This is a genomic window from Erwinia sp. JUb26 (assembly GCF_003751505.1).
GTDB lineage: Bacteria > Pseudomonadota > Gammaproteobacteria > Enterobacterales > Enterobacteriaceae > Erwinia.
In genome coordinates this window covers 861,898-918,989 of sequence record NZ_RJVB01000001.1, presented here as the reverse complement: position 1 = coordinate 918,989, position 57,092 = coordinate 861,898, and the positions used below count along the sequence as shown (strand labels likewise).

Genomic DNA, 57,092 nt, shown 5'->3' with positions numbered 1-57,092 from the left:
CACGCGCGGCAGACGAATGGTGTACCAAATCTGCCACAGACTGCTGTCCGTTCCGGCATGCCACAGCATCGGCAGCGACAGTTTCATCGCCCCGATATTGGCTGCGCTGACGGCGAGCGCCAGCAGCAGCAGCAGTAAAATGCCCAGCCAGCGTAAGGCGCGTGCTGACATCACTTAATGGTTTCCGCGGTCTGACGCAGCTTCAGAATGGCCGCCGGGGTATCAATACCGAATCCGAGCAGGGCCATATCGTCCACCACCAGCAGCTGCTTGTTTTTCGCCGCCGGCGTCAGCGCCAGACCAGGCAGTTTCCACAGGTTTGCTTCACCGCCGACGGTTTTCAGGCCATCGGTAGTAATCACAATCAGCTGTGGTGCACTGGCCACCACGCCTTCCTGTGACAGCGCCTGATAACGGTTGACCGAGGCCATGGCGTTTTGCAGACCGGCCGCCTGGATAGCGCTGTCGGCAGAGGTGCCGCTACCCGCTGCCATGGTGCCCATTCCCTGATGCGCAAGGATAAACAGCACTTTCACCGGCAGCTGAGTCTTGGGAATACTGGCCAGCTCGCTGGAGATTTTCGCCTGAAGCGCTTTACCTTCCTGCTCGCGGTGCAGCGCAACGGCGACGGTTTCGATTTTCTGGTTGATCGCGGAGACATCGGTCTTACCGGTGACATCGACCACTTTTACGCCGTTTTTTGCTACCTGCTCCAGCGCCAGCGCCGGTTTAGCCAGTTCGGTAGTCAGCACCAACGTGGGTTTCAGCGCGAGGATCCCTTCCGGGTTCAGCATGCGCATATAGCCGACGTCGGGCAGTTTTTTCACTTCTTCCGGATGCAGGCTGGTGGTGTCACGCGCGACCAGGTCTTTCTGCCCGTTCAGAGCATAGACAATCTGCGTCACGTCGCCGCCGATGCTGACGATACGCTCAGCGGCCAGGGTAGAAAACGACAGCGGTACAACGCAAAGCGCGGCTAACCATGATTTCATGCTGAAACTTCCTCGCTGCTGAGGGTTGCTAACTGTTCACGCCACTGCGTCTGTTCAGGCTGGCCTTCACTACGCTGTCCGTAAAGCTGGGCGATCTGCGTACCGTCGGCGGCGAAAAGCTCAAGGCTGGTGACAATGCCGTCAGCGGTCGGTTTACGGGTGATCCAGGTTTCGGCAATTTCCAGTTCCTGCAGGTGCAGGGTGAACGCCGGGTTGAAAATATTCAGCCAATTGTGCATCGGCATCAGTTTCTCAATGACGCCGGTGAAAATCTGGGTACAGGCACGATTGCTGACGAAAATCATGATCTCGTTACCGTCACGCTTAACGGTATCCAGCAGCGTAGCCAGAGAAGCATTGCTGACGCGGGTGGCCAGATCGTCGGCGACGGCGTGGAAAGCCTGCTGGCGGGAAACGTTATGGCGCTTCAGCAGACGGAAGAATTGGTGCACGTCGGTCATTGCACGCCACTCGCTTTCCAGCAGCGCGGCATCCACGCTGTCGGCGAAGCTGGTCGGTTCGGCGGCAGCAACGCTGAACTCAGCGGCCGGTTCGGCTTTGAACTCGGCGAGCACCGCCTGCCAGGCATCCATATCGGTTTTATCGGTGGTGTACACTTTCAGCACCGCATCACCCTGGCGATCGAAGAACTGAATGCTCTGGCGTTCGCCGTGACCGGTCATTTCCTGCAGGTGGAATACGCTGGCCCACTGATTGACAAACACGCGCAGATCCAGCGCGCGCGGGTTCAGTACGATCCCGGCATGTTCATTAATATGGATATTATTAAAGGTGCCCAGCTGCTCGTGAACCGCATATTCGTTGCGGGTGATGCATTTGGTTTCACCAACTTTTTCCAGCGCGTGCAGCAGTTCGCGCATGGCAGGGCGCAGCGCAGCAGCCTGATGGCCAACGCGTGCGGCGGTCAGTTCGGCTTCGCTGATCCCCATCAGCGCGGCAAGGTCGCGGGCATATTTTTTGGGATGCTCTTCTTTTAATTCGGTGTAACGTTGATAGTGCGCTGTCATTGCTGCTCCTCACAAAGTTCATCCACTGACAATCGTCAGTGACAATCATTACCACTGATGGCTGGTAAAATCATAACTGCCGATCGCCTGTTTGGGCGCGATCGCACAGATAGCCGTTGATAGAAAAAGGATATTCATTATCAGAATGATAATCATTATCAGGGAAAGATAGCGGTAATCAAGCAGAAATTCAGCTTATTGGAGGGGGAGAGCATAGAAGATGAAAGACTGGCCATAAAATGGCCAGCCGAAAGATTAAAAACGACTGTCGACGGCATCAGCGAGCTGCGCCAGAACGGCGGCGCTGTCATCCCATCCGAGGCAGGGATCGGTAATGGACTGGCCATAGGTCAGCGGTGTATCCGGCAGGACTTTCTGCGTGCCTTCCTGCAGGAAGCTTTCGATCATTACCCCGGCAATTGCCGTTGTGCCGCTGCGGATCTGTGCTGCGACCGAATCGGCGACGTCCTTTTGCCGGCGATGCTGCTTAAGGCAGTTGCCGTGGCTGAAATCGATCACCATCTGCGGCGGCAGGCGATGTTCGGTGAGCGCGGCGGCGGCTTCGGCAATGTCTTCCGCATGGTAATTCGGCTGCTTGCCGCCGCGCATAATGATATGGCCGGAAGGATTGCCGCTGGTCTGATAGATGGTCATCTGCCCCTGCTTGTCCGGGGAGAGGAACATATGACTGACGCGGGCAGCGCGAATGGCATCTACCGCGATGCGGATATTGCCGTCTGTGCCGTTTTTAAAGCCTACCGGGCAGGAGAGTGCCGAGGCCATTTCCCGGTGGATCTGGCTTTCGGTGGTGCGCGCACCGATAGCGCCCCAGCTGATCAGGTCGGCAATAAACTGCCCGATCACCATATCGAGGAATTCAGTGGCGGTGGGCATGCCCAGCGCATTGATATCCAACAGTAGTTTGCGCGCCACTTCCAGCCCGTGATTAACGCGGAAGCTGCCGTCCAGATCCGGGTCTGAAATCAGTCCTTTCCAGCCCACCACCGTGCGCGGTTTTTCAAAATAGGCGCGCATCACGATTTCCAGTCGGGACTGGTACTTATCGCGCAGTACTTTAAGGCGGGAGGCATACTCCAGCGCCGCGGCGGGATCGTGCATCGAGCAGGGGCCGATCACCACCAGCAGACGCTTATCCTCGCCCGAAAGAATGCGGGCAATACGCTGGCGGGAGGTCATCACATTTTCGGCTACGGCAGCGCTAATAGGCTGTCTGGCCAGCAGTTCGGCAGGCGTTATCAGGCTGTCGATGCGCGCGGTCCGCAGTTCATCTGTTTTGTTCATCGGCTTCTCTAAATTTTTGTCTTCGCAACGGCAGGAATACCGGGAAGTAATGGCGATCACCTTAAAGCAAACGGCGATGATTTCAACCACCGCCGCAGGATAAATGCCATAAAAAAACCACAGGCCATTCGGCCGCTGCGGGCTCAGTACATACGGCGCGCCAGCCCCATGATATCGAGGATCTTGGTGGCGATTTCCTCGACCGAATAGTTGGTACTGTTAAGGTAGCGGATCTGATTGGTGCGGAACAGCGCCTCAACTTCACCGACTTCCAGACGGCACTGACGCATGGAGGCGTAACGAGTATTCACCGCGCGCTCCTGACGAATCGCCGCCAGACGTTCCGGGTCGATGGTTAAGCCAAACAGCTTGTTTTGAAACGGCTTGAGGGCGGGCGGCAGCTTGAGGTTATCCATATCATCCGCAATGAAGGGGTAGTTTGCCGCTTTGATGCCAAACTGCATTGCCAGATAAAGGCTGGTCGGTGTTTTGCCGCAGCGCGACACGCCCAGCAGGATCACCTGAGCTTCCTCCAGACCGCGCAGTGAGATGCCGTCATCGTGGGCCAGCGTGTAGTCAATGGCGGCGATGCGCGCGTCGTATTTGCCCAGATTGCTGGCGGTCAGGCCGTGGGTGCGGTTAGCAACGGGGGCCGGGGCAACGCCCAGCTCCTGCTGCAGCGGCGCCACCAGCGACTGAACGATGTCCTGGCAGAAGCCGTCACTTTGCAAAATGATCTCGCGAATTTCCGGCGTAACGATAGAGATAAAGACCAGCGGACGGATACCGCTGTGCTGGTAAATGGTGTTGATCTGCGCCTTCACCGCCTGTGCCCGCTGCACATTCTCAACGAAAGGCAGCGTGACGCTGTTGGTCTCCACCGGGAACTGAGACAGTACGGCATGGCCCAGCACCTCGGCGGTTATTGCCGTACCATCTGAAATATAGAAAACACTGCGTTCGGCATTCACGTCCATTTTATCTCCAGAATGAGCTATCCGGGCAGACTAAATTATTTCCGATACAGAAAGCAAACTGTGATTTATTCGACAAAATAAAACAAAAAATTCAAATAAAAGATGATTTGAAATATTTATTCTTATAAAGTCTGCATTATCATTTCATTACGCATAAATGAAATGACGTTTCTGTTTAGTATTCATTTGTTGCGCCCCTTTCTATAAAATCATTCTCAAATGGAATCCTGATTTTGTTGCGCAAACAAATTTGCGCGTTTTTCGAGTGATTCTTTAACTCATTGTAAATAAACAATTATATTTTTTAATTTAATTTCCACGAGTCATTATCCTGCGCAGAGTTGTCTTAAAAACGCCGCCACCGAGTTGCTTGAACGATTCAACACTTTCTCAACCCTCCGATGTTGTGACAGTCTCACTAAGCAATGCTGTATCCCTTATTCCTAATTAAATCTTACAAGGATTGCTTCAATGTCCAATAAAGGCCAATTGCCGCTCGTGCTCTGGTATAACGAACTTGGCATGCACGATGTCGATCGGGTGGGAGGCAAAAATGCTTCTCTGGGTGAAATGATTACTAACCTGTCATCACTGGGTGTGTCCGTGCCGAATGGCTTTGCGACGACCTCTGATGCTTTCAACCAGTTCCTTGATCAAAGCGGCGTTAACCAGCGTATCTATGAACTGCTGGATAAGACCGATATTGATGATATTGATCAGCTGTCGAAAGCGGGTAAGCAGATCCGTCAGTGGATTATTGATACGCCTTTCCAGCCTGAGTTAGAGCTGGCTATCCATCAGGCCTACGACCAGCTGTCCGCTGACGATGCCGACGCGTCGTTTGCCGTGCGTTCTTCTGCAACCGCTGAAGATATGCCGGATGCCTCCTTTGCCGGGCAGCAGGAGACCTTCCTGAACGTGCAGGGCTATGACGCGGTGCTGGTGGCGGTGAAGCACGTCTTCGCCTCACTGTTTAACGACCGCGCGATCTCTTACCGCGTGCATCAGGGTTACGATCACCGTGGCGTGGCGCTCTCTGCCGGGGTTCAGCGCATGGTGCGTTCTGACCTGGCTTCATCCGGCGTGATGTTCACTATTGATACCGAGTCGGGCTTCGATCAGGTAGTATTTATCACCGCCGCGCTGGGTCTGGGTGAGATGGTGGTGCAGGGTGCGGTTAACCCTGATGAATTCTACGTACATAAACCGACGCTGGCCGCAGGCCGCCCGGCCATTGTGCGCCGCAATATGGGATCGAAAAAGATCCGTATGGTTTACGCCGACTCGCAGGAGCACGGCAAACAGGTGGCAATTGAAGACGTGCCGGAAGCCGAGCGCGATCGCTTCAGCCTGACCGACAAAGAAGTTGAAGCGCTGGCCGTCCAGGCGATGCTGATTGAGAAACACTACCAGCGTCCGATGGATATCGAATGGGCGAAGGACGGTCACACCGGCAAGCTGTTTATCGTGCAGGCGCGTCCGGAAACCGTGCGTTCTAACGGCCAGGTGATGGAGCGCTACAATCTGCAGGGTAAAGGCAAGATTCTGGTGGAAGGTCGTGCAATCGGCCACCGTATCGGCGCCGGTGAAGTGAAGGTGATTCACGATATCAGCGAGATGGGCCGCATCGAGAAAGGCGACGTGCTGGTGACGGATATGACCGACCCGGACTGGGAACCGATCATGAAAAAGGCATCAGCGATCGTCACCAATCGCGGCGGCCGTACCTGCCATGCGGCCATTATTGCCCGTGAGCTGGGTATTCCGGCGGTGGTGGGCTGCGGTGACGCGACAGACCACCTGAAGGACGGCCAGAAAGTGACCGTGTCCTGTGCCGAGGGTGACACCGGCTACGTCTATGACGGCCTGCTCGACTTTGAAGTGAAAAGTTCGCAGGTGGATGAGATGCCGTCGCTGCCGCTGAAGGTGATGATGAACGTCGGTAACCCGGATCGCGCCTTTGACTTCGCCTGCCTGCCTAATGAGGGCGTGGGGCTGGCCCGTCTGGAATTTATTATCAACCGTATGATTGGCGTTCACCCACGTGCGCTGCTGGAGTTCGATCAGCAGACGCCGGAACTGCAGCAGCAGATCCGCGTGATGATGAAAGGGTTTGACGATCCGGTTGAGTTCTACATCGCTCGTCTGACCGAAGGGATCGCCACGCTGGGCGCGGCATTCTCGCCAAAGCGCGTGATCGTTCGCCTGTCCGATTTTAAAACCAACGAGTACGCCAATCTGGTTGGCGGCGAGCGTTATGAACCCGAGGAAGAGAACCCGATGCTGGGCTTCCGCGGAGCCGGTCGCTATGTTGCCGATAACTTCCGCGACTGCTTCGCGCTTGAATGTGCGGCAGTGAAGCGCGTGCGTAACGAGATGGGCCTCACCAACGTTGAGATTATGGTGCCGTTCGTGCGTACGGTGGCTCAGGCGAAGGCGGTGGTTGAAGAACTGGAGCGCCAGGGCCTGAAGCGTGGCGAGAACGGACTGAAGATCATCATGATGTGTGAGATCCCGTCCAACGCGTTGCTGGCTGAGCAGTTCCTGGAGTTCTTCGATGGGTTCTCCATCGGCTCCAACGATATGACCCAGCTGGCGCTCGGCCTGGATCGTGATTCGGGCGTGGTGTCTGAGCTGTTCGACGAGCGTAATGATGCAGTGAAGGCGCTGCTGTCGATGGCGATCCGCGCGGCGAAGAAACAGGGCAAGTACGTCGGCATCTGCGGCCAGGGTCCTTCGGACCATGAGGATTTTGCGGCCTGGCTGATGGAAGAGGGGATCGACAGCCTGTCCCTGAATCCGGATACCGTGGTGCAGACCTGGCTGTCGCTGGCCGAGATTAAGAAGTAACGTCATTAAAAAAGGGGGCGTGATGCTCCCTTTCAGACGAGTCGCGGCGGGTTAGCCTGTGGTGATTGTCCGAGCATGATGTTAAAGCCGCTATCGTTTTCGATGGCGGTTTTTTTGTTTACTGGCTGGTAGCTGGTGGATCCGTGCCGGGTTCGCAGCCTGTGCTGCGCCATCCGGGCGGTCCTCGCGCCGTGCTGTGCACGGTGCCCTCGGTTGCAGCCGCTGACCCAATGACCGGCGAAGACGGGTCGTCCCTGACTCAGCTCCGCCTGACGCCAACGTCCCTGTTGTCGTCTCATGGCCATCGGCCTTCACCTCAGCGCTGCGGATTGCCCCGATGGTGCAGCACAGGCTGTCTCCCTGTCTGAGTATCCTGTCGCTGTAACGTCGAGCTGTTGCCATTTAACTTCTCGCCAATCCACTACGGGTTTAGTAGAAGAATCGGCATTAATTCAGCATATTAAATGTTATTAGATGTTTTTTGGTATTTAAAACAGACAACGCGGAAATTAAAAGCGGACTGGCCGGGCCGGTGATTGCACCATCCGCAGCGCTGAACGGAGAGAGGAAGCCAGGATTCGCCCGCAGGACGCGGGAGAAAGGTGCAGCCGGGCCAGGGAGGGACCGTCTGCAGCGGTCCGGCAGGCTGACGAGTGAAGTGAGGGCACCACGCCGCGCGTGGCGCGAGGACCCGGCAATCACCGGCCCGGCCAGTCGGCGCAGCAGCCGAAGCCGCAGTAGTCCCCACAATAACGACTCGCGGCCACATAATTGCGACCTGGTCCTCCACTGGGCTGATTTGAAAACCTCAATTACAAACGCCGAGACTCGCCTTACCAAAATGCAGGCAAAAAAAAGCCCATCACAGAGGATGGGCAAAGACTACACACAGCAATTTTGTACTTCACTCAGGGGAAAGGGCGTTTAAAAATCAGTAGGTTGATTTCAAACATGGGTTCAATACTATGCAACGTGCTTTCTGGCGTCATTAAGAATCATCTTATTAGTTTAAAATCAATAATGCATCGATGGGCGCGGGGCTGATTTAGGGCTTAAATTCAGAAGGGAAGGTTAACAAAAGTGCTGATTTCGCGTAATGAACGCCAGTTTTGGCGCATTATCGTCAAGAAACACTAATAAAAAGGCGATGGGATCGAGAGGATAGTTTTCTGCTGCTAATGATTGCGACCAGCCTGACTGGCCGCGATCATTATTATGAGAGATGTGATTCGCGATCAGGGATGCCGATCACTATCGTTTTCAAACTCTACCAGTTCTTCCACCACAAGGGTTGGATCGTCGCTGGGGGCCGGAACCTCATGAACCCAGACGCAGACCAGCCGATAAGAGACGGCCAGCACAACCGGACCAATAAACAGGCCTATCATGCCGAAAGCAACCAGTCCCCCGATGACCCCGGAGAGGATCAGAATCAGCGGCAGGTCGGCTCCCATGCGTATCAGCATCGGTCGCAGCACGTTATCCAGCGTACCCACCACACAGCTCCATACCAGCAGCACGGTGCCCCAGGTCGTGTCACCGCTCCAGTACAGCCAGATAATCGCCGGTACCAGCACGGTCAGCGGCCCCAGTTGAACCAGACAGGAGAAAATCATCAGCACCGTCAGCAGCGTGGCATAGGGAATGCCGGATACTGCCAGACCGATGCCGCCAAGGACGCCCTGCACCAGCGCGGTAACCACGACGCCCAGCGCGACGGCACGTATTGCCTGACCGGCAAGCAGCACGGCGGCGTCGCCACGGCGGGCCGCAAGGCGAAAGGCAAAGTGACGGATCCCGCGCGCGACCTGTTCACCGCGCCAGTACAGCAGCATGCTGAACAGCAGCATCAGGCCCAGATGCAGCATAAAGCGGCCAAAATAACCGGCCTGCGCGACGAAAAAGCCGGTCGTTCGCCCGATGTAGGGCTGTATTTTGGCGATCAGAGCGGTCCCGCCTCCGGCCACCAGAGTGTGATAGCCGGAATAGAGATTATCGCCAATCATGGGTATCTCATTCAGCCACGCCAGCTGCGGCATCTGTAAATGGCCGGAGCTAATCATCGCGATGACCGGCGCGCTGTTGTCCAGCAGGCTGTTAACCAGCAGCGATATCGGAATGATAAACACCAGCAGCAGCAGCAGAGTCATGGCGATAACCGCCAGCGAACGACGTCCCCACAGCAGGCCCTGAATTTTAATCATCAAGGGCCAGGTCGCGATAACCACCATGCTGGCCCACGCAAAGCCCAAAATAAAGGGCTGAATAATCCAGAAGCAGGCGATGATCGTCAGGGAGATAAACAGCAGCGTGAACACGATCTGCGGCAAGTCCCAACCTTTATAAACATTCTTCATGTGTGAACCGTAACCTCGGGTCAATAAAAATTCTGTTAGCGTCGACCGGGCTGGCCGCACGAATATTTTGTCATGCAGTCGCCAATCATTTTATTTCTGAAAAACCGCGCCAGCGCGACAGTTACGCTAAGGTGGCTGGTTTAATCATGATGTATGAAACGATTTTGTGACATACGCAACAGGTTATTCTTTTGTTTCGTTTTTTGAAATAACGGCAGGTCATAAAAAAATGTGATAAAACGGATAGCTGCGTCATTTACGTCGCGCAGAATGATCCATACAACATTTTGGTCACCCGATAATGATCCCACAGATTTCCCAGGCACCGGGCCTTGTTCAACTGGTGCTGACGTTTTTGGATACACTGAAGCAGGAAGGTTTTACCGGTGATACGGCTACCAGCTATGCCGATCGCCTGATAATGTCGACCGATAACAGTATTTACCAGCTGCTACCCGATGCAGTGGTCTTCCCCCGTTCCACCGCGGATGTCGCGCTGATTGCCCGACTTGCCGGCGAAACGCGCTTCGAATCTCTGGTCTTTGCGCCACGCGGCGGCGGCACCGGCACCAACGGTCAGTCCCTGAACCGTGGGATCGTGGTCGATATGTCGCGCCATATGAAGCGCATCCTGGAAATTAATACCGAAGAAGGCTGGGTAAAAGTTGAAGCGGGCGTGATTAAAGATCAGCTCAACGCCTACCTTAAGCCCTACGGCTATTTTTTCTCCCCTGAATTGTCCACCAGCAACCGCGCCACGCTCGGCGGAATGATCAATACGGATGCCTCCGGCCAGGGATCGCTGGTCTACGGTAAAACCTCCGATCACGTGCTGGGCCTGCGAGCGGTGCTGCTGGGCGGCGATATTCTCGATACCCGCGGGATGCCCGTCGAACTGGCGGAACAACTGGCGCAGCGGCAGGATGCCGAAGGGAATATTTACCGCGTGGTACTGGATCGCTGCCGCCAGCAGCGCCAGCTGATCCTCGATAAGTTTCCGAAACTCAACCGCTTCCTGACCGGCTACGATCTGCGCCACGTGCTGAGCGACGATTTAGAGCAGCTCGATCTGACGCGCCTGCTGTGCGGCGCCGAAGGCACGCTGGCGTTTATTACCGAAGCGCGGCTGGATATCACCCCGATCCCAAAAGTGCGGCGGCTGGTGAATATTAAATACGATTCGTTCGACTCCGCGCTGCGCAACGCGCCGTTTATGGTGGAAGCCAAAGCGCTGTCGGTGGAAACGGTCGACTCTAAAGTGCTGAATCTGGCGAAGGAAGATATCGTCTGGCACTCGGTCAGCGAACTGATCTCCGACGTGCCGGATAAAGAGATGCTCGGCCTGAATATGGTTGAGTTCGCCGGTAACGATAAACCGCTGATTGACGGCCAGGTTGATTCGCTTTGCGAAAAACTGGAAACGCTGATGGCTCAGGGGCAGGGCGGGGTGATTGGGTACCAGCTCTGTAACGACGTCGGCGGCATTGAGCGCATCTACGGCATGCGTAAAAAGGCGGTGGGGCTGCTGGGTAACGCCAAGGGCCGCGCCAAGCCGCTGCCGTTTGTGGAAGATACCTGCGTGCCGCCGGAAAACCTGGCGGACTACATCGTTGATTTCCGTGCGCTGCTTGACGGGCACAACCTGAGCTACGGTATGTTTGGCCACGTGGACGCCGGGGTGCTGCACGTTCGCCCCGCGCTGGATATGTGCGATCCGCAGCAGGAGATCCTGATGAAGAAGATCTCTGATGAAGTGGTGGCGCTGACCGCGCGCTACGGCGGCCTGCTGTGGGGCGAGCACGGTAAAGGCTTCAGGGCGGAGTACAGTCCGTCATTCTTTGGCGAAGAGCTGTATACCGAACTGCGTCGTATCAAGGCGGCATTCGACCCGGCTAACCGCCTGAATCCCGGCAAGATCTGTGCGCCACTCGGCGTTGACGATCCCATGCTGAAAGTGGATGCGGAAAAGCGCGGTACCTGGGATCGACAAATCCCCATTTCGGTGCGCAGCGACTGGCGCGGCGCGATGGAGTGTAACGGTAACGGGCTGTGCTTTAACTTTGACGTGAACAGCCCAATGTGTCCGTCGATGAAAATCACCAGCAACCGCATGCATTCCCCGAAAGGGCGCGCCACGCTGACGCGTGAATGGCTGCGTCTGCTGGCCGAACAGGGCGTCGACCCGCTGGTACTGGAAAAGCAACTGCCGTCGAAGGGCGTCAGCCTGCGTGGAATGATCCAGCGGACCCGCAACAGCTGGCATGCGCGGCGCGGCGAGTATGATTTCTCGCATGAGGTGAAGGAGGCGATGTCCGGCTGTCTGGCCTGTAAAGCCTGCTCCACCCAGTGCCCGATTAAAATCGACGTGCCGGGCTTCCGCTCGCGCTTCCTGCAGCTGTATCACACCCGCTACCTGCGTCCGGTGAGTGACTACCTGGTAGCGACGGTTGAAAGCTACGCACCGCTGATGGCGATGGCACCCAAAACCTTCAACTTCTTCCTGCGCCAGCGCTGGGTGGGGGCGTTAAGCAAACGGCAACTGGGTATGGTTGATTTGCCGCTGCTCTCGTCGCCAACGCTGAAGCAGCAGCTGGCGAAGCACCGCAGCACGGCGACCACGCTGGAACAGCTTGAGCAGATGAGCGCCGAACAGCGCGCGCAGCACGTGCTGGTGGTGCAGGATCCGTTTACCAGCTACTACGAAGCCCAGCTAATTGGAGATTTTGTCCAGCTGATTGACCGGCTTGGTTTCACGCCGGTGGTACTGCCGTTCTCGCCGAACGGTAAAGCGCAGCATATTAAAGGCTTCCTGCAGCAGTTTGCGCGCACCGCACAGAAGACCTCAGACTTACTCAACCGCGTTGCCCAGCTTGGCCTGCCGATGGTGGGGGTCGATCCGGCGCTGGTGCTGTGCTACCGCGATGAGTACCGCCAGGTGCTCGGCGATAAGCGCGGTGATTTCAACGTGCAGCTGGTGCATGAATGGCTACAAAACGCGCTGGTGGACCGCGATATTCAGCCGTCCAGCGGTGAATCCTGGTATCTTTTCGGCCACTGTACGGAAGTCACCGCGCTGCCCGGTTCCGTTAAGCAGTGGGAGACGATCTTCTCGCGCTTCGGTGCGAAGCTGGAAAGTATCAGCGTGGGCTGCTGCGGCATGGCGGGAACCTACGGCCACGAAACCAAAAACCTGGAAAATTCACTGGGTATCTTTGAACTGTCCTGGCAGAAGGCGCTACAAAAACTCCCTCGTCAGCGCTGTCTGGCCACCGGCTATTCCTGCCGCAGCCAGGTGAAACGCGTGGAAGGGAGCGGGATGCGCCATCCGCTTCAGGCTTTACTGGAGATCGTGTAATGGCTATCTGGCAACGTGAGGTGACGCTTGAACAGCTGAACCTGCACAGCAAAGGCACCATGGTTGAACACCTCGGCATCCGTTTTATCGCGCTAAATGATGACAGTATTGAAGCCGTGATGCCGGTCGATAACCGCACGCGGCAGCCGTTCGGGCTGCTACATGGGGGCGCGTCCGTCACCCTGGCCGAAACCCTGGGATCGATGGCCGGCTATCTCTGCACGCAGGGAGATAAGCAGGTGGTGGGGCTGGAAATTAATGCCAATCACGTGCGGTCCGCGCGGGAAGGGGAGGTGCGCGGCATATGTCGCGCCACCCATATCGGGCGTACGCATCAGGTGTGGCAGATAGAAATATACGGCTCAGACAGTCGATTATGCTGTACGTCACGCTTAACCACGGCGGTGATAGCTAAATAACCCTAAATTATACGGGGTTTTTAGCTGGTCTGCCACGCGGTATACTGTCAGCGGGACTACATAATCCACGAAGCGTGTTTCACAAAATCGCTTTGCAGTACCGTTGCTTTATCCCATTCACCGTTGAGTGCCAGCTGATGACACAGGCGACTGAGGGAGTGGCGCGCCAGCTGCCAGGCCTGCATGCGGAACAAACGTTCGCGGGATGTATTGCTCAGCTCAACAACCAGTCGTTGATGAAGTTTGCCCATTGCGTGCAGATAGCTCTGATCGTCACCGTTCAGCTGGCAAAGCTCAGCCATATCGAGACAGGTATCATTGAACTTGCGTAACTGCTCAATGGTGCATTCCGGGCGGTTCAGCTTTGCCTGCGCCATATAGAAATCGACGGTGATATCACGTACGGAAAACTTATATTCATCAATCTTGTGTTGCAGCCACGCACTCATCGACAGATTCATTGCTGGTCCCAGTCGCGCTAATGATAATCATTATCATATTATAACTGCGTTAATATTCAATCACCCGGCGGATTTTTTTATCGATAAATGCCGCCTTTCAAAAAAATTGGTATTAACGATAAGCGTGATATGGGATTTAGGTGAATGATAATTATTAAGAAGTGGCTTGAGATTACATCTTAGAAACATTTTGTTTTCAACAATTTATCTTTTGCGGTTTTGACCTGAAGAGCACGGCACAATCTGTTTTACAGGGGCTAAACTTACTTAATAAGATTAGAAAAGCACCCAAAGGGTAATATCCCTGCAAAACAAGAGGTTGAAGTGATACAGGTTATCACTAACATAGAGGCACTAGCCCGAAGGGCTAACGTATCGCGAGGTAATTTATGCAATCAGCAAATCCAGCATCTTTTTCTCCAGATGACTTTATCTGGAAAGGACTGACGCTCACCGACAGCGCCGCCAAACAAATCAGCACTCTCGCTGCGGGAGACGCTGCTATCAAGGGGCTCAAGCTGGGCGTGAAAACGTCAGGCTGCGCCGGTTTTGGTTACACCATGGATCTGGTGAAGGAGACGGCGAAGGATGATTTGGAGTTTAGCCATAACGGTGCATCGCTGTTCGTGCCCCTTCAGGCAATGCCCTACATCGACGGTACGGAAGTTGATTTCGTTCGTGAAGGCCTGAACCAGATTTTCAAATTTAATAACCCTAAAGCTCAACACGCCTGTGGCTGTGGTGAGAGCTTTGGCGTTGAGTAAACTCTATGTCTCGTAATACTGACGCATCTGATGATGTACAGGTTTGGGAAGGCAGCCATCAGAACTACAAAGAAGGCTTCTTTACCCAACTGGAAACCGAAGAATTTGCCCACGGCATCAATGAAGATGTGGTGCGCGCAATCTCGGCCAAGCGTAATGAACCTGAGTGGATGCTGGATTTCCGCCTGAAGGCGTTCGCCGCCTGGCTGGAGATGGAAGAGCCGCACTGGCTGAAAGCCAACTATAAAAAACTGGATTACCAGGATTACAGCTATTACTCCGCGCCATCCTGCGGCAGCTGTGACGATGCCTGTGCCTCGGAGCCGGGTGCCACCCAGACTTCCGGCAGCGAAGCGCCAAACTACTTGACGCAGGAAGTGGAAGAGGCCTTTAAGCAGCTGGGCGTTCCGGTGCGTGAAGGCCAGGAAGTGGCGGTTGACGCCATCTTCGACTCCGTTTCGGTTTCCACCACCTACCGCGATAAGCTGGCGAAAGAAGGCATTATCTTCTGTTCATTCGGCGAAGCGATTCACGATCATCCGGAGCTGGTGAAACAGTATCTGGGTACCGTGGTGCCCGCCAACGATAACTTCTTCGCCGCGCTGAACTCCGCCGTTGCCTCTGACGGCACCTTCGTTTATATCCCGAAAGGCGTACGCTGCCCGATGGAACTGTCGACCTATTTCCGCATCAACGCGGCGAAAACCGGACAGTTTGAACGCACGATCCTGATCGCCGATGAAGGCAGCTACGTCAGCTACATCGAAGGCTGCTCTGCGCCGGTGCGCGACACCTACCAGCTGCATGCGGCGGTGGTAGAAGTGATCATCCATAAAGACGCGGAAGTGAAGTATTCCACCGTGCAGAACTGGTTCTCAGGCGGCGACAGCGAAGGCGGTATTCTGAACTTCGTGACCAAGCGTGCGCTGTGCGAAGGTGAGAACAGCAAAATGTCCTGGACCCAGTCTGAAACAGGTTCAGCCATTACCTGGAAATACCCGAGCGTGATCCTGCGCGGCGACAATTCCATCGGTGAGTTCTTCTCGGTTGCGCTGACCAGCGGACGCCAGCAGGCCGATACCGGTACCAAGATGATCCACATTGGTAAAAACACCAAATCTACGATTATCTCAAAGGGTATTTCCGCCGGTAAGAGTGAAAACACCTATCGCGGCCTGGTGAAAATTATGCCAACCGCCACCAACGCCCGTAACTTCACCCAGTGTGACTCGATGCTGATTGGTGCCGAGTGCGGCGCGCACACCTTCCCGTATGTGGAAGTGCGCAACAACACGGCTCAGCTGGAGCACGAAGCGACAACGTCACGTATTGGTGAAGATCAGCTGTTCTACTGCCTGCAGCGCGGAATTAGCGAAGACAATGCGATTTCGATGATCGTTAACGGCTTCTGCAAGGACGTTTTCTCCGAGCTGCCGCTGGAGTTTGCGGTAGAAGCGCAAAAACTGCTGGCCATCAGTCTGGAACACAGCGTGGGCTAAGCCAGCGCCAAGAACTTTACCCAAGGGTATTTACAGTGCCGGAAAGCACTGCAAAGGAAACCATATGTTAAGCATTAAAGATTTACAGGTCAGCGTTGAAGATAAAGCTATCCTGCGTGGGTTGAATTTAGAAGTCAAACCCGGTGAAGTTCACGCCATTATGGGACCTAATGGCTCAGGGAAAAGTACGCTTTCTGCCACGCTGGCCGGGCGCGAAGATTACGAAGTGACCGGCGGCTCCGTAGAGTTCAAGGGCAAAGATCTGCTGGAACTGGACCCGGAAGAACGTGCTGGCGAAGGCATCTTTATGGCCTTCCAGTATCCGGTTGAGATCCCGGGCGTGAGCAACCAGTTCTTCCTGCAAACTTCCGTCAACGCCGTGCGTAAATACCGCGAGCAGGAAGAGCTGGACCGCTTCGACTTCCAGGACTTTATCGAAGATAAAATCCACCTGCTGAAAATGCCTGAAGATTTGCTGACCCGTTCAGTAAACGTTGGCTTCTCCGGCGGTGAGAAAAAGCGTAACGACATTCTGCAGATGGCCGCGCTGGAACCGGATCTGTGCATTCTGGATGAAACGGACTCCGGTCTGGACATTGATGCGCTGAAAATCGTTGCTAATGGCGTAAACAGCCTGCGCGATGGCAACCGTTCCTTCATCATCGTTACTCACTATCAGCGTATTCTTGACTACATCAAGCCTGATTTTGTTCACGTGCTCTATCAGGGGAAAATCATTAAATCAGGTGATTTCTCGCTGGTGAAACAGCTGGAGGAGCAAGGCTATGGCTGGCTTACCGACGAAGAGTGATAACGCGCTGCAACAGTGGCACCATCTGTTTGAAACCCGCGCTGAACACCGTTCAATGCAGGCTCAGCAGCACTGGCAGCAGCTGCTGCGCGTAGGTCTGCCAACGCGCAAGCAGGAAAACTGGAAGTACACGCCGCTGGATACGCTGTTCGATCATCAGTTTGTCCTGCCGCAGCAGGCCGCACTGAATGCGGAAGGCATCAACGCGCTGGCGCTGGATATCGATGCCGTGCGCCTGGTCTTCGTTGATGGTCGTTTCTCCGCCGCGCTGAGCGACGCAGAACACGACCTGTTCAACATCCAGATCACCGGTTCCGGCGAACGCCGTGAGCTGAGCGCGCCGATTCAGCCGGAAGTGTTCCTGCATCTGACCGAAAGCCTGGCCGAAGAGTCTACACTGATTCATCTGGCGCGCGGCAAGGCGGCGGCACGCCCGCTGTACCTGCTGCACATCAGCAGCGGCAGTGCGGAAGGCGAGATGAATACTTCGCACTATCGTCATCATCTGCAGCTGGATGAAGCGTCAGAAGCGACAATTATTGAGCACTACGTCAGCCTGAATAATGCCACGCACTTCACCGGCGCGCGTTTTACCGCCGAAGTGGGCAACGGGGCGGGGCTGACGCACTACAACTTCGCTTTTGAAGATCAGAGCAGCTACCACTTCTCGCACAACGACCTGGTGATGGGCCGTGATGTTCGCGTACAGAGTCACAGCTTCCTGCTGGGTGCGGGCCTGACCCGTCACAACACCAGCGGCCAGCTGAACGGTGAGGGCAGCGATCTGGTAATCAACACCCTGATGCTGCCGATCGACAAAGACGTGTGCGACAGTCGTACCTATCTGGAACACAACAAAGGCCACTGCCTGAGCCGCCAGCAGCATAAAACCATCGTGCGCGATCGCGCTCGTGCGGTATTTAACGGCATGATCAAAGTGGCAAAACACGCCCTGAAGACCGACGGCCAGATGACCAACAACAACCTGCTGCTGGGCCGCCTTGCCGAGGTGGATACCAAGCCGCAGCTGGAAGTCTATGCCGATGACGTCAAGTGCGGACACGGCGCGACCATTGGTCGTATCGACGAAGAGCAGATGTTCTACCTGCGCGCGCGCGGCATCTCAAAAGATGCGGCACAGCGGATGATCATCTACGCGTTTGCCGCCGAGCTGACCGAAGCGATCGGTGATGACACGCTGAGAGAAGCGGTGATGCAGCGTATCGCTCAGCGCTTTCCCGGAGGTTTGCAATGAGTTTTGATCTGGCTCGGGTACGGGCGGATTTCCCGCTGCTGACGCGTGAGGTTAACGGGCAACCGCTGGCCTACCTCGACAGTGCTGCCAGCGCACAAAAGCCGCAGGTGGTGATTGATGCAGAGAGCCAGTTCTACGAGCACGGTTACGCTGCCGTTCACCGCGGTATCCATACGCTGAGCGCGGAAGCCACGACTGAGATGGAGGACGTGCGCGTGCAGGCGGCACGCTTCCTCAATGCGGCTTCCACCGAAGAGATCGTGTTTGTCAAAGGCACCACGGAAGCGATTAACCTGGTAGCTAACAGCTGGGGCGGCAGTCAGCTGCAGCCCGGCGACAACATCATCATCACCGAGATGGAACACCACGCCAATATCGTTCCGTGGCAGATGGTGGCCCAGCGTACCGGTGCGGAAGTGCGCTTTATCCCGCTTAACGCTAACGGTGAGCTGGATCTGGCCAAACTTCCCGAACTGATTGACTCGCGTTCCCGCCTGCTGGCGGTGACCCAGGTGTCCAACGTGCTCGGCACCGTAAATCCGGTGAAAGAGCTGGTTGAACAGGCGAAAGCGGCGGGTCTGGTCACGCTGATCGACGGTGCGCAGGCGATTATGCACGGGCACGTAGATGTGCAGGATATCGACTGTGATTTTTACGTCTTCTCAGGGCATAAAATCTACGGTCCGACCGGTATTGGTATTCTGTATGGCCGTAAGGCACTGCTGGACCAGATGCCGCCGTGGGAAGGGGGCGGTTCGATGATCGCTACCGTCAGTCTGACCGAAGGGACCACCTACGCCGCCGTACCGGGCCGTTTTGAGGCGGGTACGCCGAACACCGGTGCGATTATCGGGCTCGGTGCCGCCCTGAAGTACGTGACCGATCTGGGGCTGGAAGCGATTCAGCAGCGCGAACAGCAGCTGATGCAGTACGCAATGGAAAAACTGGCTGCGGTGCCGGATCTGGTTATTTACGGGCCGCAGGATCGTAGCGGAGTGATTGCATTTAATCTGGGCAAGCATCATGCCTACGATGTGGGCAGTTTCCTCGATCAGTACGGTATTGCGATTCGTACCGGACACCACTGTGCCATGCCGCTGATGCAGCACTACGGCGTGCCGGCGATGTGTCGCGCGTCGTTTGTTCTGTATAATAGCGAAGAAGAAGTCGATCGCCTGGCGGCGGGATTAGTGCGTATTCACCGTCTGCTGGGGGGCTGATCGCTCTCTGAGCCGGAGCGATTCAAGCCTTAAAAGGGCGAGGCATGCCTCGCCCTTTCTACATAAAGAACCGTTAGAGCAATGTCGTTCAGAAGCCGATTTAAGTGAGGAAGCAATGGCAACTCTGCCAGATAAAGAAAAACTGGTGCGCAATTTTAACCGCTGCGCAAATCAGGAAGAGAAGTATCTTTATATTATCGAACTGGGAGCGCGCCTCGAGCCCGCCTCTGAAAATCTTCACCAGCAGGAAAACATCGTTCCGGGCTGTCAGAGCCAGGTCTGGGTGATTGTTGATCTGGATGAAAACGGCCAGGTTCGCCTGCAGGGCGACAGCGATGCAGCACTGGTTAAGGGACTGATTGCTATCGTCTTTGCCGTCTATCAGAAGATGTCGCCGCAGGAAATTATCGATTTCGATGTTCGCCCGACCTTTGCCGAGCTTTCTCTCACTCAGCAGCTGACACCTTCCCGTTCTCAGGGACTGGAAGCCATGATTCGTGCCATACGTCAGAAAGCGCTGATTCTCACCGGCGCGTGAGTTGCTAAACTACTCGGTGTGCGCCCCGCTGATATACAGTGGGGTGGTTCCTCATTCATAACCGAGAAAAACGCATGAAACCTCTGTTCCGTTTTGCTTTTATGGTTACTCTGCTGACCGGGGCGTACAGCGCCAGCGCTACCGAATATCCTCTTCCGCCTGACGACAGCCGCCTGATTGGTGAAAACAGCACCTATGTTGTGCCCAATGACGGAAGGCCGCTGGAAGCGGTCGCGAAGGAGTATATGGTTGGCCTGCTGGGCATGCTGGAAGCCAATCCGGGAACCGACCCCTGGCTGCCCAAAGCTGGAACGCAGTTAACGATCCCCACCCAGATGCTGCTGCCCGACACCAAGCGTGAAGGCATTGTGATTAACGTGGCGGAACTGCGTCTCTACTACTATCCGAAAGATGAAAACAAAGTGATCGTCTATCCGATTGGTATCGGTCAACTGGGCGCAAATACCCCGGCGATGGTCACCAGCATCAGCCAGAAAATCCCCAACCCGACGTGGACGCCTACGCCCAATATCCGCAAGCGCTACGCCGCTAAAGGTGAGACGCTGCCAGTGACCGTTCCCGCCGGGCCGGATAATCCGATGGGCCTTTACGCGATGCGTCTGGCCTACGGCAAGGGCCACTATCTGATCCACGGTACCAATGCAGATTTTGGCATCGGTATGCGCGTCAGCTCCGGTTGCATTCGCCTGCGCCCGGATGATATCGAAGCGCTGTTCAACAGCGTGCCGAAGGGGACGCGCGTTCAGGTCATTAACCAGCCGGTGAAGTACGCCGTTGAACCGGACGGTAAGCGTTGGATCGAGGTCCATCAGCCGCTCTCGCACAACGAAAACGACGATCCGCAAACCATGCCGATTGCACTCACCCCGGCGGCGAAGAAGTTTATCAGCAGCACTACCAGTGATGATGCGGTGATCAAGGCGGCATTAACGCGCCGTTCGGGTATGCCGATACTGGTCAGCGAGGGGGAAGTGGTGAAAGACGATTCAACAGTGCCTGCATTCCTTCACCAGACGACTGCAGAAGGCTCTACAGCTCAACCGGCGGGGATAACTCAGGTCGGGGGAGAAAGCGCTCAAAATTGATTACGGTGCGTTTGGCGGCGGATTTTACATTCGCCGTCGACGGAGCTAAACGGCAGGCAAAAAAAATGGCGCACAATGTGCGCCATTTTTAGTACCAGAACTCTTACTTACGGTAAGAGTGAGCCTGGTTGTCCAGACGCTGGTTAGCACGAGCTGCGTCATCTTTAGCAGCCTGAACGTCAGAACGAACTGCGTTCACGTCGTTGCTCAGCTGGTCAACTTTAGCGTTCAGAGTCTGAACGTCAGAAGACAGCTGGTCGATTTTAGCGTTGCTTGAGCAACCAGCCAGCATAGTTGAAGCCAGGATTACCGCGCCCAGTACCAGTTTAGTACGATTCATTATTTATACCCTCTAGATTAAGTTAATCTCCATGTAGCGTTACAAGTATTACACAAAGTATTTTCTAATGAGAATAATTTTTTGATGAGAACGTGCTTAAATTTGATCGTTCGCTCAAAGAAGCATCTTCTTTACGGGATAAGGCAAAAAATTAAGCGAAAACAGACGATTTTAATCGGATAGCTCTTAGATTTTTGTGCAATTGAATAGTTAATTTCGATTGGAAATTTTGTGAAATCAGGTTACGCAAATTGAAAAAAAGGCGCCTCTAAGGGCGCCTTTTTACTCAATTGTGTAATCTTAAATTACAGAACGTGGACCGAAGCGGTATTGGTCGTACCGCTTGGCACCAGCGCACCGGAAACCATGACCACAACGTCGCCTTTCTGCGCATAGCCGCTGGCCAGCGCCGCTTCTTTACCCAGACGGTAGAAATCGTCGGTAGAGGCGATTTCCTGCACCAGGCTGGTGATCACGCCTTTGGTCAGCAGCAGCTGACGGCTGGTCAGTTCGTTAGTGGTCAGCGCCAGAATGGTGGCGTGCGGGAAGTATTTGCGAATAGATTTCGCTGACTTACCGCCTTCGGTCGCGACCACAATGACCGGTGCTTCCAGATTTTCGGCCGTTTCAACCGCACCGCGGCAAACCGCTTCGGTGATGCGCATTTTGCGATCGTCGTTACGCGGGTCGATGCGGCTCTTCATCACGCGATCGGTACGTTCACAGATGGTGGCCATGATACCCACGGACTCCAGCGGATATTTACCCTTGGCGCTCTCGCCGGACAGCATCACGGCGTCAGTACCGTCGAGGATGGCGTTGGCAACGTCACCGGCTTCCGCACGGGTAGGGCGCGGGTTCTTGATCATCGAATCCAGCATCTGGGTGGCGGTGATGACCACTTTACGTGCGCGGTTACACTTCTTGATCATCATCTTCTGCGCGAAGATCACTTCTTCAACCGGGATCTCTACGCCGAGGTCACCACGGGCAACCATGATGCCGTCTGATGCATCGAGGATCTCATCGAAGTTGTTCAGGCCTTCCTGGTTCTCGATTTTCGAGATGATCTGGATATTTTCGCCGCCGTGGGCCTTGAGGTGCTCACGGATTTCCAGCACGTCTGAACGTTTACGAATAAAGGACGCGGCGATAAAGTCAACGCCCTGCTCGCAGCCGAAGATCAGGTCAAGCTTATCTTTTTCCGCCAGTGCCGGCAGCTGGATGGACACGCCCGGCAGGTTAACGCCTTTGTTCTCACCCAGATCGCCGTTGTTGCGCACTTTGCACACGACGGTGGATTCGGTCACTTCGGTGACTTCCATGCCGATCAGGCCATCATCAACCAGAATCGTGTTACCGACTTTCAGATCGGCCGCAAAGCCGGAGTAGGTGACCGCAACGCGTTCGTTGTTACCGATCACACTTTGGTCGGTAGTAAAGGTAAACGTCTGGCCAGCGGTTAGGGCAACATCGCTACCGCCTTCCAGCTTCATGGTGCGGATTTCAGGGCCTTTGGTATCCAGAAGGATAGCCGCCTGGTAGCCGGTGTTCTTAACAACGTTACGCAGGTTAGTAATGCGCGTACCGTGTTCTTCGTAGTTACCGTGGGAGAAGTTCAGACGCATAACGTTCATTCCTGCTTCAAGCAGGTTGGTCAGCATCGTTTCAGATTCAGTTTTCGGGCCGATAGTGCAAACAATTTTAGTCTTTTTCATGACGGATTATCTGTAAGTTGTGATGGATGATAAGAATGGGTTCCGATGACGTGGCCACCGGAGAAGAAATTGGGTGCCTGAGGCAGACGGCGATACAGAGTAAGGATAGGTGACAGATTAAAGGCTTGCAGAAGAAGTTGAGACGTGGTTTCGGCGTGAGCGCAGCATGTTGTTGCGCAACAGGTACGGCTTATAAATTGTATATTGACCATGCGCTGAAACCATTCAAGTGAGACAACGCGTGCATTATAAAGGCTAAGTGCTAGAAAACCAATTAAAAAGGATTACGACGTTTGAGTAAATGCGTTAGAACGCGGTGTTGCGCAACAGAATGATAAGATGAAGCAGAGTCTGAAAAGAAGAGGGCGAAGCGTGGTGCGTTCTAGAGGACTCGAACCTCCGACCCCCACCATGTCAAGGTGGTGCTCTAACCAACTGAGCTAAGAACGCATTGCGGAAAATCTCTGGTGCGTCCGAGTGGACTCGAACCACCGACCCCCACCATGTCAAGGTGGTGCTCTAACCAACTGAGCTACGGACGCAAATAATATCATTCAGAGATTTGGTGCGTCCGAGTGGACTCGAACCACCGACCCCCACCATGTCAAGGTGGTGCTCTAACCAACTGAGCTACGGACGCACTGTTGCTATCTGGGTGACAGCGGGGACGAATATTAACGGCAGCCTGTACGCCTGGCAAGGAGAAAAAAGCTTTTTTCTGCCTGATTGCTGCGCATCTGTGCGAAGCGCAGCAATTTTAAGCATATTCAGGCGAAATTTACCGAAATATTAGTGTGCTGCGCGCGCCAGGATGCGTTCCGATGGCTGCCGCTGCAGGCGAATAATCCGCCAAATCATCATCACCGCCGAACTGGTCAGCCCGATAATAAAGCCGGTCCAGAAGCCCGCAGGCCCCATCGGTGACACAACCCAGTCGGTCATCGCCAGCACATAACCGCTGGGTAGGCCAAGCACCCAGTAGGCGATAAACGTGATATAGAAGATGGCCCGGGTATCCTTATAACCACGCAAAATACCGCTGCCGATCACCTGGATCGAATCCGAGAACTGATACACCGCCGCCAGCAGCATCAACTGCGCGGCCAGAGTGACAACTTCGGGATTATCGTTATACAGCAGGGCAATTTCGTGGCGGAAAGTGACCGTGAACAGCGCGGTCAGGCAGGCCATGCAAACGCCCACGCCTTGGGCGGTCCACGCCGCCACTCGCGCCTGTTCGACCGATCCTTGACCGAGACGAAAACCGACGCGGATGGTGGTGGCAACGCCCACTGACAGCGGGATCACAAACATTAGCGAGCTGAAATTCAGCGCAATCTGATGACCCGCCACCTTGACGATACCCATCGGTGAAACCAGCAGGGCAACAACGGCGAACAGCGTCACTTCAAAAAACAGCGCCAGCGCAACCGGCAGTCCAAGGCCCACCAGACGACGCAGAACTTTCCAGTCGGGCGGAGAGAATGAACTTTCCAGTCGAATGTCGTGCATGAATGCGGCCCGGTTGACCCAAAACTTCATGGCGATAAACATCACCCAGTAGACCGACGCCGTCGCCACGCCGCAGCCGACGCCGCCGAGCGCGGGCATGCCAAAGTGTCCGTAAATAAAGATGTAGTTCACCGGAATATTAACCAGCAGACCGATAAAACCCATCACCATGCCCGGTTTGGTTTTGGAAAGCCCCTCACACTGGTTACGCGCTACCTGGAAAAACAGGTAGCCCGGTGCGCCCCACAGTAAAGCATGCAGATAGCCGACGGCCTTGGCTGACAGTTCCGGATCGACGTTATGCATCGCGCCAATCAGATAGCCCGCGTTGTAAAGCACGACCATAATTATCAGCGATGAAAATCCCGCCAGCCAGTAGCCCTGACGAACCTGCGAGGCAATGCGGTCGCGTCGGCCCGATCCGTTCATTTGTGCCACCACCGGCGTTAAGGCCAGAATCAGGCCGTGACCGAACAGGATAGTAGGCAACCAGATTGAGGTTCCTACTGCAACGGCGGCCATATCCGTGGCGCTAACGGCACCAGCCATCACCGTATCGACAAAGCCCATCGACGTTTGCGCAACCTGCGCAAGGATCACGGGAATGGCCAGCATTAATAGCTGGCGTGCCTCTGTGAGGTACTTCTGCACGTCATACACCTTTATTTTAATTGTGGAGGGGTTTTAGCTGGGGAATTCACGGCGTTTGCTCGTCGCCACAGCATAGCAGGCCGTCTAGTGTAGTGTGCGCAGACGAATTAGCCAATAAGTCGCGGAAAGAATAGCTCTTCCTGTCACGCAAAGAGTCTTCAGTTAAGTTGGCTTTAGGTAGCAGCCAGGGCAAACTAGTGACAGCGACAACACATTAACAGAGGCATAGCTATGTTTACCGGAATTGTGCAGGGCACTGCTGAACTGCTGGCAATTGAAGAGAAACCAAATTTTCGCACCCATATTATTAAAATGCCGGAAGCCCTGCTGCCAGGGCTGGAACTGGGTGCCTCGGTTTCCCATAACGGCTGCTGCCTGACGGTGACGGAAGTCAACGGCGATCGCGTGAGTTTCGATCTGGTTAAAGAGACGCTGCGTATTACCAACCTGGGCGATCTGAAAGAAGGGGATACGGTAAACGTTGAGCGCGCGGCCAAATTCAGCGACGAAATTGGCGGCCATCTGATGTCGGGGCATATTATGACCACGGCCGAAATCAGCAAAATTATTACCTCGGAAAATAACCGGGAAATCTGGTTTAAGGTGCAGGACGCCAGCCAGATGAAATATATTCTGCATAAGGGTTTTGTCGGGATTGACGGTATTAGCCTGACGGTGGGTGAAGTGACCAAAACCCGCTTCTGCGTTCATTTGATCCCTGAAACCCTGGCACGCACCACGCTGGGCGCGAAGCGTCTGGGGCATCGGGTGAATATCGAGATCGATCCGCACACGCAGGCTATCGTAGAAACGGTTGAACGCGTGCTGGCACAGCGCGAAGCGGCGCTGCTGGCAGCGGCCGCGGCTGAAGAACCCACCGAGTAATTGAAACGGGCTCCAGGCAGTAAGACTGCGGCTCTGTTATAAACGCGCAGTGTATGCCGCCTGGTCTTGTTACCTCGTTCGGCTGATGAAAAAAAGCCGCTACCTCAACGATAGCGGCTTTTTCTATAGCAGTGCTTGATGTTGCGAAGCCAGGTTGCACTGCTCCGCAATATACGCGGTCATTTTCAGAGACACTGATATTAGCGCGCTACGCGCAGTCCACCGTCAGCCCCGTGAGTAAAGACCACCTGCCAAAGCTGAATATCGCGCGCGCGAAAGGCACCAGCACAGGCGTTAAGATAATAACTGAACATACGTTTGAAACGGTCGCCGTAATTGTCCGCCAGCTGCGGCCACGCCGCGATGAAGCGCTGATACCACGCCATCAGCGTCAGGTCGTAATCCGCGCCGATATTGTGCCAGTCTTCCATTACAAAATGCGGCTCGCTGGCATTGGCAATATGACGTACGGATGGCAGACAGCCGTTAGGGAAAATATATTTATTAATCCACGGGTCAACATTCTCATCGGTTTTATTCGCCCCGATGGTATGCAGCAGGAAAATACCGTCTGGTTTTAAGTTACGCTCAACCACGGAGAAGTAGGTCGCGTAATTTTTTGGCCCAACGTGTTCAAACATGCCAACCGAAACAATACGGTCAAACTGCTGATTCAAATCGCGGTAATCCTGTAAAAGGATCGTCACATCCAACCCTTCACAGCGCTGCTGTGCCATTTTTTGCTGTTCAGCGGAGATGGTCACGCCAAATACGCTGACGCCATAATGACGAGCGGCATATTCCGCCAGGCCTCCCCAGCCACAGCCAATATCCAACAGCGACATGCCGGGGGCCAGCTCAAGTTTTTCGCAGATCATTTTTAACTTGGCTTCCTGCGCCTGCTCCAGCGTTTCGGCTTCTTTCCAGTAGCCGCAGGAATACTGCATGTACGGGTCAAGCATCAGTGAAAACAGGTCATTACCGAGATCGTAATGCTCTTTGCCGACGATCCAGGCGCGCTTACGCGACTGAAGATTAGTCAGACGTGCGGCGGCAACGCGCAGCGTGTCTTTAAAATGGTGGGGGAGTTGTTGGTCGAGTTTTGCCAGCAGCACGCGCTGGAAAAAAATATCCAGCCGATCGCACTGCCACCAGCCGTCCATATAGCTTTCACCCAAACCCAGCGAGCCTTCCTGCAGCACGCGTTTAAAAAAGTCGGGATTGCTTATTCTGATATCCCATGGCCGGGAACCGTTTATTTCTATGTCAGCCTTTTGCAACATTTCCTGGACAATTCGGTACCACTGGTTGTCTTCCAGGCTCACTTCTTCTATACACGATGAACTCATTAGCTTCTCCATCACCCTGTGTGATTGAAACCCGAGAAAAGAATAGTCAAATTCTACAAGTTTATGAGAAAACTCACGGCAGAGCCGCAGTCTGATATCCGACGTTAACAGAGGATTGAATTATAACCGGCAGAGGCTGAAACAGACGTAACATAACACAACGGTATGACAGCCTTGTCAGTAAAAACACCGAAAATCGCCGAAGCGCTCTGCGGTTTAAAATGTTGGTAACTTGTTATTTTGTAGTGCCTGACGAGTATATGCTCCCGCCAGACAATATTCAATGCATTATTGTTAGCATGCTAACCAAGTGATTCTACAGCAAATCACCCCGGGTTTTCCATCGTTTGCAGAGCCATTTTTTTGGCGGCTTTACGCTGCAGCAGATAGCCCATTGTAGCCAGTAAAATGGTCAGTAACATGACACGCACGGTGGTTTCTAACGGTGATTCAATCCAGGTTGAAACGGCCAGGCTCGCAATAAAGCACATACCGAGCTGCAGCATATTCTGTAACGCGGCAGCTTTACCCGTCGCCTGTGGGAACGGCAGCAGGGCGCTGGATACGACCACCGGATAGATGGCACCGCTGGCCATCGACATGATACAGAACGGCGTCAGCAGGCTGGATAAAGAAGGGCTCTGCTGCTGCGCGGAAATGAACAGTGCGATAACGCCAAGGCTAAAGCACAGCAGCAGCCACGGCAGCAGCTGGCCACCGGAAAAACGAGTAAGCAGGGCGCGACAGCCGAAACCGCCAATCAGGAAAGCGATGGTCTGTGGCACATAGCTCAGGCCGATATCGGCAGGCGACAGGCCCAGATTACCGAGAATAAACGGTGACCCGGTAAGCCAGGCGAAGAAGCTGGCGGAGCAGGCGGCGAAAATCAGTACGTTGCCGCTGTAAACCGGAGATTTCAGCAGCGTCAGGAAACCTGGCGTGGGTCCCTGCGAGGTGGTGTTTTCAGTGGATGAGTGTCCGGCAAGCCTCAGCGTGGGGATCAGCAGCGCCACGCTAATCAGCAGCAGTGCGACAAAGATTGCGCGCCAGGAAAAATGCTCAAGCAGCCAGGCACCCAGCAGCGGTGCCAGTGCCGGTGAAAGCGCAACCAGCGGCATGATGGTGGCGAATACGCGCTTTGCCTGCGCGGCGCTGTAGCGATCGACCACCAGCGCCTGCCAGCTTACGGCGGCGGCACAGACGCCAACCGCCTGCAGGAAGCGGAAAAACAGCAGCCACGGAGCGGAGTTCACCCACATCATCGCGGCACAGCCGATGGCGAACATCCCGAGCCCCACCAGCAGCACCGGCTTACGGCCCAGGCGGTCGGATAACGATCCCCAGATCAGCTGCGCACAGGCAAACCCGGCAAGGAAAATACTCAGACTGGCACTAATGACGCCGGAACCGCTGGCGAGATCCCGCTGCATCTCACCAAACGCGGGCAGGTACATATCGGTAGCAAGGAAACCCAGCATGCTCAGCATGGCCAGATAAACAATAAAGAATTTTGAAGGCATAGTTGACTCTTAACAGGGCAGGTTTTTATCGCAGGGAGTGTAAAGGGATGCAGTTATGCTTGTGAAACGCTAATATTCGTCAGTTGCGTTGAAAAATTTTGTAGGCAAAGTTATGTGGTCAGAACATTCTCTGGAAGTGATTGAAGCGGTTGCCAGAACCGGAAGCTTTACCGCCGCGGCGGCCGAACTACACCGCGTCCCATCAGCCGTCAGCTATACGGTGCGTCAGCTGGAGCAGTGGCTGGCCGTCAGCCTGTTTGAGCGGCGTCATCGTGACGTGGTGCTGACCGAGGCCGGGCGCGTATTTAGCGAAGAAGGGCGTTTTGTTATCAAAAAAATGCTGGCCACGCGTCGCCGCTGCCAGCAGGTGGCTAACGGCTGGCGCGGTCAGATTAATATCGCCGTCGACCGCATCGTCAGGCCGCAGCGTACCCGTCAGCTTATCGTCGATTTTTACCGTCATTTCCCCGATATGGAACTGCATATTTTCCCCGAGGTGTTTAACGGGGTGTGGGATGCGCTGGCGGACGGCCGCGTGGATGTCGCCATCGGTGCTACTCAGGCGGTACCGGTCGGCGGGCGCTTCGCCTTCCGCGATATGGGCAGCCTGAACTGGCGCTGTGTGGTGCAGGCGGCGCATCCCATACTGCAACAGCCGGGGCCGCTGAGCGACGAAGTACTACGAGAATGGCCATCGTTAACGCTGGAGGATACGTCGCGCGCGCTGCCAAAACGCAGCACCTGGACGCTGGATAACCAGCGGCGGCTGGTGGTCCCTGACTGGGACAGCGCGCTCGACTGTCTGCGCGCCGGGCTGTGCGTTGGTATGATCCCTGGGCACTTTGCTCAGTCGTGGATTGCAGAAGGGGGGATTGCGGAGCTGACGCTGGCCAATCCGTTCCCGATCAGCCCGTGCTGCCTGAGCTGGTCGGAACAAAGTGCGTCACCGGCACTGAGCTGGCTGCTGGATTATGTCGGCGACAGTGAAACGCTGAATGCCGAATGGCTGAGCGAACCGTCCGCCTGAGCGAACGGTAACCAGGCCGGGAATTAGCGGCGATAGTCGCGGAACGGGCCGTCGGCAACGGAGCGGCGTTCAATCAGAGAAGGATGAACTTCAATGGTCTGTGGCTCTTCGCGCTTGCTGGTGATGCGATCCAGCAGCATATCAAAGGCGGTTTCTCCCAGCCGTTCTTTCGGCTGATGCACCGTGGTCAGCGCCGGTGTGAAATAACGGGCGTTGCGCACGTTATCATAACCGATCACCGAAATATCCTGTGGAACGCGCAGGCCCATCTCATCCGCGGCGCAGATAGCGCCCATCGCCATCACATCACCGCCGCAGAAGATAGCGGTAGGGCGCTGTTTCTGCCCCAGGATCTGCTGCATGGCGCGATAGCCGGATTCGGGTTCAAAGTCGCCCTGCACCAGCCACTCATCGCGCAGGGTAATCCCGGCCTCGTTCAGCGCCTTAAGGAATCCGGCATGACGGCCGCCGCCGGTGTTGCGTTCCAGCTGGCCGGGGATGGCGCCGATATCGCGATGGCCGCGCTCAATCAGGTAGCGCCCGGCCAGATAGCCACCTTCAAAAGCGTTATCCAGCACGGTGTCGGTGAAGTCACCGCGTGATTCGCCCCAGTCCATGACCACCATCGGAATATTGCGATGGTCTTCCAGCATCGAGATCAGTGAGTCCGGGTACTCTGAGCACATCACCAGCAGACCGTCGACGCGCTTTTGCGCCATCATCGACAGATACGCCTGCTGTTTGTTCAGGTCGTTGTGCGCGTTACCGAGGATCAGGGTATAGCCTTTGGCAAAGCAGCGGTTTTCCACGGCTTCAATAATTTCGGCAAAATAGGGCGCTTCACTGGAGGTTGCCAGCAGGCCGATGGTTTTGGTGTGGTTGACCTTCAGACTGCGTGCCACGGCGCTGGGAGAATAGTGCAATTCTTTAATTGCTGCCCATACCGCTTCACGGGTCTCTTCGGCTACAAAGCGCGTTTTATTAATTACGTGGGAAACCGTCGTAGTCGATACCCCGGCTCGCTTTGCCACATCCTTAATTGTTGCCATTAAACTTATACTCCTGGTGCTATCGTAACTATTTGATAACAGGTTGGTTAAACGTTTGCCTGGATACAGTCATTTCCCGCCAGGCCAAAATGATTTGGGTGCTGCCGCAAAGGGTCGGGAAGGGGGAAAAGTCGTCCGTAAGAGTGACTGCAGAGCTGGCAAAAACCGTTTCCGCTGCTGTTGCGCAACAGAAAAAAGGAATTCTAACAAGGCTGCGCAGAGAAAACGAGATTTTTACGGGGAACTGTGGGAAAATCTTTGTGCATACATTTTACAGGGTTATTAAGGAGAGACGATGAGTACCGATCTGAAATTCTCGCTGCTGACCACGGTGGGTGCGCTAGTGATGATTATTGCATTTAGCTTTACGGCTATTCTGCACTAAAAAAATCGGGAGGAGCATGGCTCCTCCCGATTAGCATCTGCATCCGGCGTTGCGTAATCAGCGGATGGTTTTCGGCGTCATCATCCGGCGGGCACCAATATAATGCTCCTGCCAGTAATCATCGGCCAGCGCGCTCACTTGAATATCTTTACCGGTTCTCGGTGACTGAATAAATTTCCCACCGCCAAGATACACCCCAACATGATCGGCCGTGCCGCGTCCGTTGATGCGGAAGAACACCAGATCGCCTTTCTCCAGCTTGTCGCGCTTAATCGCAGCGGCGTCGCGCAGGTGATACATTTCGTTTGCCGTGCGCGGAATCTTAAATTTCACCAGATCTTTATAGGCATACCACACCAGTCCGCTACAGTCGAAGCCGGTAGACGGTGACGTACCGCCCCACTGGTAGGGTTTACCCAGCTGGCCCATCAGCTTGTTCATCGCCGTTTCACGCGCTTTCTGATACCGTGCGCGGTGCGCCTTACTCAGCTTCAGCGGCGATTCAGGGGATTCAACCTCATCGCGCTCGACAGCGCGCAGGGGGCCTTTTTTGCCTTTTCTGGTCTGCACTGATGCGAGACGTTCGCGGCCGTAGCGTTTTTTCTCCATCCTGCCGATGCGGGTGGTTTTCACCTCGCGTGCGGCAGTGGTCTCCTGACTTTTCTTCAGCTTCGCCTTCTGGGAAGTGGACACTTTGGCTTTTTTAAGCGCGGGCTCTTTGGTTTTTTTGACGAGGGGTTCTTTGACTTTCTTTGTTGAGGCCGCTTTCACCGGGCGGCGCTTGCGGCGCTCATCCTCACGTGCGGTATTGTGGTCAACTTTATGCTGATTAGCGTTAACGGGAGCATGGGGCGATGCATGCGCCAGATTAAAGAACAGCTGGGCAAAGGCCAGCATGCTAAGCGTGATGATTAAACGCAACGTTCCCATTAACAGTTAAACTCAGTGTAATGACTGCATGGCAATCGGAAAAGAATTCTGCAATTTGCAGGGGTTAGGGCAATTCTAATCTAACTTCTTAACAAAAGGTAAGGTGTTTTTTGTTTCAATAAGACAGATTAAGTAAATGATGAATTATTAAACGCAATCAGCTGCTTAACTCAGCAAAAAAAAGTAATCCGGCATCGAGAAAGGCTGCAACGATGATAGGAAAATGTTATTTTGTTTTCATAATTTTGCAATTTGTTGCGTTCTTCTCATCAGCCCTGCATAAAATGTCGTTTTCAACGGCTGAGCAGAATCGCTACAATAACTAAACACGAAGTATCGTACTGAGGAAGTCATTTATGAGTACTGTTGAAAAAATTCAGCGCCAGATCGCAGAAAACCCAATCCTGCTGTACATGAAAGGCTCACCGAAGCTGCCAAGCTGTGGCTTCTCTGCTCAGGCCGTTCAGGCTTTATCCGCCTGCGGCGAGCGTTTTGCCTACGTTGATATCCTACTGAACCCGGATATCCGTGCAGAGATGCCGGGCTACGCTAACTGGCCAACATTCCCACAGCTGTGGGTAGACGGTGAGCTGGTCGGCGGCTGCGATATTATCATCGAAATGTTCCAGCGCGGTGAACTGCAGCAGCTGATCAAAGAAACCGCACAGAAATATCCTGCGCCTGCCGCTGAATAAGCCGCTGGCCATAAAAAAACCCTGCATCGCAGGGTTTTTTTTCGTCTGTACTTCGTCCGGGCCGAGGTGAAAACCGCTCTGTGGTAAACAGTCGACTCAGGACTCCGCTTCCGGCACTGCCAGCGGCCAGCCGCCCAGACGCTTCCAGCGGTTGACCAGCTCACAAAACAAGTCCGCCGTCTGCGTGGTATCGTACAGCGCGGAGTGCGCCTGGCTGCTGTCGAAGGCGATCCCGGCTGCAATACAGGCTTTGGCCAGCACGGTTTGCCCAACGACCAGCCCGCTGAGCGCAGCGGTATCGAAAGTCACAAACGGATGGAAGGGGTTACGCTTCAGGCTGGCGCGTTCCGCCGCCGCATTCATAAAGTTCAGGTCGAATGTGGCGTTGTGTGCCACCATGATGGCCCGGCTGCAGCCGGTATCCTTGATCCCTTTACGTACCAGCTTAAAAATAGCGTGCAGCGCTTCATACTCGCTGACGGCACCGCGCAGTGGGTTGCTGGGATCGATGCCGTTAAAGGCCAGGGCTTCCGGCTGTAAAACTGAACCGATAAAAGGCTCTACGTGAAAATGCAGGGTTTCATCTTTCTCCAGCCAGCCATCTTCATTCATTTTTAAGGTGACGGCGGCGATTTCCAGCAGCGCGTTCGTTTTGGCATCAAATCCCGCAGTTTCCACATCAATCACTACCGGATAGAAACCGCGAAAGCGGCTGCTCAGAGTATTCAGTTCATTTAGTTCAGACATCAGCTTCTCATTGGCGCAAAAAGGCAGGGCGTATTATGGCAAACTTTGCTACGTGATGCAGCAGGCAGGTGAGAAGGAGGGAGCAGAAGCTCCCTCGGAGGAACTTAATTGCCCAGGCCGTGACCGGCGTGTTTATTTTCAATCAGTTCAATCTTGTAACCATCCGGATCTTCTACGAAGGCGATAATCGTGCTGCCGCCTTTTACCGGACCGGCTTCACGCGTAACGTTTCCGCCGTCGTTGCGAATGCGATCGCAGGTTGCGGCAACGTCATCCACGCCCAGCGCGATGTGGCCGTAGGCGTTACCGAGATCGTAACTGTCCACGCCCCAGTTGTAGGTCAGTTCGATAACCGCCCCTTCGCTCTCTTCGGTGTAGCCAACGAAGGCGAGGGTGTACTTATATTCGGTATTTTCGCTGGTGCGCAGCAGGCGCATGCCCAGCACTTTGGTATAGAAATCGATGGAACGTTGCAGGTCGCCAACGCGCAGCATGGTGTGAAGTAAACGCATAACATCCTCTTTTTTTTGGCGTCATCGGCGGATGACGTTAGAAAAACAGTATAGCGATAATCGGCACGACTGCGAGCGCCGTAGAAATTATCGCTATAAAAACAATCTATTATAACACAGTCTCGCCGCCTGACTTAGCGTATTAACCTAGTACAGGATAATCCGTATAGCCTTCCGCGCCGCCGCCGTAGAACGTTTCCGGGCGAGGTTCATTAAACGGCGCGCCGGCCTGCAGGCGCTCGACCAGGTCCGGGTTAGAAATATAGCTACGGCCAAAGGCAACAGCATCAATCAGTCCGCGGTCGATCAGATCTTCGGCTTTTTCTGCGGTGTAACCGCCCGCACCAACGATCACGCCGGGATAAACGGCGCGGATCGCCTGACGGAAGCTCTCGGTATACGGTTTGCCACCGGCCCAGTCGGGTTCAGAAATGTGCAGGAAGGCCAGATTGCGTTTTGCCAGTTCGGCAAGGTAATACAGCGCCGCTTCTTCCTGATCCTCACCGTTATCCAGGCCGTTAAACGGGCCGAGCGGTGAAATACGGATACCGATGCGATCGGCGCTCCAGCCGTCAATTGCCGCATCAACCACTTCCAGCGCAAAACGCGTGCGATTTTCAACGCTGCCGCCGTACTGGTCTTCGCGCTGGTTAGACGCCGGGGAAAGGAACTGGTGGATCAGATAGCCGTGGGCGGAGTGCAGCTCAACCAGATCGAAATCGGCTTCGCGTGCGTTGATTACCGCCTGGCGGAAGTCGGCAACGATACCGGCCACCTCTGAGGTGCTCAGCGCGCGGGGGGTAGAGGTCGCTTCACGTACCGGTTTACCGTCAGCGTCGCGCAGCGAGGTGCGGGTATCGGCATTAATGGCCGAGGCAGAAACGGGCGCTGCGCCGTCCGGCTGCAGGCTGGCGTGGGAGATACGGCCGGTATGCCACAGTTGAACCGCACTGTGGCCGCCGTCCTGGTGAATACCCGCGTTAATCGCCTTCCACGCGGCAATCTGCTCGGGACTGTGCAGCCCTGGCGCACCGGCGTAGCCTTTCGCCTGGAAGGTAATCTGGGTGGCTTCGGTAATAATCAGACCCGCAGACGCGCGCTGGCGATAATATTCACCCATCAGCGGCGTTGGGATATCGCCTGGCTCGATGCTACGCAGACGGGTCAGCGGGGCCATAAAAATGCGGTTTGGCACGGTGATCGCGCCGGTTTTCAATGGGGTAAACAGTTTGTTCAAAGCCATAACTCACTCCTGGTAGACCGGTCGACTAGTAATGGTGTTTTTTTTAAACCGCCTGAAGAATACGCCTCATTTCCTGCACGGCAGTTTCTAAGGGCGCACTATCGCGGCGGATTTTACATTGCAGGCTTGCGCCCAGCCACAGCATATAAAGCGTTTCCGCTGCGGCGGAGGCGGAGACTGCAGGGGAGAGCTTTTCCTGCTGCTGGGCCTTTTGCAGTGCGGAGGTCAGTTCGCCAATCAGGGCCGCCGAACCTGCCGCGAGCGCGTTGCGCATCTCTTCGGACAGATCGCAAACTTCTGCGGAGAGCTTAACGGAAAGGCAGCCGGCAAACTGATGTTCCTGCCACCAGCTGCACGACTGCTGGTAATATTCCAGCACCCGCTGACGCGCATCGCCCTGATGCTCCGCCAGGAAAGTGCTCAGATTGTGCACATATCTGGCGAAGTAGCGTTCCAGCATCGCCACTCCAAATGCTTCTTTAGAGGGGAAATAGTAGTAAAACGACCCTTTAGGGACTTCCGCTTTTTTCAACAGCTCGATCAGCCCCGTGCCGTTAAAGCCGCTCTGCACGCAGAGTTGCTCACCGGTATTGAGGATATGTTCGCGCGTATCGAATCGGGTCGTCTTATTCATCGCAGCAGAGTACCCGACCGACTGGTCGATTTCAACTTTCGCTCATTACCGGGGGCACAATCCGCCTGGCACTTTTTTCTCAAGCCGTTTTACGACAGCCCTGCAGCATATCCAGGTTCTGCTGGTACTCACGGGTCTGCACGTTGAGCATGCCGAGCAGGGTATGGAAGATATTATCCTGAGAAACCGGCTGGCTTTCTGCCTGCTGCTGCAGGCAGGAGGCGTTGATGCCATAGGCGCTTTCATAATCCGGCGACAGCCACAGCAGGAACGGAATATGCGTTTGCTGTTCCGGCGCGAAAACGTACGGCGTACCGTGCAGATACATCCCGCGTTCGCCCAGCGATTCACCGTGATCGGAGAGATATACCATCGCGACGTTAAATTTACTGCTGTAGCTTTTCAGCAGCGTAATAGTGCTGTCGAGCATGGAATCGGTGTACAAAATGCTGTTGTCATAGGTGTTGATCAGCGCCTGACGATCGCAGTCCTGGATCTGGTTACTGTCGCAGGTCGGGGTGAACTGGCGCATTGCCGCAGGATAACGCTGGTAGTAGGCCGGGCCGTGGCTGCCCATCTGATGCAGGACGATGACCGAATCATCTTTAATGCCGTCAATATAGTTATTCAGACGATGCAGCAGCACGTCATCAAGGCAGAAGTCGCTTTTGCACAGTTCGCTGACCTGCCATTTGGTCATATCCGTGTGCGGTACGCGATCGCAGGCACCTTTGCAGCCGCCGTCGTTTTCACGCCACAGCACGTTAACGCCGGCATGGGCCATAATATCCAGCAGACCTTCCTGATGACGGGCCAGCCCGGCATCGTATTGCGTGCGGGGCATATTGGAAAACATGCAGGGAACGGAAATTGCCGTTTCGGTTCCGCATGAGGTGGCATGCTTATAATAGATAACGTTATCGCCTTTCAGCTTCGGGTTGGTCTCTCGCGGGTAGCCGCCGAGGGAAAAATTCTCCGCCCGGGCCGTTTCACCCAGCACGAAGACCACCAGCGTCTTTTTCTTTTCCGCGCTGATAACCGGGCCTTTACGGGCATCCAGGCCGATTTTCACCAGCTGCTGGCTGCCGGCAAACCAGCGATCGTGGGTGTAGTGACCGATACCGCTGGCGACGTTAGCCGGGGTAATCATCTTCACCAGACCTTTATTGTTACGCACCATCGACGCGTAGTCTTTATAGAATAGCGCGGCCATCATCAGAATCACCAGGACTGCCGCCAGTGAGCTGACGGAACGCCAGATAATCGATGCCCACCACGGACGTGAAGAGGCGATCCTGACCCGCCAGATCACCGCGACGGGCAGCAGGCCGAGCAGCGCCAGCCAGATCAGATAACGCGTGCTGAATAGAGAGGTAGCTTCCTGAATGTCGGTTTCGAACACATTCTGGATCATGTTGGTGTCAATCACCGTGCCGAAGCTGTACATAAAATAGTTAGCGGCCGCGCTGAGCAGGATCAGCACGGTCAACAGAGGTTTACGCAGCCAGGGCAGGGCCAGCAGATTGAAGATCAGCAGAAAGGCGCAGAACAGCACCACCGGGATCGAAGCCGCAAAAAAATAGTCCTGCAGGCCTGCATAAGGAAAGATCTGCCACGCCCGCAGCAGAAAAACGCCGTTAAGGGCAAAGGTAAACAGCAGCGCCGCGCAAAGGTTAAAGGTAATGTCGTTACAACGTAACTTTAAAAAAGGTTTCATGGTATTCCAGTAACAGGATGATCTGCTGGCAGAATAGCGATGAAACCTTAGATGAACCTTAAATGCGCATCGGATCGTTTGGCCTGCCGTGCGGCAGGCCCGAGGGTCAGTAGGCGGCGGTAAACTGCTGACGAACGTGCTGCGGATTTTCAATTTCATCCACAATCGCCACGGCCAGATCGGCAACGCTGATTGAGGCCGGATGTTCACCGTTCATCAGGAGCGAGGTGGTGCCGAGGCGGAAGGTGCCGGTGCGCGGGCCCGGCTCCAGCATGGCCGCCGGTGACAGATAGGTCCAGTCCAACTCCTGCTCTTCCGCCTGTAGGCGGTTACGCAGCGCACGCGCACCCAGCGCGCCGGGCTTGATGTTGGCCGGGAAGACCTCGGTATCAACCAGCTCAACGCCGGGCGCCACTTCCAGGCTGCCTGCGCCGCCGACCACCAGCAGGCGCTTCACGCCGCTGGCTTTCACCGCCTGCAGGATCAAATCGCTACCGCGAGTGAATTTCTCATACAGGTCGCTTTCCGCCCAGCCCGGGTTGTAGGCGCTGATGATCGCATCCTGACCTTTGAGCACGCCGCTGAGCCACTGCACGTCGTGAACATCACCCTGTGCTACGGTCAGGCCGGATTCGGCAGCCAGTTTATCGGCCGACCGTGATACGGCAGTAACCTGATGTCCGCGCGACAGCGCTTCTTTAACGATTTCAGGGCCGACAAATCCGGTAGCGCCAATGACAGTGATTTTCATGAGGAGATTCCTAATTAACGTGTGTGAATTGCACTCTACAGCTTAACAGTCAGGCTGATAAGTGGCATATTCATGCTTTTATAATGAAGTAAAACTTACGAATAATGGAAAAACTCAACAGAATGGCGGTGTTTGCCATCGTGGTCAGCGAAGGTTCACTCGCGGCGGCAGCTCGTCGCCTTGGCATGTCTGCTTCGGCGGTGAGTCAGCATCTGCGGGCGCTGGAGCAGGCGGTGGGCGTGCCGCTGCTGTATCGATCTACGCGCAGGCTGACCCTGACCGACGCAGGAGCGGCTTTTTATCCCGACTGCGAGGCGATGCTGAACCACGCGCAGGAAGCCGAACGGCGGCTGGCTGAGATGCGCGATACGCTCACCGGTGAACTGCGCATCAGCGCCACCGTGGGGATCGGCGGGCAGCCGCTGTGCAGCGCGATGTCACCGCTGCTGCTTCAGCATCCCGGACTGCGACTGCGCATTATCGCCACCGACAACGTGCTGGATATGATTGAGCATCGCATTGATATTGCGCTGCGGTTCAGCCGCCAGCTCAGCGATACCAGCATGATTGCCCATCCGCTGGTTGAATGGCCGATGGTGATTTGTGCCGCACCGGCGTATCTCACCCGCCACGGCGTGCCGGAAACGCCGCAGCAACTGGCGGGCCATCGCTGGATCCAGGGCCACCTTTATCAGCGTGTGATTGAGCTGCACCATCCGCGTGAGGAGAAGCAAACGCTGCGCCTGAACGAAGGGCAGGTGCAGAGCGACAGCATGCTGGTGATCCGCGAATTCACGCTGGCCGGGATGGGGCTGTCGCTCCAGCCGCTGAATGAAATTCGCGCCGAGCTGAACAGCGGCCAGCTGATGGTGCTGCTGCCGGAGTGGCGGGCACCCTCGTTGAAGCTGACCGCGCTGACCCTGGAACGGGTGCTGCCTGAGAAAAGCCGCCAGGCGCTACAGGCGCTGCGTGATTATTTTTCCAAATTTCCACTAAGCGGGCTTGCACAGTAACCGGCAACGAACTTCAATAGAGGCAACAGGATCCAGCAGGAGACGGTGTGGCAGAACAGTTAGAGTTTTTCCCGGTACCCAGCCCCTGTCGCGGGATCTGCCAGTCAGATGCGCGCGGCTACTGCCGTGGCTGCCTGCGCAGCCGCGAGGAGCGGTTCAACTGGAACAGCTTCAGCGATGCGCAAAAACGCGACGTGCTGCGCCTGTGCCGACAGCGCTATCTGCGACAGCACAAAGGCAAACCCGCCGCCGCCGCCGATGAACCGGATCAACCCACCCTGTTTTAAGACTGGCCGCCCGAGGCGGTCCACACTACGTTATGGAGAGAGTCATGTTGCAACCCGTGCAAATCGCCCCACAGGGACCTGAGTTTTCGCAGATGGTGATGGGCTACTGGCGGCTGATGGAGTGGCAGATGTCGCCACAGCAGCTGAACGGTTTTATCGAACAGCACCTGGAACTGGGGATCACCACCGTCGACCATGCCGACATTTATGGCGGTTATCAGTGCGAGGCGGCGTTTGGCGAGGCGCTGCGGCTGCAGCCGTCACTGCGCGGACGCCTGCAGTTGGTCACCAAGTGCGGTATTGCCACCACCGCGAAAGCGGAACACGCGCTGGGCCACTACCGTACCGATGCGCAGCATATCCTCCAGAGCGCGGAAAACTCCCTGCGCTATTTTCACACTGACCACCTCGATCTGCTGCTGATCCATCGCCCGGACCCGCTGATGGACGCCGACGAAGTCGCGGAGGCATTTATCCAGCTGCACAAGAGCGGTAAGGTGCAGCATTTCGGCGTGTCCAACTTTACGCCAGCGCAGTTCTCACTGCTCCAGTCGCGCCTGCCGTTTACCCTGGCCACCAACCAGGTGGAGATCTCGCCGATCCAGCAGGATTTACTGCTGGACGGGACGCTGGATCAGTGCCAGCAGAACCGCATCAGGCCGATGGCCTGGTCCTGCCTGGGGCGTGGAGAAATTGCCACCCAGCCACAGCATCAGGCCCTGCGCGAAGAGCTGGAGCGCGTGCGTGAGGAAATTGCCGCTGAAAACATCGAACAGGTCATTTACGCCTGGATTCTGGCGCTGCCTTCACGCCCGTTGCCGATTATCGGCAGCGGTAAGATTGAGCGGGTACGCAGCGCCGCCGCTGCCGCCAGCCTGGCGTTAACTCGTCAGCAGTGGTTCCGCATCCGTAAAGCCGCGCTGGGCTACGACGTGCCTTAACGCGTTGGGATCTCGTGTAAACGTGAGCACGGGATCCCGTCGATTGACCTGTTTCTTTCTCATTGCGCCAGCGGCAGGCAAGCGCCACGGCAACGTCAGACAATCCCCTCCGGCTCATCTTCCTGCTTAGTCATGGCTGAGAGTGCCATCCTCTCAGGGTAAATCCTTTCCGTGATCGACCCGGTGTCGACGAAAAGCCTGAGACAAGCGCTTTCAGGAGCGATTTGTATTTTGTCCTGGAAACTCGCAGAATAGGCTAAAATGACGCTTGATAGCTAGCAAGCTAATTATAAGGAGTTGAAATTGGATACCCCATTGGGAACTGACCTTGCAAGACTGGTGCGCATCTGGCGCGCACTTATCGATCAACGACTGAAGCCGCTTGAGCTGACGCAAACGCACTGGGTGACGCTGCACAACATCCATCAACTGCCCCCGGAGCAGTCGCAGATTCAGTTAGCCAAAGCCATTGGTATTGAGCAACCTTCGCTGGTGCGGACGCTCGATCAGCTGGAAGAGAAGGGGCTGATTGTACGCAGCACCTGCGCTAACGACCGCCGCGCAAAGCGCATTCGTCTGACGCAGCAGGCCGAGCCGATTATTAATCAGGTTGAAGACGTGATTGACGCTACACGTGACGATATTCTGGCCGGGATCTCGCAGGATGAAGTGAAAAAACTGGTGACGCTGATTGCCCGCCTGGAAAGGAACATCGTAGAACTTCAGCGTAAGGCGGACTGATGAATGCTAACCGACAGCAGGTTGGCTTTCTGTCGAGTTAACGTTTAGCGCTACCGTTGGTGGTTAGATGATGCAGGAAGTGCGATGAGCATTGCCGCGTGGCGACAATGCTCACATCAATATCAGCACAGGGCGCTTAAAGATCATCTACGGTGTGATCTAAAACGATCTCCAGCGTTTTTCTCACGATGTCAGCCGTTACAACGTCATCAGCTAACTCAAGAATATCAATCAGTCGGGCGATAATCGCCTTGTTGCTGAGATATCCGTCTGCAGCAATAATGCTGCTAACAACCTGCCCAAGCAGAGCAGACTCTTCCGTCAGCGCCTCGCCAGAGGTGCGAAAATAGTCGGAGAGGCTGTTTTGCGACATCCCTGAGAAATGCTCTGTTTTATTCGTTGCAGTCTGGTTCATGATTCACACCGTTCAGGTTAATTTCACAATAATCAGTTAGTGTTTTTTCGAGGTGCTGCGTGCCGGAGCTGAACCGAACAGAGGATAAACATTGTCCCCGCTGCGTTTATCGCTCTGATGCAGCGCGTCGCGATGTAAAAAATGCGTGCTGTCATCGTTCATCTGTACGATCAGATGAGTTATGTATCGGCAGCGCTCACTGTCGACTTCTTTTGTTGCCATCAGCTGCAGCTGTTGGATCAGAGAATGCTTATTGATCGGGCCTTTTTCCTGAAGAAGGTAGAAGGCCGCTTCACCAATGATCTCGGCAGCAAGCCGATCGTGTGCAATTCTGTTCATAACGACTTCTCGGTCTACCGTTCAAAAAGCATACCTATCAGCGCCTGATAGTGGACCTCTTCCTCAGGATCTGAGGCATTTTCCAGGCGGCTGAGCAATTTAGTGCAGATGGATTTCCTGTTCAGGGTGCGCCCGTCGCTGAGGATCTCAACAACGATTTCCCCGAGAGTCACCTGCTGCTCAGTGCAATCAACTTTATCAAAATAGCGGGCAATGGCATTTGCTGGGGTTGGGATATAACCGTTCTGTTGCATATGTCACTCCAGTAATTTAAAAATATTCCGCGATGAGATAAAGTTATACTAAACCTCTAAACTTGTACATATAAAGCTGTACAAAAATATAAAATCAATATGATTACAATGTAACTCATTGTTTTTCAAGTAGTAATTTTTAACGATTTTTGATGTGAAACGAGGGGCTGTAGAGGTTGTTTTCAGTCTTGTACACCCGACATGTATTTTTTGTCGAGTCAAAATCACGCGTACTCTACTCCTCTCTGGTATTAGAAGACGGCTGTAAAAGCATCTGGTAATCTGGCTACTTTCACTTTGTTCCTTTGGACGTTTCATGCTTACCACCCTCATTTATCGCAGCCACATCAGTGAAAATTTTCCTACTGATGCCCTGAAAGACATGGTTTTCGCTGCTAACTCAAAGAATGGTCAGGCGGATGTTACGGGCATTCTGCTGTTCAACGGCATCCATTTCTTCCAGCTTCTCGAGGGCCCGGAAGAGAGCGTTTTCAGTATCTACCGCCATATCTGTGCAGATCCGCGTCATTACAACGTGGTTGAAATCTTTTGCGATTTCGCGCCTAAGCGGCGATTTGGTAACGCGGGAATGGAGCTCTTCGATCTGCGTGAGCATGAAAAGGAAGCCGTACTGCAAAGCGTGCTGGATAGAGGCACCACCCGATATCAGCTGTTGTACGACGACAGAGCGTTGCAGTTTTTCCGTACGTTTGTCGAGGCTACGGAAAAAGAGAACTACTTTGAAATTCCGCCAGCCGAATCATGGGCATTTGTTTCAGATGGCAACGGCGTAGAAATGGATAACGCTGCGGCGGATATCACCAGGGAATGCAGCTTCGCCTTTCAGCCTATCGTCGATCCTCTTGCCCAGAAGACGGTGTCGCTGGAAGCGTTGATACGCACCCCCGCTGGCGAGAGTGCCCTGGCATTTTTCAACGGACGTACAGGTGATGAAGTCTATGAAGCCGATCTGAGCAGTAAAAGCGTCGCGCTGGCGATGGCCGCGGCGTTAAACGTGGCAGGTCAGACGCTGTCGATCAACCTGCTGCCCATGACGCTGGTCAGGATCCCGGATGCGGTGGACTTTTTGTTAGCGGAAATTAAGGCTAACGGACTGATCCCGGAACAAATTATCGTTGAGTTTACCGAAAATGAGGTGATTTCGCGCCTTGAAGAGTTTACCAACGCGGTCAGGCAGCTTAAGGCGGCGGGCATTCGCGTCGCTATTGACCACTTTGGCGGAGGCTTTGCCGGTTTGTCTCTTCTGGCACAGTTCCAGCCGGAAAGAATTAAGATCAACCGTGAACTGATCCGCGACGTCCACAAAAGCGGTTCGCGGCAGGCGATTGTCCGGGCGATCATTCAATGCTGTGCCTCGCTGGAAATCAGGATCTCGGCCGTTGGCGTGGAAAAGCCCGAAGAGTGGATGTGGCTGGAGTCCGCAGGGGTATCACACTTCCAGGGGCATCTTTTTGCCGCCCCCGCTTTTCAGGGGATCCCGGCGGTCTGCTGGCCTGAAATGCTGTCCGATATCTAGGATTACCGCTCAAAACCGGACAGTGCTGAAGTTAACATCAGCACTGTCCTGCTTATCCCGCCTTGAATTTCTTATTGCAGAACAAACCAACTGTTTCACATCCGTCATCCTGCCTTGTACAACTTTCACCGTTGAAAATCATAAGATGTATCCTGATTGTATAATTGAGAGGAGCTTGTACAGCTTTAGCTGGTATACTTCAACACAGCGTATTGGCTAAGTGTAAGGAACTGAATGGCCTTTTACAGTATTGGTGAAGTGGCTGAGCGATGCCAGATAAACCCTGTGACCCTCCGTGCCTGGCAACGTCGTTACGAATTGCTCAAGCCGAAGCGCACGGAAGGTGGCCATCGCCAGTTTGATGAGGAAGACATTCAGCGCATCGAAGAGATCAAGCGCTGGATCGAAAGCGGTGTGTCCGTCGGTAAGGTGAAGGCACTATTGGCGGAGAGTGAAGTAAGCCAGCAGGATGGCTGGGAATCGCGACAGGAAGAGATGATGTCGGTGCTGCGCCAGGCTCGGCCAGCGAAACTTCGGGCTCTGATCACCGAACTGGGGCGCAAGCATCCGGTAGAGGCGGTGATCGATCAGATTATTTTGCCCGTACGGCAGCGGCTGGCCCTCGATCTCACAACCGCACAGTCTGTGAGTAGCCTTTTTAATGGTGCTTTGATTGACTACGCGAGCGCCTGCCTTGCCGCCTCGCGGAAGAAGGCCGGAAGAAATACCCTGCTACTGAGCTGGGGCAATGACGATCGGACGCAGCTCTGGCTTGAGGCCTGGCGGCTCTCCCAGCGTAGCTGGCATGTAGACGTGCTTTCAGAACCGCTGGATTGTCCGCGACCGGAGCTGTTTCCAGGTCAGCACATTTTCATGTGGACGGGAAACGCGCTTACGCCGCCTCAGCAGGAACAAATGTCGCACTGGAAGGCGCAGGGATATGACGTCGCATTTCATGCGGGATAAAAAATACCGGCCACCTGAGGTGACCGGTATCAGCAATTAAACGGATTTTATACGCGTTAGCGAGGGGAAACGGTGATCTGACTGCCGTTTGATGCCATCGCGACACGCTGACCGACTGAGAAGCGGCTGGCGGCCTGCTTCTGTACCACCATGATGGTGTTACCGTCATCTTTACGAATTTCCAGCTCAACGCCCTGGCTTTTATTGACGGCGGACTCAACGCCCTGGCCTGCTACACCACCGGCGATGGCACCTGCAGCGGTCGCCAGGCTGCGGCCCGTACCGCCGCCAACGGTGTTACCGAGGAAGCCACCCAGAACGGCACCACCGATAGCGCCGATAACATTACTGTTTTCGCCGCCCTGGATCTGGACCGGACGAACGGAGACCAGCGTACCGTAAGAGACACTCTGAACCTGTTTAGCTTCAGATGCGGAATACACATCACCTGACAATGTATCGTTATTTGCACAACCCGCCAGCGTCATACCGACAAGTGTCACGGCTAGTAAACGCTTCATCATATTAAGAACTCCTTTTTATTGCATTTGCTGCACATAGTCAGGCAGCCGTAATGGCATCATTATATGTTACCAGCTGTGCATTTCTCACTATTGGACATGAAAAAAGTAAAAGAAATATAGCCCCCGATGGTTAAACACCGTGTCAATCACCGCAGAAATTGTGTTTAAGGCGCTGTTAGTGACATCACATATGAAAAAATGTTCACTAAATCATGGTATTGCTGACAATATTTTGCCAGGCTGGCAGCATCATTCTCATGCCCTTTTATGGGGTTAAGGCAGACGCATGAAATCGGGACGCTACATTGGTGTAATGTCGGGCACCAGTCTTGACGGTATTGATGTGGTTATCGCCGCCATTGACCAGCAGATGGTCGCGCAGCAGGCCAGCTATTCGCATCCTATTCCGCACGAACTTAAGCTGCAAATTCTCGCTATCTGTCAGGGGCAGCCGCTGACGCTTTCGCAGCTTGGCCAGTTGGATACCCGTCTGGGCAGGCTGTTTGCCGAAGCGATCGCGACACTGCTAAAACGTCAGGGGCTGAGCCGTGACGATATCACCGCGATTGGCTGTCACGGACAGACGGTGTGGCACGAACCGCACGGAGACGCGCCAAACACCCTGCAGATAGGCGACAACAACCAAATCGCGGCGGCTACCGGGATCACCGTTGTCGGCGATTTCCGCCGCCGTGACATGGCGCTGGGTGGCCAGGGGGCGCCGCTGGTTCCTGCTTTCCATCATGCCGTGCTGATGCACCCCACCGAGCGCAGAATGGTGCTCAATATTGGCGGCATTGCTAATCTCTCTTTATTGATACCGGGCCAGGCGCCGGGCGGGTTTGATACCGGGCCGGGGAATATGCTGCTTGATGCCTGGATCTGGCGGCAGCAGGGTAAACCCTACGATCGCGACGGTGCCTGGGGAGGCGGGGGGCGTATTATTTATCCGCTGTTGCAGCAAATGCTCAGCGATCCCTATTTCGCACTCAGCGCGCCGAAAAGTACCGGGCGGGAATACTTTAATCTCGGCTGGCTGGAGCGCCATCTGGCGATGTTCCCCGGCCTTACCGCGCAGGACGTTCAGGCTACGCTGATTGAGCTGACCGCCACTACCATTGCCGAGCAGGTCTTACTCAATGGCGGCTGCGAGCGGCTGCTGGTGTGCGGCGGCGGTGGTCGCAACCTGCAGTTGATCGCCAGACTGGTGGCGCTGCTTTCCGGCACGGAAGTCACCAGTACCGATAAAGCGGGGATTAGCGGTGACGATATGGAAGCGCTGGCGTTTGCCTGGCTGGCGTGGCGGACGCTGAGCGGGCTGCCGGGTAATCTGCCTTCGGTAACGGGGGCACGAGAGGCCAGCGTGATTGGGGCAATATTCCCGGCAAATCGTCCGTTCCGCTGATTGCATCTGCGGAAATAGCGTTTTACGCTGAACGGGACTGACGTTAAAACACAGGAGAGGTTGATGAAACAGGGGATTTTTGTGGCAGCGCTGCTGCTTTCTGGCTGTAGCTACTTTCAGCATTCCGCCGAGGAACAGCCGAAAACGCTGCATTACACCTGCGGTACGCTACCGTTAACCGTTCAGCTCGACAATGCAAAAAGCGAAGTCAGCATGATCCTGGACGGCAATCAGCTGACGTTGAAACAGCAGGTAGCCGCATCGGGTACCCGCTACAGCGACGGTAATTATGTGTTCTGGTCGAAGGGGGATTCTGCCTTTATCGAGCGTAATGACAAAATCATCATTAACGACTGCCAGCTGCAGAATGCTGGTTAACCCATTGAAATAATGAAGGGTGGGGCGCACAATGCCTTATCCCTTCTCAACCAGAAGTCAGAGCGATGAGCGACAGCGATCACCTGCAACAAATTGCCCACCTGCGGCGTGAATATACCCGTGGCGGCCTGCGCCGCAACGACCTTCCCGATGATCCGCTAAAACTGTTTGAACACTGGTTCGAGCAGGCGGTAGCGGCACAGCTGCCCGACCCGTCGGCGATGAGCGTGGCGACGGTTGATGAGCGCGGTCAACCTTACCAGCGAATTGTGCTGCTGAAGCATTTCGACCAGCAGGGGATGGTGTTCTACACCAATCTCGGCAGCCGCAAGGCGCAGCAGCTGGAAAAAAATCCCCGGATCAGCCTGTTGTTTCCCTGGCACATGCTGGAGCGTCAGGTAATGGTGCTGGGCAGCGTTGAGCGCCTGTCAACGCTGGAGGTGATCAAATATTTCCACAGCCGCCCGCGCGACAGCCAACTCGGTGCCTGGGTATCCAAACAGTCCAGCCGGATTTCGGCGCGGGGCGTGTTGGAAGGCAAATTCCTCGAACTTAAGCAAAAATTCCAGCAGGGCGAAATTCCGCTGCCCAGTTTCTGGGGCGGATACCGCATCAAAATCGACTCCATGGAGTTCTGGCAGGGGGGCGCGCATCGTCTGCACGATCGCTTCTTCTATCAGCGTGCAGACGACAATTCCTGGACGATTGATCGCCTGGCTCCCTGAAGCGCGAAATGAAACGTGAAATAATGGCTTAACCGCTGGATTCGAGCGGAATGGGCCATTATTCTATACCCCTTATTTTTCTCCGCGTGTGAGCGGAAAGCTGTGTACCAGCTTAGGTGCAGACTTTTTTTACATGGAGTCTTAGATGGCCAGCAGTAACCTGATCAAACAATTGCAAGAGCGGGGCCTGGTAGCCCAGGTAACGGATGAGGACGCGTTAGGAGAAAAACTGGCGCAGGGCCAAATCTCTCTTTATTGCGGCTTCGATCCCACCGCAGACAGCTTGCACTTGGGGCATCTGGTACCGTTACTCTGCCTGAAGCGCTTTCAGGATGCCGGTCACCGACCGGTGGCGCTGGTGGGTGGAGCAACCGGTCTGATCGGCGACCCGAGCTTTAAAGCCACTGAGCGTCAGCTGAACACCACCGATACCGTTAACGAGTGGGTAGAGAAAATTCGTCATCAGGTCGCACCGTTCCTCGACTTCGACTGCGGCGACAACAGCGCGATTGCGGCTAATAACTACGACTGGTTCGGCGGCATGAACGTGCTGACTTTCCTGCGTGATATCGGCAAACACTTCTCCGTTAATCAAATGATTAACCGTGAGGCCGTAAAGCAGCGCCTGAACCGTGACGACCAGGGCATCTCGTTTACCGAGTTTTCCTATAACCTGCTGCAGGGCTACGATTTTGCCGCACTGAACGAGCGCCACGATGTGGTACTGCAGATTGGCGGTTCCGATCAGTGGGGTAACATCACCTCCGGTATCGATCTTACCCGTCGCCTGCACCAGAATCAGGTCTTTGGTCTGACCGTTCCGCTGATCACCAAGTCTGACGGCACCAAATTCGGTAAAACCGAAGGCGGCGCGGTGTGGCTCGATCCGAAGAAAACCAGCCCGTACAAGTTCTACCAGTTCTGGATCAATACCGCCGATGCGGACGTATATCGCTTCCTGAAGTTCTTCACTTTTATGAGCATTGAAGAAATCAATGCGCTGGAAGAAGAAGATAAAAACAGCGGAAAAGCCCCACGCGCGCAGTACGTGCTGGCGGAGCAGGTGACCGGACTGGTCCACGGCGCTGAAGGTCTGGCGGCGGCAAAACGCATCACCGACAGCCTGTTCTCCGGCGCGCTGAGCGACCTGAACGAGCAGGATCTGGCGCAGCTGGCGCAGGATGGCATGCCATCCGCCGAACTTGAAGCCGGTCAGGATCTGCAGCAGGCGCTGGTTAACGCCGAGCTGGCTCCGTCACGCGGCCAGGCACGCAAGCTTATCGACGCGAAATCCATCAGCCTCAACGGCACGTTGCAAACCAATGCGGAATATGTGCCGGACGAGGGCGATCGCTTGTTCGGTCGCTATACGCTGCTGCGTCGCGGTAAAAAGAACTACAGCTTAATCTGCTGGAAATAAAATAACTCGCGGGGCCAGCCCCGCTGCTAAAGCCGGGTCAACCGGCTTTTTTATTGGCAGGAATGTACAGGTCAGCACGATGAAAAATATTCTCTCCATTCAGTCCCATACGGTATTTGGTCACGCCGGTAACAGTGCAGCGGAATTTCCTATGCGTCGCATGGGCGCAAACGTTTGGCCGCTCAATACCGTTCAGTTTTCCAACCATACCCAGTACGGTCACTGGACCGGCACGGTGATGCCCGCGACGCATCTTACCGATATCGCTCGCGGCATTAACGATATTGACCGCCTGAAAACCTGTGATGCGGTGCTGAGTGGTTATCTCGGTTCTGCCGAGCAGGGCGAGCAGATCCTGGAAATCGTTCGCATGGTGAAGGCGGCGAATCCCAACGCCTGGTATTTCTGCGATCCGGTGATGGGTCACCCGGAAAAGGGCTGCATCGTCGCACCCGGCGTAGCGGAGTTTCATCGGCTTTCTGCACTGCCGGCCAGCGATATTATCGCGCCTAACCTTCTTGAGCTGGAGATCCTCAGCGGCCGCAGCGTGGCCAGCGTGGAAGAGGCGATTGAAGTCTCACGCGAACTGATTGCCCAGGGGCCGAAAGTGGTGCTGGTGAAGCATCTGGCCCGAGCAGGCTATCGCAGCGATCGCTTCGAAATGCTGTTAATCACCGCGGATGAAGCGTGGCATATCAGCCGCCCGCTGATCGACTTCGGCGTGCGTCAGCCGGTGGGTGTGGGCGACCTGAGCAGCGGCCTGCTGCTGGTGGATCTGCTACACGGCCTCTCGCTGCAGCAGTCGCTGGAGCACGTTACCGCTGCGGTGTATGAAGTGATGCTGAAAACCCATCAGATGGGCGAATACGAACTGCAGCTGGTTGCCGCACAGAACGCTATCGCGGAGCCGGTACAGCATTTCTCCGCAGTGAAACTGTAGTATTGCCAGTCAGTTTCCTGCTCTGCGCAGGAATCAATCTATCCGTCGGGCAGGCCATCAGCGCCTGCCCGTATTTATCAGGTCAGACGCTAAGAATCTGACCGTTATTTATCAGACCAGGCCTTCCGCCTTCAGGGCAGCCGCCACCGCCGGACGCTCGGCCACGCGGTCGAACCAGTCGTTCAGCGCATCCAGTCCGCTCAAATCTAATTTCAATGCGTGAGCCCAGCGGGTCACGGTGAACAGGTAGGCATCCGCCACGGTAAAGCGCAGGCCCATCAGCCACTGTTTTTCCTTCAGCTCACTGTTAACGTAGCTAAATTTCTTCTCCAGCAGTTCACGGGTGCTGGCTTTAAAGTCGTCCGGCGTATTCGGACGGAACAGCGGGCTGAACCCCTTGTGCAATTCGGTGGCGACGTAGTTCAGCCACTCCAGCGTGTGGTAGCGATTCAGGCTGCCGCACGGCGCCAGAAGCTGGCGATCGCTCTTGGAATCGGCCAGATACTGCACGATGGCGACGCCTTCGGTCAGCAGGGAACCATCGTTTAACAGCAGAGCAGGCACCTGTCCTTTAGGGTTGATCTGCAAATAGTCCTCGCCCTGTTCGGTCTTTTTGGTCTGAAGATCGACCGTGACGAGGGTGAAATCGATGCCGGTTTCGCGCAGCACGATATGGGGGGACAGCGAACAGGCGCCGGGTTTACAGAACAGCTTCATTGCGTTCTCCTGAGTTTTGGGGGGCGTTCGAAATTTATCTTACTGCGCGCGAGGCGAAATGTCAGCGTGGCAAATCAATTGTTCAAACGGTTTTAAGCAAGGAAAAAAGCGAGGAGTGGGAAAACTGGCCCGGAGCGGGGGCTCCGGGCCGTCTGGCTATCAGGCCGTGACGTTATCCGCCGCGGGCTTATCTTCCTGAGTCATTCGATTCAGGCGGGGTGCCGTCAGCAGCATCAGCACGGCAATAATGCCGGTGACAATACCAATCTTCATAAATACATCGCCATAAATATGCAGCGACTCCAGAGGGTTGGTAATGTTGGAGGGGATGGCCATCATGCTGGCGACGTTACCGGCGATCATCGCCGCACCGGCGGTGGTCAGGAACCAGGATCCCATAATGAAGCCCATGAGACGCTGTGGAACCAGCTGCGCTACCATGGCCAGACCCAGGCCGGAGATCATCAGTTCGCCCACACTCTGGAGCGCATAGCTCAGAATCAACCAGCTAACCGGCACAATTCCCTGCTCACTGGCGAAAGAAACGCCCAGCGGAAGTACGAGGAACGCGGCGGAGCACAGCACCATACCCAGCGCGAACTTGTGCGGCATCGGCAGGCGATCGCCCATCTTGTTGTAGATGGCGGCCAGCAGCGGACTGAAGACCATAATCCACAGCGGGTTGAGTGCCTGATACTGCTGCGGCTCAAAGGCGATACCCAGAATGCTGTGTTCCACGTTACGAATAGCAAAGAAGTTCAGTGACGTTGGCATCTGCATATACAGTACAAAGAACACAATCGCCTGCAGCATCAGCACGAAGGCGAGGATCATTTTGCGACGGGCAACACCCTTCAGCGCCAGCGCTTCTTTGGCAAAGACCAGTAAGATGCCGATAGCGATTACCGCCAGCACCAGACGGGCAATCCCCTGGTTATGCAGCAGCCAGTACGCCAGCGCAATCAGCACCACAACGCCAGCCAGCGTTGCCAGCAGTTTGCCAACCTGTAGCGGGGCAAAGTCAGGTTTTGAACCGTAGTCTTTTACCGTCTTACGGAACAAAAGGAAGTTCACCAGGGTGATCAGCATACCGACAAAGGAGAGGGCGAAGGCCACGCTCCAGCCGAATTTGGCCGCCAGCACCGGGGTCGCAAGCATGGAGAAGAACGAACCAATGTTGATCGACATGTAGTACATGGTGAATGCGCCATCGAGACGCGGATCGTCTTTCGCGTAGCAGGTTGACAGCAGAGACGACGGATTGGCCTTAAACAAGCCGTTACCCACGGCAATGGTGGCCATACCGAGGTAGACCATCGCCACATTATGCCCGGACCAGGCAATCAGTCCGTAACCCGCCGCGAGCACAATGGTGCCCAGTACGATGACGCGTTTCGTGCCCAGCACCTTATCGCCCAGCCAGCCGCCGATAGCCACCATGCCGTAAACCAGCGCACTAAAAGAGGCGAACAGCGTAACGGACTGCGCTTCGGACATACCCAGCGTATTGACCAGATAACCGGCCATAATGGCCTGCAGGCCGTAAAATCCAAAACGCTCCCACAGCTCAACGGAAAAAATCAGATAGAACGCTTTCGGCTGTTTAAAAGCGTTGAGGCTTGCCGCCTCTGGATGTTTGTTTGCAGTAGACACATGTACCTCTAAATAAGACCTGTTTTGTGGCAGGAATTAAGCTGACGAAACGCGGGACGTACGTTCGCCTTATAGTTATAGAACAGGAAAAGCGGCCAATAATTTCGCCGATCGTTCCTCTGAGGGCAAGCGTTTTTTCAATGCTGATTTTCGCTATTAATTTGGCGATGACCGGGTTGATTTGGTGATTAACCAGCATGACATGCTGGTTATTCTACACTAAAACGCTTTTAATTTTTAGCATGGTGCAGAGTTTAGCCAGTAAGGAGAACGCTCTGCTGGAAGTAAGTAGTATGGCGTCTTATATCTCGGTATGTGATTTTTGTGATATATCGTGTTGGTTGTGTGATGTAAATTAGTTTATAAACAAAGAGTTACGTTTGTATCGTGGTCGGATTGGCTGTCAGAGCGTGTTTTTGTGATTAAAGTCAAAAAAATGCCGATAATTGTCGAAATAAAAAAACTTTCGCCAACGTATCCCTGTGATTTGCGCGGGATATACCAGGGATGACGCAGGTAAAAGGCAAATATGCGGTCCATAAACCGGTAACGACTAAGGATAACGGCAGAAAACAAAGTAACGGGATGTGAGCGTTTGGGGAAGAAAACAGCAGGGTGGGGAAAATTACTATAACCCGGTCATTGTCGACCGAGCGATATAATGAAGTCCTGCACGGCTCGGGAATTCTCAGCGGGGCGATGTAGTGAATGTTCTGCACCGTTCTGGCATTCTCAAGCGGACAGTGCAGTAAAGGCAGCAGGGAAGGTTAAATCTCCACCTTTTCAGGAAACTCACAGAGGTCCTCAATCAGGCAGGATCCGCAGCGCGGTTTACGCGCCACGCAGGTATAACGGCCGTGCAGTATCAGCCAGTGGTGACAGTCCACCTTGAACTCCTTCGGCACTACCTTCAGCAGCTTCTCTTCGACCTGCTCAACGTTTTTACCCGGGGCAAAACGGGTACGGTTGCAGACGCGGAAAATATGGGTATCCACCGCAATCGTTGGCCAGCCAAACGCCGTGTTAAGCACCACATTGGCGGTTTTACGGCCAACGCCAGGCAGCGCCTCCAGCGCTTCGCGGTTTTCCGGCACTTCGCCACCGTGCTGCTCCTGCAGAATACGACAGGTCTTAATGACGTTCTCGGCTTTGGTATTAAACAGGCCGATGGTTTTGATGTACTCCTTTACCCCGTCCACGCCCAAAGCCAGCATCGCCGCTGGCGTGTTGGCCACCGGGTAAAGCTTCGCGGTGGCCTTATTCACGCTGACGTCGGTCGCCTGCGCCGAGAGCAGTACGGCGATCAGCAGTTCGAAAGGGGAGTTGAACATCAGCTCGGTAGTAGGATGCGGGTTGTTATCCCGCAGGCGGGTCAATATTTGCTGACGCTTTTCTTTATTCACTGAGCCATTTTTCCATCCGGCAGCACCGTCTGCGCTTCTTTTTCAGCTTTCAGGGCGGCGCGCTGTTTCATTTTATTATCAATCAGATACTTCGCCGCCAGCAGCATGCCGAGGCCGATAAATGCCCCCGGTGGCAGCATCGCCAGCAGCATCGGCGAATCAAAGTGAATCACCTCAACGCGCATCACTTTTGCCCACGGGCCAAGCAGCTGATCGGCTCCATTAAAAATGGTGCCGTTGCCGATGATTTCGCGAATCGAACCCAGTACCACCATCACGCTGGTGGCTCCCAGACCGATCGCCGCACCGTCCAGTGCGGAAAGCGGAATGCTGCTTTTTGACGCCACGGCCTCCGCACGTCCAACAACGATACAGTTGGTAACGATCAGCGGAATAAAAATCCCCAACGACTGATACAGACCATAGGCATAGGCGTTAATCAGCATTTGCACGCAGCTCACCACGGCAGCGATAATCATCACGTAAATCGGGATTCGAATTTCCGACGGCACCCAGCGGCGCGACATCGAGATGCCGCTGTTGGTCAGAGTCAGCACCAGCGTGGTTGCCAGCCCCAGCCCAAGGGCGTTGGTGGCGGTTGAGGTCACGGCCAGCAGCGGGCAGAGTCCCAGCAGCTGAACCAGCGCCGAGTTGTTCTTCCACAGCCCACCGATCAGCAGGGTTTTAGCTTCACTCATTGGCATCTCCACAGGTTGGCAGTGAGGAAATCTGCCCGGATAAGGTTTCAATATACAACGTCGTGCGCTTCACTGCATTCACCACCGCACGCGGGGTGATGGTGGCACCGGTAAACTGGTCAAAGTCACCGCCGTCTTTTTTCACTGCAAAATGCGTATCGTCGGCACCGGTGACCTTTTTGCCGTTAAAGCTGTTGATCCAGTCGGAGATACGCAGCTCGATCTTATCACCCAGCCCCGGCGTTTCATGGTGCTCAACGACGCGCGTACCGTAAACCGTACCGCTGAAATCGGCACCGACCACCATCTGGATCGCCCCGGAATAACCGTCCGGCGCGGTGGTTTCAATGGCCACCGCCACCGGTTTATCATCCTTGCGGGCCAGATAGAGGTGGTGCGGCGCAGAGTTGCCCAGTGCCGGATTACTGACGATATAGCACTCTTTCTGTATCGAGTTGTTGTACATTTCCGGTGGCACCACCTGGTCCAGCAGCACCTTCTGCTGCAGCGCCGTTTGATGCGCAATGGTCGGCTTGGTGACGGTATTAACCACCGCGGTCATACCGGTGGTGATCGCGGCAAATACCGCCAGCGTCACGCCGTTTTTACGAATGGCATCCAGCATCATTTATCCTTACGGTGGCCGTAAACGCGTGGCTGCGTGTAGTAGTCGATCAGCGGAACGCAGATATTGGCCAGCAGTACCGCGAAAGCCACGCCGTCCGGATAGCCGCCGAAACTGCGGATCAGCCAGACCAGCAGACCAATCAGCACGCCGTAAACCAGCCGACCTTTATTGGTGGTGGAGGCGGTAACCGGATCGGTAGCAATAAAGAAGGCACCCAGCATGGTGGCACCGGAGAACAGATGGATCATCGGTGACGACAGGGTTTCCGGCGAGGCCAGCCAGCCTACGGTGGCAAACAGCGCCAGCGAGCCGATAAAACTCACCGGAATATGCCAGCGGATGCTGTTGGTCCACAGCAGGAAAATGCCACCGGCCAGATAGCCAATGTTAATCCACTGCCAGCCCAGACCGGCTATAACGCCGGTGTAAATCGGCTGCGCCAGCAACTGCTCGGCGGAGTGCCCGGCGCGCAGGCCGGTTTTAAAGGTATCTAACGGTGTAGCCTGGCTGATACCGTCAATGCCAATCTGCAGCTGCTGCATGTTATGCCCATCCACGGTGTGGAAATGGAAAATCATGCTCAGCGTATCGCTAAAGGTTGGAGTGATGCCCTGCAGGGTATCCGGCGGCAACCAGCTGGTCATCTGCACCGGGAAGGAGATCAGCAGCACCACATAGCCGACCATGGCCGGGTTAAACGGATTCTGCCCCAGGCCACCGTACAGCTGCTTGGAAATCACTACGGCAAATAGCGTGCCGATCACCACAATCCACCACGGCGCCAGCGGCGGAATACTGATCCCCAGCAGAAGGGCGGTCAGCAGCGCCGAGTTATCCTTGAGCGTTGGCACCAGAGGAAGTTTACGCAGGCGCAGGATCGCGGCCTCCGCGCCGATACCGGCGGCGGCGGCAATCAGCACCTGAATAATATTTCCCCAGCCGAAGAAGTACCACTGCGCGGCCATGCCGGGAATCGCGGCCAGCAGCACCAGCAGCATAATGGTGCCGGTGCTGCGACGGTTATGGGTATAGGGCGAACTTGCGATACGAAATGCCATTTAATCCTCTTGCGTCGAAGGCTGCTGAGCTTTGCGCGCTTTGACCCGCGCAATCGCCGCAGCCACCGCTGCTTTACGTGCATCATCAGGAGCAATCGCTTCCTGTTCAGTTTTTACTGCTGGCCGCTGTGCAACCTGGGATTGCGCTTCGGAAGCCGGAACGTCTACAACCGCATCACCCGCCTGCGCCGCTTTTTTGGCTTTAGCACGGGCGATGGCGGCGGCTATAGCGGCCTTGCGTGGATCTTCAACGACAGCCTGGGCAACAGGTTCTGCTGCTGATTCAGTCTCCGGTTCAGCTGCAACGTCAGGCTGCACAACCGGCGCATCTGCAACTGTGCCACCCGTCTGCGCCGCTTTCTTCGCTTTCGCGCGGGCGATGGCCGCAGCGATAGCGGCTTTGCGTGGATCTTCAGCGGCGGCCTGGGCAACAGGTTCCGCTGCTGATTCA

55 protein-coding genes, 3 tRNA genes, 1 other RNA gene and 2 pseudogenes (2 of these 61 only partly in view) are annotated in these 57,092 nt (G+C 55.0%); 26 read left to right on the top strand and 35 right to left on the bottom strand.

The genetic code is table 11. The annotated features are described in order from the left end of the window. From EC836_RS04385 to EC836_RS04365, 5 genes are all read right to left on the bottom strand, one after another. Positions 1–174 carry the beginning of an iron ABC transporter permease gene (locus EC836_RS04385; RefSeq protein ID WP_123330445.1) on the bottom strand. The gene continues 828 nt to the left of window position 1, outside the view, so only the first 174 of its 1,002 coding nucleotides appear in the window; its start codon is at positions 172–174; its stop codon lies off the left edge, out of view. Then, on the bottom strand, positions 171–992 hold the full coding sequence (locus EC836_RS04380) for a hemin ABC transporter substrate-binding protein (RefSeq protein ID WP_123330443.1): 822 nt from the start codon (positions 990–992) through the stop codon (positions 171–173). The genes EC836_RS04385 and EC836_RS04380 overlap by 4 nt, the downstream gene beginning before the upstream one ends. After that, positions 989–2,020 carry a hemin-degrading factor gene (locus EC836_RS04375; protein ID WP_123330441.1) on the bottom strand — a complete coding sequence of 344 codons (1,032 nt, stop codon included), beginning with the start codon at positions 2,018–2,020 and terminating at the stop codon, positions 989–991. The genes EC836_RS04380 and EC836_RS04375 overlap by 4 nt, the downstream gene beginning before the upstream one ends. 255 nt (positions 2,021–2,275) lie before the next feature. After that, complete coding sequence (locus tag EC836_RS04370) at positions 2,276–3,322, bottom strand: 3-deoxy-7-phosphoheptulonate synthase (RefSeq protein WP_123330439.1); 1,047 nt, start codon at positions 3,320–3,322, stop codon at positions 2,276–2,278. A 143-nt stretch (positions 3,323–3,465) separates the two neighbouring features. Beyond that, positions 3,466–4,299 carry a pyruvate, water dikinase regulatory protein gene (locus EC836_RS04365; protein WP_105594982.1) on the bottom strand — a complete coding sequence of 278 codons (834 nt, stop codon included), beginning with the start codon at positions 4,297–4,299 and terminating at the stop codon, positions 3,466–3,468. Between the two features lie 471 nt (positions 4,300–4,770). Here EC836_RS04365 and ppsA point away from each other — a divergent pair, with 471 nt between their 5' ends. Beyond that, positions 4,771–7,149 carry a phosphoenolpyruvate synthase gene (ppsA, locus tag EC836_RS04360; RefSeq protein ID WP_123330437.1) on the top strand — a complete coding sequence of 793 codons (2,379 nt, stop codon included), beginning with the start codon at positions 4,771–4,773 and terminating at the stop codon, positions 7,147–7,149. An 847-nt stretch (positions 7,150–7,996) separates the two neighbouring features. On the opposite strand, the gene rprA is transcribed toward ppsA, so the two are convergent. Further along, positions 7,997–8,102, bottom strand: an RNA gene (gene rprA / locus EC836_RS04355) — antisense sRNA RprA. 282 nt (positions 8,103–8,384) lie between these two features. After that, positions 8,385–9,506: an AI-2E family transporter YdiK gene (gene ydiK / locus EC836_RS04350; protein WP_123330435.1), complete on the bottom strand. Its 1,122-nt coding sequence runs from the start codon at positions 9,504–9,506 to the stop codon at positions 8,385–8,387. Between the two features lie 301 nt (positions 9,507–9,807). Here ydiK and EC836_RS04345 point away from each other — a divergent pair, with 301 nt between their 5' ends. Both EC836_RS04345 and EC836_RS04340 read left to right on the top strand, forming a co-directional pair. Further along, positions 9,808–12,861: an FAD-binding and (Fe-S)-binding domain-containing protein gene (locus EC836_RS04345; protein ID WP_123330433.1), complete on the top strand. Its 3,054-nt coding sequence runs from the start codon at positions 9,808–9,810 to the stop codon at positions 12,859–12,861. Then, the gene (locus tag EC836_RS04340) at positions 12,861–13,280 is read left to right on the top strand and encodes a hotdog fold thioesterase (protein WP_123330431.1); all 420 of its coding nucleotides are present in this window, start codon (positions 12,861–12,863) and stop codon (positions 13,278–13,280) included. Before EC836_RS04345 ends, EC836_RS04340 begins: the two co-directional genes overlap by 1 nt. A gap of 56 nt (positions 13,281–13,336) precedes the next feature. On the opposite strand, the gene EC836_RS04335 is transcribed toward EC836_RS04340, so the two are convergent. Then, a complete protein-coding gene (locus EC836_RS04335) occupies positions 13,337–13,741 on the bottom strand; it encodes a hypothetical protein (protein ID WP_105594977.1) in 405 nt (134 codons plus the stop codon). A gap of 389 nt (positions 13,742–14,130) precedes the next feature. Between EC836_RS04335 and sufA the strand changes: the two genes are divergently transcribed. The 7 genes from sufA (at position 14,131) to EC836_RS04300 (ending at position 20,934) form a co-directional block, all read left to right on the top strand. Next, complete coding sequence (gene sufA / locus EC836_RS04330) at positions 14,131–14,505, top strand: Fe-S cluster assembly scaffold SufA (RefSeq protein ID WP_123330429.1); 375 nt, start codon at positions 14,131–14,133, stop codon at positions 14,503–14,505. A 5-nt stretch (positions 14,506–14,510) separates the two neighbouring features. Then, positions 14,511–16,004: a Fe-S cluster assembly protein SufB gene (gene sufB, locus EC836_RS04325; RefSeq protein WP_123330427.1), complete on the top strand. Its 1,494-nt coding sequence runs from the start codon at positions 14,511–14,513 to the stop codon at positions 16,002–16,004. Between the two features lie 64 nt (positions 16,005–16,068). Beyond that, positions 16,069–16,815, top strand: a complete 747-nt coding sequence (gene sufC, locus EC836_RS04320; protein WP_123330425.1) for a Fe-S cluster assembly ATPase SufC — start codon at positions 16,069–16,071, stop codon at positions 16,813–16,815. Beyond that, complete coding sequence (sufD, locus tag EC836_RS04315) at positions 16,790–18,070, top strand: Fe-S cluster assembly protein SufD (protein WP_123330423.1); 1,281 nt, start codon at positions 16,790–16,792, stop codon at positions 18,068–18,070. Before sufC ends, sufD begins: the two co-directional genes overlap by 26 nt. Beyond that, a complete protein-coding gene (sufS, locus tag EC836_RS04310; protein WP_123330420.1) occupies positions 18,067–19,290 on the top strand; it encodes a cysteine desulfurase SufS in 1,224 nt (407 codons plus the stop codon). The genes sufD and sufS overlap by 4 nt, the downstream gene beginning before the upstream one ends. Positions 19,291–19,405: 115 nt before the next feature. Beyond that, a complete protein-coding gene (sufE, locus tag EC836_RS04305; protein ID WP_123330418.1) occupies positions 19,406–19,828 on the top strand; it encodes a cysteine desulfuration protein SufE in 423 nt (140 codons plus the stop codon). 74 nt (positions 19,829–19,902) lie between these two features. Next, entirely contained in the window at positions 19,903–20,934 is a 1,032-nt protein-coding gene (locus EC836_RS04300; RefSeq protein WP_123330416.1) for a L,D-transpeptidase family protein, read from the top strand. Positions 20,935–21,037: 103 nt separating this feature from the next. Here EC836_RS04300 and EC836_RS04295 read toward each other — a convergent pair whose 3' ends face one another. The 6 genes from EC836_RS04295 to EC836_RS04270 all read right to left on the bottom strand — a co-directional run bounded on the left by EC836_RS04295 (position 21,038) and on the right by EC836_RS04270 (position 25,155). Further along, complete coding sequence (locus tag EC836_RS04295) at positions 21,038–21,274, bottom strand: major outer membrane lipoprotein (RefSeq protein WP_008456504.1); 237 nt, start codon at positions 21,272–21,274, stop codon at positions 21,038–21,040. 305 nt (positions 21,275–21,579) lie between these two features. Continuing rightward, positions 21,580–22,992, bottom strand: coding sequence for a pyruvate kinase PykF (gene pykF, locus EC836_RS04290; RefSeq protein WP_123330414.1), 1,413 nt, complete (start codon positions 22,990–22,992; stop codon positions 21,580–21,582). Between the two features lie 373 nt (positions 22,993–23,365). Continuing rightward, positions 23,366–23,442 (bottom strand) — tRNA-Val (locus EC836_RS04285). Between the two features lie 15 nt (positions 23,443–23,457). Further along, a tRNA-Val gene (locus EC836_RS04280) sits at positions 23,458–23,534 on the bottom strand. A 21-nt stretch (positions 23,535–23,555) separates the two neighbouring features. Then, a tRNA-Val gene (locus EC836_RS04275) sits at positions 23,556–23,632 on the bottom strand. Between the two features lie 149 nt (positions 23,633–23,781). After that, positions 23,782–25,155, bottom strand: a complete 1,374-nt coding sequence (locus EC836_RS04270; protein ID WP_123330412.1) for an MATE family efflux transporter — start codon at positions 25,153–25,155, stop codon at positions 23,782–23,784. 231 nt (positions 25,156–25,386) lie between these two features. On the opposite strand from EC836_RS04270, the gene EC836_RS04265 reads away from it, so the two are divergent. Continuing rightward, the gene (locus EC836_RS04265) at positions 25,387–26,040 is read left to right on the top strand and encodes a riboflavin synthase subunit alpha (protein ID WP_123330410.1); all 654 of its coding nucleotides are present in this window, start codon (positions 25,387–25,389) and stop codon (positions 26,038–26,040) included. A 131-nt stretch (positions 26,041–26,171) separates the two neighbouring features. Further along, positions 26,172–26,384 (top strand): annotated as a pseudogene (locus EC836_RS25100) (hypothetical protein); the annotation flags it as partial. Here EC836_RS25100 and cfa read toward each other — a convergent pair. Together cfa and punC are read right to left on the bottom strand one after the other, a co-directional pair. After that, positions 26,304–27,389, bottom strand: a pseudogene (gene cfa, locus EC836_RS04260) (cyclopropane fatty acyl phospholipid synthase); the annotation flags it as partial. The pseudogenes EC836_RS25100 and cfa sit on opposite strands and share 81 nt — an antisense overlap. Positions 27,390–27,715: 326 nt before the next feature. Continuing rightward, positions 27,716–28,909 (bottom strand): purine nucleoside transporter PunC, encoded by a 1,194-nt coding sequence (punC, locus tag EC836_RS04255; RefSeq protein ID WP_123330406.1) that lies wholly within the window; start codon positions 28,907–28,909, stop codon positions 27,716–27,718. A gap of 112 nt (positions 28,910–29,021) precedes the next feature. On the opposite strand from punC, the gene punR reads away from it, so the two are divergent. Beyond that, positions 29,022–29,936 (top strand): DNA-binding transcriptional activator PunR, encoded by a 915-nt coding sequence (gene punR, locus EC836_RS04250; protein WP_123330404.1) that lies wholly within the window; start codon positions 29,022–29,024, stop codon positions 29,934–29,936. A 23-nt stretch (positions 29,937–29,959) separates the two neighbouring features. Here the strand turns inward: punR and purR are convergent, their stop codons facing one another. Further along, positions 29,960–30,985 carry an HTH-type transcriptional repressor PurR gene (gene purR / locus EC836_RS04245; protein ID WP_123330402.1) on the bottom strand — a complete coding sequence of 342 codons (1,026 nt, stop codon included), beginning with the start codon at positions 30,983–30,985 and terminating at the stop codon, positions 29,960–29,962. 295 nt (positions 30,986–31,280) lie between these two features. Between purR and EC836_RS04235 the strand changes: the two genes are divergently transcribed. Continuing rightward, positions 31,281–31,370 (top strand): YnhF family membrane protein, encoded by a 90-nt coding sequence (locus EC836_RS04235; RefSeq protein ID WP_123330398.1) that lies wholly within the window; start codon positions 31,281–31,283, stop codon positions 31,368–31,370. A 57-nt stretch (positions 31,371–31,427) separates the two neighbouring features. Here the strand turns inward: EC836_RS04235 and EC836_RS04230 are convergent, their stop codons facing one another. Then, entirely contained in the window at positions 31,428–32,291 is an 864-nt protein-coding gene (locus tag EC836_RS04230) for a C40 family peptidase (protein ID WP_233599131.1), read from the bottom strand. Positions 32,292–32,656: 365 nt separating this feature from the next. On the opposite strand from EC836_RS04230, the gene EC836_RS04225 reads away from it, so the two are divergent. Then, positions 32,657–32,995: a Grx4 family monothiol glutaredoxin gene (locus EC836_RS04225; protein WP_123330394.1), complete on the top strand. Its 339-nt coding sequence runs from the start codon at positions 32,657–32,659 to the stop codon at positions 32,993–32,995. 96 nt (positions 32,996–33,091) lie between these two features. On the opposite strand, the gene rnt is transcribed toward EC836_RS04225, so the two are convergent. The 6 genes from rnt to EC836_RS04195 all read right to left on the bottom strand — a co-directional run bounded on the left by rnt (position 33,092) and on the right by EC836_RS04195 (position 38,599). After that, complete coding sequence (gene rnt / locus EC836_RS04220; RefSeq protein ID WP_123330392.1) at positions 33,092–33,742, bottom strand: ribonuclease T; 651 nt, start codon at positions 33,740–33,742, stop codon at positions 33,092–33,094. A gap of 104 nt (positions 33,743–33,846) precedes the next feature. Further along, positions 33,847–34,254, bottom strand: coding sequence for a lactoylglutathione lyase (gloA, locus tag EC836_RS04215; RefSeq protein WP_123330391.1), 408 nt, complete (start codon positions 34,252–34,254; stop codon positions 33,847–33,849). Positions 34,255–34,396: 142 nt separating this feature from the next. After that, positions 34,397–35,497: an alkene reductase gene (locus tag EC836_RS04210; protein WP_123330389.1), complete on the bottom strand. Its 1,101-nt coding sequence runs from the start codon at positions 35,495–35,497 to the stop codon at positions 34,397–34,399. A gap of 43 nt (positions 35,498–35,540) precedes the next feature. After that, positions 35,541–36,131, bottom strand: coding sequence for a TetR/AcrR family transcriptional regulator (locus EC836_RS04205; RefSeq protein ID WP_123330387.1), 591 nt, complete (start codon positions 36,129–36,131; stop codon positions 35,541–35,543). A gap of 79 nt (positions 36,132–36,210) precedes the next feature. Further along, a complete protein-coding gene (eptA, locus tag EC836_RS04200) occupies positions 36,211–37,848 on the bottom strand; it encodes a phosphoethanolamine transferase EptA (protein ID WP_123330385.1) in 1,638 nt (545 codons plus the stop codon). Positions 37,849–37,954: 106 nt separating this feature from the next. Then, a complete protein-coding gene (locus EC836_RS04195) occupies positions 37,955–38,599 on the bottom strand; it encodes an NAD(P)-dependent oxidoreductase (protein ID WP_123330383.1) in 645 nt (214 codons plus the stop codon). Positions 38,600–38,703: 104 nt separating this feature from the next. On the opposite strand from EC836_RS04195, the gene EC836_RS04190 reads away from it, so the two are divergent. From EC836_RS04190 to slyA, 4 genes are all read left to right on the top strand, one after another. Continuing rightward, positions 38,704–39,612, top strand: a complete 909-nt coding sequence (locus EC836_RS04190; protein ID WP_123330381.1) for a LysR substrate-binding domain-containing protein — start codon at positions 38,704–38,706, stop codon at positions 39,610–39,612. A gap of 47 nt (positions 39,613–39,659) precedes the next feature. Further along, complete coding sequence (locus EC836_RS04185) at positions 39,660–39,899, top strand: DUF1289 domain-containing protein (RefSeq protein WP_123330379.1); 240 nt, start codon at positions 39,660–39,662, stop codon at positions 39,897–39,899. Between the two features lie 44 nt (positions 39,900–39,943). After that, complete coding sequence (locus tag EC836_RS04180; RefSeq protein ID WP_123330377.1) at positions 39,944–40,840, top strand: aldo/keto reductase family oxidoreductase; 897 nt, start codon at positions 39,944–39,946, stop codon at positions 40,838–40,840. A gap of 297 nt (positions 40,841–41,137) precedes the next feature. After that, on the top strand, positions 41,138–41,581 hold the full coding sequence (slyA, locus tag EC836_RS04175; protein ID WP_199735007.1) for a transcriptional regulator SlyA: 444 nt from the start codon (positions 41,138–41,140) through the stop codon (positions 41,579–41,581). A gap of 136 nt (positions 41,582–41,717) precedes the next feature. Here slyA and EC836_RS04170 read toward each other — a convergent pair whose 3' ends face one another. The 3 genes from EC836_RS04170 to ycgZ are packed head-to-tail and all read right to left on the bottom strand — an operon-like array spanning position 41,718 to position 42,589. Beyond that, the gene (locus tag EC836_RS04170; RefSeq protein ID WP_123330373.1) at positions 41,718–41,996 is read right to left on the bottom strand and encodes a biofilm development regulator YmgB/AriR family protein; all 279 of its coding nucleotides are present in this window, start codon (positions 41,994–41,996) and stop codon (positions 41,718–41,720) included. Positions 41,997–42,032: 36 nt separating this feature from the next. Continuing rightward, a complete protein-coding gene (locus EC836_RS04165) occupies positions 42,033–42,335 on the bottom strand; it encodes a hypothetical protein (protein ID WP_123330371.1) in 303 nt (100 codons plus the stop codon). A gap of 14 nt (positions 42,336–42,349) precedes the next feature. Continuing rightward, complete coding sequence (gene ycgZ, locus EC836_RS04160) at positions 42,350–42,589, bottom strand: regulatory protein YcgZ (protein WP_123330369.1); 240 nt, start codon at positions 42,587–42,589, stop codon at positions 42,350–42,352. A gap of 316 nt (positions 42,590–42,905) precedes the next feature. On the opposite strand from ycgZ, the gene EC836_RS04155 reads away from it, so the two are divergent. Further along, positions 42,906–44,126, top strand: a complete 1,221-nt coding sequence (locus EC836_RS04155; RefSeq protein ID WP_123330367.1) for a diguanylate phosphodiesterase — start codon at positions 42,906–42,908, stop codon at positions 44,124–44,126. Positions 44,127–44,360: 234 nt separating this feature from the next. Continuing rightward, complete coding sequence (locus tag EC836_RS04150; RefSeq protein WP_123330365.1) at positions 44,361–45,092, top strand: MerR family transcriptional regulator; 732 nt, start codon at positions 44,361–44,363, stop codon at positions 45,090–45,092. A gap of 56 nt (positions 45,093–45,148) precedes the next feature. Here EC836_RS04150 and slyB read toward each other — a convergent pair whose 3' ends face one another. Next, a complete protein-coding gene (gene slyB / locus EC836_RS04145; protein ID WP_123330363.1) occupies positions 45,149–45,616 on the bottom strand; it encodes an outer membrane lipoprotein SlyB in 468 nt (155 codons plus the stop codon). A 286-nt stretch (positions 45,617–45,902) separates the two neighbouring features. Between slyB and anmK the strand changes: the two genes are divergently transcribed. From anmK to pdxY, 5 genes are all read left to right on the top strand, one after another. Further along, a complete protein-coding gene (gene anmK, locus EC836_RS04140) occupies positions 45,903–47,021 on the top strand; it encodes an anhydro-N-acetylmuramic acid kinase (RefSeq protein ID WP_123330361.1) in 1,119 nt (372 codons plus the stop codon). 63 nt (positions 47,022–47,084) lie between these two features. Beyond that, on the top strand, positions 47,085–47,399 hold the full coding sequence (locus EC836_RS04135; protein ID WP_123330359.1) for an MliC family protein: 315 nt from the start codon (positions 47,085–47,087) through the stop codon (positions 47,397–47,399). A 65-nt stretch (positions 47,400–47,464) separates the two neighbouring features. Next, complete coding sequence (gene pdxH, locus EC836_RS04130; protein WP_123330357.1) at positions 47,465–48,124, top strand: pyridoxamine 5'-phosphate oxidase; 660 nt, start codon at positions 47,465–47,467, stop codon at positions 48,122–48,124. 145 nt (positions 48,125–48,269) lie between these two features. Then, positions 48,270–49,544, top strand: a complete 1,275-nt coding sequence (tyrS, locus tag EC836_RS04125; protein WP_123330355.1) for a tyrosine--tRNA ligase — start codon at positions 48,270–48,272, stop codon at positions 49,542–49,544. Between the two features lie 79 nt (positions 49,545–49,623). Beyond that, entirely contained in the window at positions 49,624–50,484 is an 861-nt protein-coding gene (gene pdxY, locus EC836_RS04120) for a pyridoxal kinase PdxY (protein ID WP_123330353.1), read from the top strand. Positions 50,485–50,595: 111 nt separating this feature from the next. On the opposite strand, the gene gstA is transcribed toward pdxY, so the two are convergent. The 7 genes from gstA to rsxC all read right to left on the bottom strand — a co-directional run. Continuing rightward, a complete protein-coding gene (gstA, locus tag EC836_RS04115; protein ID WP_123330351.1) occupies positions 50,596–51,201 on the bottom strand; it encodes a glutathione transferase GstA in 606 nt (201 codons plus the stop codon). Between the two features lie 159 nt (positions 51,202–51,360). Next, positions 51,361–52,854, bottom strand: a complete 1,494-nt coding sequence (gene dtpA, locus EC836_RS04110) for a dipeptide/tripeptide permease DtpA (RefSeq protein ID WP_123330349.1) — start codon at positions 52,852–52,854, stop codon at positions 51,361–51,363. Positions 52,855–53,621: 767 nt separating this feature from the next. Beyond that, positions 53,622–54,257 (bottom strand): endonuclease III, encoded by a 636-nt coding sequence (nth, locus tag EC836_RS04105; protein ID WP_123330347.1) that lies wholly within the window; start codon positions 54,255–54,257, stop codon positions 53,622–53,624. Next, the gene (locus EC836_RS04100; RefSeq protein ID WP_123330345.1) at positions 54,254–54,955 is read right to left on the bottom strand and encodes an electron transport complex subunit E; all 702 of its coding nucleotides are present in this window, start codon (positions 54,953–54,955) and stop codon (positions 54,254–54,256) included. The genes nth and EC836_RS04100 overlap by 4 nt, the downstream gene beginning before the upstream one ends. After that, positions 54,948–55,580, bottom strand: coding sequence for an electron transport complex subunit RsxG (rsxG, locus tag EC836_RS04095; RefSeq protein ID WP_123330343.1), 633 nt, complete (start codon positions 55,578–55,580; stop codon positions 54,948–54,950). Before rsxG ends, EC836_RS04100 begins: the two co-directional genes overlap by 8 nt. Then, positions 55,580–56,641 carry an electron transport complex subunit RsxD gene (gene rsxD / locus EC836_RS04090; protein WP_123330341.1) on the bottom strand — a complete coding sequence of 354 codons (1,062 nt, stop codon included), beginning with the start codon at positions 56,639–56,641 and terminating at the stop codon, positions 55,580–55,582. The genes rsxG and rsxD overlap by 1 nt, the downstream gene beginning before the upstream one ends. Further along, positions 56,642–57,092: the 3' portion of an electron transport complex subunit RsxC gene (gene rsxC / locus EC836_RS04085; RefSeq protein ID WP_123330339.1), read on the bottom strand. It continues 2,354 nt past the right edge of the window; the window shows 451 of its 2,805 coding nt (coding positions 2,355–2,805); its start codon lies off the right edge, out of view — the gene reads right to left on this strand; it ends in the stop codon at positions 56,642–56,644.

Bases quoted from the DNA above. Each gene is read 5' to 3' on its own strand.
- EC836_RS04380 (WP_123330443.1), bottom strand. From the start codon at position 992: ATGAAATCATGGTTAGCCGCGCTTTGCGTTGTACCGCTGTCGTTTTCT.
- EC836_RS04375 (WP_123330441.1), bottom strand. From the start codon at position 2,020: ATGACAGCGCACTATCAACGTTACACCGAATTAAAAGAAGAGCATCCC.
- EC836_RS04370 (WP_123330439.1), bottom strand. From the start codon at position 3,322: ATGAACAAAACAGATGAACTGCGGACCGCGCGCATCGACAGCCTGATA.
- EC836_RS04365 (WP_105594982.1), bottom strand. From the start codon at position 4,299: ATGGACGTGAATGCCGAACGCAGTGTTTTCTATATTTCAGATGGTACG.
- ppsA (WP_123330437.1), top strand. From the start codon at position 4,771: ATGTCCAATAAAGGCCAATTGCCGCTCGTGCTCTGGTATAACGAACTT.
- ydiK (WP_123330435.1), bottom strand. From the start codon at position 9,506: ATGAAGAATGTTTATAAAGGTTGGGACTTGCCGCAGATCGTGTTCACG.
- EC836_RS04345 (WP_123330433.1), top strand. From the start codon at position 9,808: ATGATCCCACAGATTTCCCAGGCACCGGGCCTTGTTCAACTGGTGCTG.
- EC836_RS04340 (WP_123330431.1), top strand. From the start codon at position 12,861: ATGGCTATCTGGCAACGTGAGGTGACGCTTGAACAGCTGAACCTGCAC.
- EC836_RS04335 (WP_105594977.1), bottom strand. From the start codon at position 13,741: ATGAATCTGTCGATGAGTGCGTGGCTGCAACACAAGATTGATGAATAT.
- sufA (WP_123330429.1), top strand. From the start codon at position 14,131: ATGCAATCAGCAAATCCAGCATCTTTTTCTCCAGATGACTTTATCTGG.
- sufB (WP_123330427.1), top strand. From the start codon at position 14,511: ATGTCTCGTAATACTGACGCATCTGATGATGTACAGGTTTGGGAAGGC.
- sufC (WP_123330425.1), top strand. From the start codon at position 16,069: ATGTTAAGCATTAAAGATTTACAGGTCAGCGTTGAAGATAAAGCTATC.
- sufD (WP_123330423.1), top strand. From the start codon at position 16,790: ATGGCTGGCTTACCGACGAAGAGTGATAACGCGCTGCAACAGTGGCAC.
- sufS (WP_123330420.1), top strand. From the start codon at position 18,067: ATGAGTTTTGATCTGGCTCGGGTACGGGCGGATTTCCCGCTGCTGACG.
- sufE (WP_123330418.1), top strand. From the start codon at position 19,406: ATGGCAACTCTGCCAGATAAAGAAAAACTGGTGCGCAATTTTAACCGC.
- EC836_RS04300 (WP_123330416.1), top strand. From the start codon at position 19,903: ATGAAACCTCTGTTCCGTTTTGCTTTTATGGTTACTCTGCTGACCGGG.
- EC836_RS04295 (WP_008456504.1), bottom strand. From the start codon at position 21,274: ATGAATCGTACTAAACTGGTACTGGGCGCGGTAATCCTGGCTTCAACT.
- pykF (WP_123330414.1), bottom strand. From the start codon at position 22,992: ATGAAAAAGACTAAAATTGTTTGCACTATCGGCCCGAAAACTGAATCT.
- EC836_RS04265 (WP_123330410.1), top strand. From the start codon at position 25,387: ATGTTTACCGGAATTGTGCAGGGCACTGCTGAACTGCTGGCAATTGAA.
- punC (WP_123330406.1), bottom strand. From the start codon at position 28,909: ATGCCTTCAAAATTCTTTATTGTTTATCTGGCCATGCTGAGCATGCTG.
- punR (WP_123330404.1), top strand. From the start codon at position 29,022: ATGTGGTCAGAACATTCTCTGGAAGTGATTGAAGCGGTTGCCAGAACC.
- purR (WP_123330402.1), bottom strand. From the start codon at position 30,985: ATGGCAACAATTAAGGATGTGGCAAAGCGAGCCGGGGTATCGACTACG.
- EC836_RS04235 (WP_123330398.1), top strand. From the start codon at position 31,281: ATGAGTACCGATCTGAAATTCTCGCTGCTGACCACGGTGGGTGCGCTA.
- EC836_RS04225 (WP_123330394.1), top strand. From the start codon at position 32,657: ATGAGTACTGTTGAAAAAATTCAGCGCCAGATCGCAGAAAACCCAATC.
- rnt (WP_123330392.1), bottom strand. From the start codon at position 33,742: ATGTCTGAACTAAATGAACTGAATACTCTGAGCAGCCGCTTTCGCGGT.
- gloA (WP_123330391.1), bottom strand. From the start codon at position 34,254: ATGCGTTTACTTCACACCATGCTGCGCGTTGGCGACCTGCAACGTTCC.
- EC836_RS04210 (WP_123330389.1), bottom strand. From the start codon at position 35,497: ATGGCTTTGAACAAACTGTTTACCCCATTGAAAACCGGCGCGATCACC.
- EC836_RS04205 (WP_123330387.1), bottom strand. From the start codon at position 36,131: ATGAATAAGACGACCCGATTCGATACGCGCGAACATATCCTCAATACC.
- eptA (WP_123330385.1), bottom strand. From the start codon at position 37,848: ATGAAACCTTTTTTAAAGTTACGTTGTAACGACATTACCTTTAACCTT.
- EC836_RS04195 (WP_123330383.1), bottom strand. From the start codon at position 38,599: ATGAAAATCACTGTCATTGGCGCTACCGGATTTGTCGGCCCTGAAATC.
- EC836_RS04190 (WP_123330381.1), top strand. From the start codon at position 38,704: ATGGAAAAACTCAACAGAATGGCGGTGTTTGCCATCGTGGTCAGCGAA.
- EC836_RS04180 (WP_123330377.1), top strand. From the start codon at position 39,944: ATGTTGCAACCCGTGCAAATCGCCCCACAGGGACCTGAGTTTTCGCAG.
- EC836_RS04170 (WP_123330373.1), bottom strand. From the start codon at position 41,996: ATGAACCAGACTGCAACGAATAAAACAGAGCATTTCTCAGGGATGTCG.
- EC836_RS04165 (WP_123330371.1), bottom strand. From the start codon at position 42,335: ATGAACAGAATTGCACACGATCGGCTTGCTGCCGAGATCATTGGTGAA.
- ycgZ (WP_123330369.1), bottom strand. From the start codon at position 42,589: ATGCAACAGAACGGTTATATCCCAACCCCAGCAAATGCCATTGCCCGC.
- EC836_RS04155 (WP_123330367.1), top strand. From the start codon at position 42,906: ATGCTTACCACCCTCATTTATCGCAGCCACATCAGTGAAAATTTTCCT.
- EC836_RS04150 (WP_123330365.1), top strand. From the start codon at position 44,361: ATGGCCTTTTACAGTATTGGTGAAGTGGCTGAGCGATGCCAGATAAAC.
- slyB (WP_123330363.1), bottom strand. From the start codon at position 45,616: ATGATGAAGCGTTTACTAGCCGTGACACTTGTCGGTATGACGCTGGCG.
- anmK (WP_123330361.1), top strand. From the start codon at position 45,903: ATGAAATCGGGACGCTACATTGGTGTAATGTCGGGCACCAGTCTTGAC.
- EC836_RS04135 (WP_123330359.1), top strand. From the start codon at position 47,085: ATGAAACAGGGGATTTTTGTGGCAGCGCTGCTGCTTTCTGGCTGTAGC.
- pdxH (WP_123330357.1), top strand. From the start codon at position 47,465: ATGAGCGACAGCGATCACCTGCAACAAATTGCCCACCTGCGGCGTGAA.
- tyrS (WP_123330355.1), top strand. From the start codon at position 48,270: ATGGCCAGCAGTAACCTGATCAAACAATTGCAAGAGCGGGGCCTGGTA.
- pdxY (WP_123330353.1), top strand. From the start codon at position 49,624: ATGAAAAATATTCTCTCCATTCAGTCCCATACGGTATTTGGTCACGCC.
- gstA (WP_123330351.1), bottom strand. From the start codon at position 51,201: ATGAAGCTGTTCTGTAAACCCGGCGCCTGTTCGCTGTCCCCCCATATC.
- EC836_RS04100 (WP_123330345.1), bottom strand. From the start codon at position 54,955: ATGAGTGAAGCTAAAACCCTGCTGATCGGTGGGCTGTGGAAGAACAAC.
- rsxG (WP_123330343.1), bottom strand. From the start codon at position 55,580: ATGCTGGATGCCATTCGTAAAAACGGCGTGACGCTGGCGGTATTTGCC.
- rsxD (WP_123330341.1), bottom strand. From the start codon at position 56,641: ATGGCATTTCGTATCGCAAGTTCGCCCTATACCCATAACCGTCGCAGC.